Origin of the sequence: Virgibacillus sp. M23, from assembly GCF_034190895.1 — a bacterium.
In the GTDB taxonomy this organism is placed as follows: domain Bacteria; phylum Bacillota; class Bacilli; order Bacillales; family Amphibacillaceae; genus Virgibacillus; species Virgibacillus salarius.
In genome coordinates this window covers 1-57,192 of the sequence record NZ_JAWDHA010000024.1, presented here as the reverse complement: position 1 = coordinate 57,192, position 57,192 = coordinate 1, and the positions used below count along the sequence as shown (strand labels likewise).

The following is a 57,192-nucleotide window of genomic DNA, read 5'->3' as shown; positions in this document are numbered from 1 at the left end:
ATGAGTCCTCCTTGGTTATTTCATTTAAGGGTCCATTTTTGCTTCGAAGCTTTGGACACCTCGTATGATACCAAGGGGCTCTTTTTTGTTCAATCCTCAAATTTCTTCATTACAGGAATGCTCCTTTATCAATAGAATAACAGGAACAAGAGACCGTCATCCGATTATTCGTGCACAAATAAATCGGGAAATTCTTTATTATTCTTCATAAACCGAACTGCAACGCTTCCTTCGTCGTAGCTAAATTTAGAGAGCCATATTAAGGTCTAAAAGACATATCTTAGGAAGGAACAAAATAGTTAACTCAAAAGCCTCGTATGAAAATAAATGTTCATACGAGGCGTAGTCAAAATACGGAGAACCCTTGAAAAAGAAGAACACTTTTTCTGCGTGCAATGTCCACTGCCAAAGCCTTCCTTATCCTGCAGGAAAAGCACAAGCTTACGACCCTGTCCCGCAAGAAAGCGGTCTTTATATGGAAGAAGCTAAACCCATGACCGCGTTTGCTGAAATAATGAAAAAGCTTCGTTCACGTTGTCCTTGATATAATAAATCCCCCCTTCATAGTAGTACGAGAATTTTTATTATTTCTCAGTCTACTATAAAGGGAGAATATCAAAATCCATTCGGATTATGATGTCAATTTTCCCAGTCTCTCACTTCAAGGGATTATTTTAAATTTTTAATATTACTGGATATATTTATCTAGAAAGCTAGTTAGCTTATCTATATATCTTTCTTTATGCGTTACAAATGCTTCCCCATGTCCTGCATGATCAAAGATAATCATATCTGCTTCGCTTTTCGTATTTTCATATAATTCCTTACTCATTTGGGTTGGAACAAATGTATCTCCATTTCCGTGAATATAGAGAATAGGAGTTTCCGACTTTTTTACTTGTTCTAAAGCAGAAGCTTCTTGCAAGCTATACCCTGCCTTTATTTTAGTAACGACACTAGTACTTGGGAGCATTGGAAAAGCTGGTAAGTGAAACATTCTTCCCATTTGATAATTAAACATATCATATACGCTTGTGTACGGACTATCTGCTACGATTGCCTTTACGTTATCCGGTAAATCTTCCCCACTTGCCATTAATACAGCAGCAGCTCCCATAGAAACACCGTGTAAAACAATTTCCGTATCCTCCCCTTGTTCTTCGATCACTTTATTTATCCAATCTAAATAATCTAATCGATCATGCCAGCCAAAACCAATGTAGTCACCATCACTATCGCCATGGCCTCTTAGATCAGCAGTGAACATATTATAGCCCAATTCCTCATAATAGTATTGACCAAACATTCCCATATCTGTAGCACGACCTAAATAACCATGAGCAAAGATAACTGTTTTAGTTGTCTCCTCTTCTGCTTTTAGGTAATAACCTTGTAATTGAAGACCATCATATGAAGTCATTTCCCAGTTTTCAAAATCCTGGTCACGAACCCAATCCCTCCAATCCCCCTGGAGCATTTCATCTAATGCCTCTGCCGAAACCTCCAAATCAGAATTGTCTTGAAGAAAGTCCTTCTCATTTCTAGCAATCGCTAAATTATAAAAATAAAAACTAGCTACCACATCTATTATTAGCAGGATCGCAAGCAGACCTAACCCGATACGTATCCATCGTTTTTTCTTCAAACTCACTCTCCCCCTTTTTTAGCCTCACCTTTTAATTATACAGGAGAACAAGCTAGTAGATAACCCTTTTTCACTGGTACTTGTTAACAGTAAGAGCTAAAGACAAAATTACCCTTTAAATCAACCCTGGTATGCGAAATCGTCAACGGGCCGTTTTTATCAAAAGCGTTTCCTTAAAAGCTATAAAAGGAACTGAGTTAACGTGATGAATAATTAAAAGGAAAGAACAAAAGCGCAAGCGTCTGATTAGAAACTAACGACTGGCGCGAGTCAACGGAGATAAATGAATCACGATGTGCTTGCGATCCGATAATGACTTAGATTAAGGCGATTCATGATGTCACCTCGTTTCTGGGCGCTGGAGCTGGACACAACTCAACACGCTCCTATTAATCCATATGGGCAAATTTTATATTTTTTTAGAATATAAAAAAGCTGTCGAGACTTTTCCCGACAGCTCCTTATAACACGACTGAACCCTACGCTCTTATTATAAAGGTTGCATATTACCATGGCTTTTAGATTAGATATAAAAGGAAGGAACCAAAGGAACCTAATAAAGTAGCTTATCAATTATTGAACGCTGCTTTCACTTCTTTAATTTGTTCAATATGTCGCTTTTCATGATACCCAACAAACGGAATATATTGTTCAAGGCTCAAATCTCCAAATGCTGGATGTGGATATGATTTCTCCCTAAGTGTTTTCTTATCCGCTGTCTCATTTAACTGCCTTAATCCTTGATGACTTGCAGCTAACTTCTGCTTCATTTCCTCTAATGTTACAAAATCTTCACTAGGTACTGCGAAATCAGGCGAATCAACTTTTACGGAACGATTGACTGTAAAATGAATTGGCTTTTCTGAAACATGTACCGTATCACCAGTAATGAGTTGTTGTTGTATTATTTTTGTAATTGCAACCTCCATAAGATATAGATGCTCCATGATCTGTTTTACTGACCATCTATCTGCTGAGGCTTTTTTATTTATTTCTTCATCTGTTAATCCGTTAACCTCTGATAAAAGACTTTCTCGTGCTTGTTCATTAATTTGCAACTGAATCAACCTCCCTTTATCGCTATCTTAAAGCAATACCCTTGAATTATTTTAATGAAACAATCCAGACTCCTTCGATTTTTCTTTCAGTTTATTTGTTTGACGATTTATAATTGGTTTTAAGAATGCACCCATGAATACAGCTGCTAGACCAAATATACATAGGAATAATATATCTCTCGTTGCTCGTTCCCAAACAATTCCGCCTACTGCTTCTCGCATCAGATCGATACCATACGTAAACGGCAAGAATGGATTAATTGCTTGGAAGAACTCTGGCAATAATACAACTGGATATGTTCCACCAGCACCAGCAATTTGTAGTACAAGTAGTACGATAACCATTGCTTTCCCAACATCACCAAAGACCGATACAAGTGTATAGATAATTAGCATAAAGATGGCACTAATGAGCAGTCCAAAAAGTATAAACCATATTGGATGTGCTACATCAACATGTAATAACAGCATATCTCCTGACGTAACAATTAGCGTCTGTAACAAACCAATTGTAATAAAGGTGAATAGCCGTCCAAAATACATTTCCCTTCCGGTGAGATTTTCTTGATGGTGAACATCTGCAGCTAATAGGGAAATTAATAATAGCCCCCCAACCCAAATGGCTAAAACTGTGTAAAAAGGCGTCATACCTGTACCGTAATTCGCAATTGGGAACAACTTATTCTCATTAAGCTGAACAGGCTCAGCAAAGAAGCCTCTCTCTGCCTCTGGATTATTCTGTAGTAGTTGGATAATCTCATTAATATCCGTTTCGCCTTGAATATCACGAATCCGATCTGCCAGTTCGTTCACTTTGCTATTTACATAAGGGTACTCATTTAATACCTCTTCTAATACTTTTTTTCCGTCACTTAAATTTCCTTCCGTACTAGACAAGATACGTTTAACCTCAGGTATGGTGTCCTTAATTTCTACCAAGATATTTCGTGCATCGGCTAAGGTGTTTTTAGCACGGTCAATCTCTGCCATAACAGTTGGCTCAATATTTTCTTTATAATCCTTTACAAAAGCATCAATATTCGTAGCGGTATTTGCCGATAGTTGCTGTAAGTCATTAATCGTCTGATCTACTTCTGTTTTCTTCTCGTTAATAAACGATTCTATTTCTTTATTCTTATCCTGTACAGCTACTAATCGGTCCCTGATAGCTGCTAATTGTTCTTGAGCCCTCTCAATCTGCTCGTTACTCGTTCCCTCTTCATTATTTTGTTTTTGTAATTCTTCCAGCGCTTGTTGTACGGTATCAATTGTTTTGATACTTTGATTAACCTGCTCATTTATTTGTTCCGTAAGCTGCGAACCATTACTAAAATCAATCCCTGTGTTTTGGATGTCTTGGATAAATTTATTTGTTTTATCTGCTATTTCTTGTACTCGATTTAAATCTTCTTCTATTTTCGGTGCCATTTCTTCTAATCGAGTTTCTGCCTTTTTAAGAAATGCTGTTGTATTATCGATGGTTTTCAATCCATCGTTTGTTACGCCTTCAGCCTTCGGCAACAGACCTTGAGCTTTATTTATGATAGCTTGAGCACTATTCGCATCTGTCATTGAATCATTTAATAAATCATGAATCTCTGGTAATTTTTCTTCCATATTAAAAATATACTGCTCAAATCGTTTAATGTCTGGTAAATCTTTTTCCAATTCAACGCCCAAATCATTAAATAAATCGAAGATTACACCATTAACTGTCGAAATAAATGTACTGCTAATTTGATCAACGATTACCGAGGCACCTTTTGATGTAATCTTAGGTGCAATAGCATTAATTTTTTCATTCACATAATATTCAATATCTGCCTTCTCTGGTTCATCCTCAACTACTGTTCCAAGCTTTTGAGAAAAATTCTTCGGTATAACGATAACAGCAAAGTAATTTCCATATTCCAGTTCATCCATGGCTGTTTCTCGATCGGTGAACTTCCAATCCATTGATTTATTTTCTTTAAGGTTTTCCACCAAATCATTACCTGCATGGATATCCTGATCTCGAACTGTTGCTCCTTCATCTTCATTTACAATACCTATTGGAATCTGGTCTGTTTGGCCATAGGGATCCCATGAAGCTTTAATATTCAACCATGCATATAGCGATGGTAATAAAATTAAGCCACCTATTAAGATGGCAGCGACCCAATTTGTACTAATATTTTTCATATCCTTCGAAAAAATCTTCCAGGTGTTTTTCATTTTCATCAACCTTCTATCTGTAAAATTAGTGAATGGACATTCACTTTACACGAAACGCGTGCCCAAAAGAATAGATAGCACAATCATAGTAACATCTATAGTTTTCATGAGGCGGGGACAAAGGTGTTTTAAATTAATAACGAACAACTAGCATGATGATTCGTGCAACGAAGCTGTTCTCTCTAGAAATCCACTTCGCTTTTTAGCGACTGATGAGCCTTTTCATGCTGATATAGTATGTGGTTTCACTAATACCCATTCCTCTCGTAGAAGTCCATTCCAATCCTCATTATGAAATAGCCTTTAGATACTTCTAAAAACGATCATGTATAATGCATGATTATAACAACCTAGAACCTGTAAATCCAGCTATTTAAATATATCATAATAATCATAATAATCTGAACTAATTTTTAAAACAGTTAGTTATATCGTATGAAATTTTCTCCATATCATACTCTTCTTTATTACAGTAAAAAGAAGATCGACTTTAAATGCCGACCCTCTTCCTTAAATATGTCTTCGCTCCATTAAATGGATACCTATACCTATCATAACAACGCCCATTAAAATTAAAATACTGATCGGATAGAGTAAATGCTGTATGGAGTAATTATAGACAACTGCCCCATTTAATATTTCCATTCCATATGTTAATGGATTAATCTTTGATAGTGCTATTAATGCATTTGACTCAACAATTTCGATTGGCCAATAAGCACCACCAATCATTGCCATACTAACAGCTATAATTGGTAGAATTGCATTAAACTGTTGAACATTTTTTACTAGTGCGGTAATCAATAGTGCTAATGCTATGACTGCAAAAACATATGGAATTATTAATAATAGTGTATCGTAGAATCTTCCATTAAAATTAACTCCAAATCCATATCGGAACAGTAAGAATATCACAAGCACCTGTAAATAACCCTCAAAGAAACTATATAGCATATTGGCAACATACATTTCCCACTTCTTAACCGGAGACAATATGATCCGATCCCATAATCCTTCGTTTTTCTCTGTTAATATTGGTAATACATTATAAGCAATTGTATAAATGACAAAGAATAAACTAAATCCAAACAATACTTGAAATGTCGGATTATACACAACAGCATCAGAACTCGTAAACCCCTTAGAATCAACAGTAAATACGGGATCATTCATAGACTCTTCCATGTCATAAAGCAATAAATCCTTTTGCTTATTACTAACCATATTGGCAGCATCCACTATATTTTGTTGCTGATAATAATGAATATATGCCTGACGAACCATATTTTCTACCATACGAACACGAACAGAGTCAACACCAACTATAACTTGATAATTTTCCTCTTTTAGAATTACACCTACTTCAGCTTTTCCGTTTTTAAGATGCTTCAACATTTCTTCCTTCTTCATTTCTTGAAGGTCAAAGGACGTAGATGCTTTTAATTCAGACATGATTGTAGTATCTCGCAAGTGTTCATCCACTATCGTTACTGGAACCCTAATTGCATTACTTCCTCCAGTTATCCCCATAATTAAGGCAAAACCAATAGACATGCCAGTGAAGATAAGGAAAGTCCATGGATTTCGAATAAATTGTCTAGCTTTCGCAAATAAAATACCAATCATACCGCTTCCCCCCTTTTAGGGAAAGTACTCGCTGCAATTAGAACCATTGCCATTCCAAATAAGCAAAGAAAAAGAATATTTGAACTTATCGCTGAAATATTGTCTCCTCTTAAAATGCTTAGATATGCTGACATTCCAGCACCATTTGGTGTTAAATTGCCAAGTGTCTGAATGAAAGTTGAATTATCTCCAATTGGATAAAAGCTTCCTCCCATCAAAGCCATAAGAGAAACAACAATACCAGAAAAGAAATTAGTTACGGTCTCAGAATGCAAACGATAGCTTATTGCGGTTAACAGAACTGCAATCCCTCCTACAGCAATAGAAAATGCAAACGTGACTAGCAGTAATGCCATGATATTGGGCCAACTAACTCCAAAGGTAATCCAAGCAAAACTGAATATAATTCCAAGATGTAAACATCCAAAAATCATACCTGACAGCAATATGCCAGTAAAATATACCCAACGAGACATATTTCCAATAATTATTCGGTTAAATACAAATATTCTTTTCTCCATAAAGGCAAGCGAACCAATTGTAGCAGCAATATATAACACAGTCATAACAGCCATTCCTATTGTATAATACCCCTTAGAGGTCACCGGATTTTTTTGATTAATCGATTGTTGATTATTATTCAATAGAGCTGTTTCTACAGCAAGCACTTGTTGGTCGATTTCCTTTTCTTGTAAAAATGAGGCTAGTGTATATTGTCGCTGTAGATCTTCCAGTAAACTACGAATAACACCTGCTCCAATTTGTTGCTGTTCATTTTCGTATAGTTGTAATTTAGGTTTATTTCCTTCCCCAAAAATTGTATACGACAAAAAATCGTGTGTGAATTTCCGAGGAATTTCAATAACAGCAGTATAGGTATTATCATCTAAAACCGCTTGTTTCTCGCTAAAAGGTACTTCTCTAACATCAATCACTCCCTTTAATTCATCATTCGTTAGAATTGATTTTAATGTTTGAATCGGCGCGATATTAGTTACATCGCTTTGTTCTACCTTTGTTCCTTTCGGATTGTCGATACTTGCTAAAAAGTTTTCCACTTGCTCGTTCTCAGGCTGATGCTCAATTAATGCTAATTTTACCTTTAAACCAGAACTATCACCATTCATCATACTGCCTAGCGCATTCCCTAATATCAGAATCAATATAATCGGTAAGCCAATAAGGAGTAATAACTGAACAGGATTTCTTATTAATAACAATGCTTGTTTTTTTATAATTTGACCTATCATATCCATATCCTCCTAATCTCGTAATGCTCTTCCGGTGAGATGGAGGAATACGTCCTCTAGTGTAGGTGTTTTAATAGCTACCGAACTTAATTCCAAGGATGCGTCCTCTGCCATTTTAATTAGAGTTGAGAAAATATTAACCTCTTTAGCCACCATTATCGTTATTTCTTTCTCTTCTACTTGAATGTTATTTACCAAAGGGTGCTCTTTTATTTCCTTTATAAACGCTTCATTCAGTCGGTCAGCTTTAATAGATATTGTCTTCTCCGCGGATAAAATTCGCTTGATATCATCCTTTGTACCAGAAGCAATTAAGTTTCCTTTATCCATAATATAAATGCGATCACATAAAAACTCTACTTCCTCCATATAGTGACTTGTATAAAGTACGGTAATATTTCGTTCTGCATTCAACCGTTTAACTGTCTCCAAAATGTAATTACGAGATTGGGGATCGATTCCAACGGTTGGTTCATCCATAATAATTAATTCTGGGTCATGTAATAGTGCTACACCAATATTTAATCTGCGTTTCATTCCTCCAGAATATTTCTTTACAATATCTTTCCTTCTATCTTTTAGACCAATAAGGTCTAATACTTCATCCATTCTTCTTTTTAATTCCGCTCCTTTTAATCGATAAATTCTTCCAAAGAATTGTAGGTTTTCTTCAGCAGTTAAATCGTTATATAGTGCAATTTCCTGTGGTACAATACCTGTTACCTTTCGAAGTTGAGCTGGCTTCTTTAGTATACTGTTATTATTAAATCGGACATCTCCTGCTGTTGGCTCAACCAATGATGACATCATGGATATAGCTGTCGATTTTCCTGCACCGTTTGGTCCAAGCAGTCCTATAATTTCCCCTTTTTCAATAAACATATTTAAATTTTTGACTGCATATTGCTGTTTAAATCTTTTGGTTAGATCTACTAATTCAAGCACCTGCATCTCCTCCCTTATCCTTAGTTTACGTGAATTGCCACAAATACCATACTATCTGAAGTCATGGATTATCTGGTAATTCATATGACGGAGGTCACCATGAAGTATTAGAAACATACTATCTAACACATTAAAAAACGTGCTATAGGATAAAGAATAGATATCCCTAAGCACGTTTTGATCTCCCTAAAACTTATTCTGTAATATCTTGTTTAACTGCAAATATGGCCAGTTGGGTACGATCCCTCAACCCCGTTTTTTGTAAAATTTGCGTTAGGTAATTTTTAATTGTTCCAATAGATAGATGTAGCTCCAAAGCAATTTCTTTATTTGTTTTTCCTTCACCAATTAATCTGGTAATGCATAGTTCCCTTTCAGTTAAAGAAACATCTAATGATGCTTGCTCTTCACGGGAACGTTGGAGTAATTGTGGTACTACTTTTGCTGCTACCTCATCATGAAGTGTCATACCTCCATGCATACAGCTATATACAGAATCAATGAGCTTTGTTGATTCAGACGTTTTCAATAAAAATCCATTTGCGCCTTCCTTAAGAGCCTCCAATGCATAAGTCTCATCATTAAATGTTGTTAATATAAGAATTTTTACATTTGGCCAATTTTGTTTGATGACTCTAGTAGCATCGATCCCATTCATGACAGGCATACGTACATCCATCATAATACAATCGATGAAATGCTTATGTAATATCTCTATTGCCTCTTTTCCATTACTTGCTTCATGTGTCACGCGAATCTGTTCATCCTGCTCAAGGATGACTTTCAGCCCTTGTCGCACCATAACCTGATCTTCAACTAATAGAACACGCCACATTTAATTTTCCCCTTTACTAAACAGGTATCATTCCAGAAACAATGAATTTCTTTTCTGTGCGATATATTTCCATACTCCCCTTAACTTCATCCACCCGTTTTTTCATATTTGTTAATCCAAACCCTTCAGTGAACGGTTCAGAGTCAAATACAGCATTACTAATTTCAAATGAAACAGCTCCAGTAGCTGCTTTTCCTAAGGTAACGTCGACTTCCCGTGACTGGGCATGTCGCATTGCATTTGTTAATGCTTCTTGAATAACACGGTATAGAACAACACTTTTTTGATTGGTTAACGGTATGGATAAGACACCCTGTTTCACTGTGAATTGAACAAGCATATGACTTTCTGCTTCTAATTTGCGAATTAAATGGACAACTGTAGAAATACCCTCATGCTCTTCTGTTTGTAATGCCGATACTGCCTGTCTAGTTTCCTCCAGACTTTTCATTGCCATCTCTTTTAAATCCTGATAATCTGCATCCTGATGTGTTATGGATAACATTTCTAATTTCATAATCAAAGCTGTTAATCGATGACCAACAGAATCATGCATATCTCTTGCAATTTTTGTTCTTTCCTCCAAGCGTGCATTTCGTTGTGCAGAAAGGTTTAAACGTTTCGATTTACGATATTCTCCCAATAATTGATCATACAACTCTCTTTGCTCGTGTCGCATCACCACGTGATGATTTAAAGATAAAATAAGAATGATACATAAAACAGTACTAATGATGATTTCAATGAAAAAATCTCCTAACGAGTACGCATAAAGAATGGACATGCTTCCATTAAATAATAGATAATAATATAAATTTTTTGTAGAGAGACGATAGCTCGCATCAATTGCCAACATTTGTAAATAAAGAATCGGTAGCAAAGATTCCATCATCACCCATCCATGGGATAACCCAATTACTGATAATATAAGATAATGAGTAAGCAGGGCTCGATTTAATGAAAGTAAACAGAATAAAGCAAAACTTATAGCAAACGCAAGAAGACTTACAGCAATGTTGGTACTATCCTGAACTATAAAAAGTACCCAAAAACCGCTGATGAAAGAACCTCTTATCCAAAAGTGCATCATTTTTCTACTCCAACCTTTTCCAAAGCTAAGCTCATATTTCAATAATTTTTTCCACCAACTTGCTTCTCTAGGGATTGTCTTTCTTTTCATGTCATACATTTTTTTACTTTTTAAGAATGCTTCTGCGATAAGAAGGATGACATTGTGTAAATGAATGAGTGAAACTTCAATCGATGTGGGTTTTGTTTACCCCTCACGGATTAATAGTATCTAAAGGGTACCTAAAGGCCTTTAAACCAATCGGACATTTACTGGCAGTCGATCATCCACCTTATCCATATTGGTTTTACTTTAATGCTTGAAGTGAGGGTCTTACTGCCAGTTATATGTGGGATAAATTAAAGATAACAAATATCTTTGCTTATTAGAACATATTTTTAATTTTCATTCTATTTTAAATGACGTTAGACACCTCTATCATAGTTATTTACTTTATAGAATTATGGCATGACATATGTTCTTTTATTTATGTATCTACAACTTATTGTTATGTTTTTAAAATAAGCCTACGTAATGCCCCTTGAAGCAACAACTAGACTATCTAGTGAATTCACATAAATAAGTGGTTGACTAATAGACTTGACGTGAGTTGTTCATAATTGTTACAGATAAAAAATCTCCATGTCCACATCTAATTGCTGCCTGTTCCTTGTATCCTCATTAATTTCAATTCACGCACTCATGTAGAGTGCGACTCGGACAACTCTTTCATAATATTAGATAAGTCGTTAATTTCAATCCACGCACTCATGTAGAGTGCGACTGAAACGTTGCTTATTAATTCTTGATAGATTTCCTATTTCAATCCACGCACTCATGTAGAGTGCGACTCACGTCATTTCCTCCTTTCCCTCCCATTAAGGATTTCAATCCACGCACTCATGTAGAGTGCGACATATGCGGTTTATTTCATCCCACGTAGATATCTATTTCAATCCACACACTCATGTAGAGTGCGACCAAAGCCTGTTCGTAGCGTTGGTTTTCACTTCTCATTTCAATCCACGCACTCATGTAGAGTGCGACGCAGTAGATAATCGTTATTATCAAACGTGATTATTTCAATCCACGCACTCATGTAGAGTGCGACCAACCCTTTATTATATTTCTTATAATGAGTATTGATTTCAATCCACGCACTCATGTAGAGTGCGACTTTCGCAAGTTTGGTGTGGCTGTAATGTATCAATGATTTCAATCCACGCACTCATGTAGAGTGCGACGTACTTAATTTTAACCTATCGTTAGAAAAATGATATTTCAATCCACGCACTCATGTAGAGTGCGACAATAGACGACCTGTAGCTACGTTAGGTTCAATCTATTTCAATCCACGCACTCATGTAGAGTGCGACAAAAATGCGGTAATACTATGGTAGGAACTAAAACATTTCAATCCACGCACTCATGTAGAGTGCGACGATCTCTAAAACGTTTATCTGTTGAATCAGGTCTATTTCAATCCACGCACTCATGTAGAGTGCGACGTCTGTAGGCGTGTATCCCGGCTGAATCATTAGCATTTCAATCCACGCACTCATGTAGAGTGCGACCCGCTAAAGATAGCGATTATGTATTCCGCAGTAGATTTCAATCCACGCACTCATGTAGAGTGCGACAGTAACGCTTTAGAAATACTAACTGTGCTTAAGAATTTCAATCCACGCACTCATGTAGAGTGCGACCTAGGGCTGCGAATAGTTGATTTCGACTTTTCGGATTTCAATCCACGCACTCATGTAGAGTGCGACGGTTGGTATCTGTCTAACCGGCGACTTTCGAACGATTTCAATCCACGCACTCATGTAGAGTGCGACACTGACGGTGTTCGTTATGCATTAGCTGTTTACAAATTTCAATCCACGCACTCATGTAGAGTGCGACACTTGCAGTAAATAGACCCTTTACGGATCAACAAGATTTCAATCCACGCACTCATGTAGAGTGCGACAACAGGCTTTTTTATTATGCGTACTTATAGGCTAATTTCAATCCACGCACTCATGTAGAGTGCGACAATATCCCCACCGATGCAACAAATAGTCAATCAGATTTCAATCCACGCACTCATGTAGAGTGCGACTGGGGTGGATTTAATCAAATTAGGTTCGATTTTGATTTCAATCCACGCACTCATGTAGAGTGCGACGGTCCATTAGCAGAAAAGACTGCCCAAGGCTTCTTATTTCAATCCACGCACTCATGTAGAGTGCGACCACAGAACAAATTGAACAAGGATATCTTGATAAATTTCAATCCACGCACTCATGTAGAGTGCGACCCAATTATTACAGGTTTGACAGAAGTAGTGAAAAATTTCAATCCACGCACTCATGTAGAGTGCGACAGACTTTGACGACATATTAACAAATGGTGGGAGTATTTCAATCCACGCACTCATGTAGAGTGCGACAGAAACAAAACATTAAATTTAACAAGTGATTATATTTCAATCCACGCACTCATGTAGAGTGCGACGATAAATTCCGCACCACATGCGTATGACCCTTGATTTCAATCCACGCACTCATGTAGAGTGCGACTGCGAATTATGGTTATTATTTACAATAATTGTTAAAAAACAAACCAAAATAACGCTATTTTTCTATAAGTTATAAAACACCTGTTCATTTATAGAAATAAATGTAAAAAAAATCACTTTTTAATGGTGCGAATCATCTAGGGGTTTCATGTTTGCTTCACATTCGCACTAAAAAATCAAAGGTTGCTCTATATCAATAGAATCCTTAACACCAATATGCTCCACCTTCATTTTGTAATTATTCCCTAGTTGATAAAAACGGAGACTATCCTTCTCCCGATCGATTATATCAGATAATTCAATCTTTAAGGTGGTATACTGTGTTGCATCAACAACACATTCAAATACGGAATGCTGAACCCGTTGTCCATAATTTTGACAAATTTTGGAAATTTTACGGAGTCTTCTCGCTCCTCCATTACTAGTTGTATTAACATCATAGGTAACTAAAACTAACAAATAAACTCACCTACTTCCACATAAAAGGAGGGTATTCATCTAAATCATTCCTCAAATATCTCGCTAATAACAGTGATTGTGCATAGGGAACTAGTCCCCAAGAAATTTTTTCACCTAAATAAGGGTGTGTTATTTTTTCTTGTTTTTTATGTTGCCAGGCGGATAAAAATTTCCGCCTAGCATCCTCTGTCATAATAACCGCACCATTTTCTTTCTTTTGAAAATCAGTTTTATTGATAGACTTCTTATTAATCAAAGTTAAAACAAATTTATCTGCCAAGACGCCTCTTAGTTCTTCCATAACATCCAAAGCCAATGAAACTCTACCAGGACGATCACGGTGTAGGAAACCAACATAAGCATCAAGTCCAACCGCTTCCAATGCTGCGGCTACATCATTTGCCAACAACGTATATGCGAATGATAGCATCGCATTCACATTGTCTAATGGTGGACGCCGTGAACGTTTACTAAAATAAAAATCTTCCTTTTGCTGTAGAATCATATCATCTAAGCACTTATTATAGCTAATTGCAGCTTGCCCCTCCCAGCCGCGTAAGTTCTCCAAATCAGCGCAACTTCTGGTTTCTTTCATCATGATAGTTAAATGCTGAGATACTTCCTTAAATTTATCAACATTTATTCGTAAAGGATAATCTCTTGTCATTCTTTCAAGAAGCCACTTATTATTATATATCTTACCTATAATGAAATTTCGAGCAACCTCAGTCGAATGCTTTTCATTATCTGAAATACGATACTGTTTTTTTCTAAGTGTTACATTCCCTCTACTCTCTCCTACAACTCTTGCCAGAAAACGTCCATTCATTGTTAAAAATATTAAAGAAATATTTCTCTCTGCGCAATATCCCATTAGTGCCGGACTAGCACCTGTATAGCCAAAAGCAACAATAGATTCTAAATTGTGCAACGGCAATCTTGCTAACTTTTCTTTTTCTTTTATCAAAACAATGTTATCACCGTCTAAAGACAAATAGACATCTGACTGCGTAACAAATAGTGTATTGAGAAGATTCTTCACTCATTTACCTTCCCTTCTATATAGCGCTTAACAGATTGCTTTGTCATCAATCTAGGTAAACAAATATGTTGAAGAGAACAGCTCTTGCAGAATCTACCAGTTTTCACCTTTGGTGTATGACGGCGCATATAATAGTCATACATCTCCGATACAATAGCTCTTACCTTATTCTTTATTTCACAAGTAATTGGTATTTCTAGTCGGTGCTTTATTTCGTTGTAAAATATGTATCCCATATTAACCTCGCAAAGAAGCATTTCCTCCAAACAAATCGCCTGTGCTACTAATTGCAGAATATCCGCATCATTTTTCTTCGGCTTTCCCCGTTTGTATTCAACTGGTATAGGAAGATATTTTCCTTCCTCACCATTGATAGGAACCCCATCAACACTTTTCAAAAATTCAACAACATCACAAATGCCAGTTATCTTTAATTCCTCTGATTTTATTGGCATTGCTCGAACAACAAGTTTATTACCTCTTTTTTCTCTTTCAAAAGGTTGATCTGCTTTCCGATGCAAAAATTGTCCTTCCACTGTACGAACATTTTCTTCCCATTGTTGCTCAATATGGATTAATGCCCATTGTCGTTTACAAAATTGAAAATGCTGAATGCCTGATAGCATCAGATAGTCATCATATTCATTACAATCCATCAATAATTTCAACCTTCAGGCCATCCAATTCATGCAATTTAAATTCATAATCTGCAAATGATTTTGGTTCTTCATTTTTAGATTTCACTTCTAATGAACGATGCACCTTTGCCGAAGAATATTGTCCTAACTTTGAATTATGCTCCCACCAATATACATTATTTACTTCCATACTACCATCAGGTCTGGCTGATGAAGCATCGTTTTCAAACAATGTCACAAGCGCTTGCTTCATTTTATCTGCGTCTTTATTAGTAAACCCTGTCTTCTCCGCCAATTGTGTATTTATACTCCCGTAAAATACATACACACCAAAATCTACGCGGTGTTTCATTCCCATTGTGTCTGAACCTTTTTTGTCACCAGTCTCGGAGTTAACACTTTTCGTGATTTGCATACTAGTAATATCGATTGGGTCAATGCTAGTTGCAGTACGAACAGAAACTGGGCCCCTAATTCCAACAGAAACACCAGCCCCTTTACTTTTTTCTTTAAATGCGAAAACTTGTCCAAAGCTGCGAACATCAAGCCATTGTTGACAAGCAATTCGTGCAAATTCTTCATTCGAACCTTTCTTTGACTTCATAATCTTGTCTAATTCAGTATTTGCTTCAGCTCTTTCTTTTAAACTATTAAAGTTATCTGATCGATTGTCGTTAGACTGAACAAAAATAGATTCGTCCATATCCATCAGCCGATTGCGAATTTTTCTTTTGATAGCGACATCCGAAATTTCACCGTGACCATCATAATTTTGGCGAGGTCGATTTCCATTTAATGGATCTCCATTTGGATTTGCTTTTGAAACAGATAAAACTACTGCAAAGTCAATTTTGTGGTCTAAAGTAGTCATTTTATATATCCCCTTTTTCATTTGAACTTTCTTTATTTGTACCCTTTTTTTGATATAAATCATTCCGTTGACTATAAAGTCCCAATAAATATTTTCCTGACAATGGTCGATTATTAAAATCTTCCAGTTTGAATTTTGAAGCAACTTCATCTATTAATTTAGTTAAATCTATTGCGCTTGTTCCTAACCTTGCTTGATAAGGCTGTAGGCTATCTTGAATCGTTTTCCAGGTTCTTTGCGGGTGTTTTGAAAATGAGTTCATATATCTAATTGCATTGGTAGCACGTGTAGTTTCCTTCCCTAAGGCTCTTCTTTCCAACACATCGGCTATTGCAAGTAATCTTCCAAATAAGTAGTCACGATCTGTATTTTCTTTATCCAAAGGCACGTTATATCCCTCCCCTTTTTCATTTAATGTTTTATTGATTAAAGCACATGTAATACTAAAAGTTTTTTCCCATTCCCACGGTTCCATTGAAACTGGATTGGATGCCCGATAAAAAGCACTCGTAACAATATCTCGCGGTATTTTTCTCCCATCAACAATACAAGGGAGAATACGTTCCATTAATCCTTTAACTACTTTTTCATTTACCTTTGATCCATAGGCAGCAAAAGCGATATCCTTAGTCGATGGTGCACCATGAAACAATATATTTTTCTTATCTTCATCTTTTCTATAACAATGCTGCCAAACGCAGGTAGCATGCCAGTTTGCAAGTCTATCTAAATATAGTTTTTTATTCATATTACGATAATATAGAACAGCAAGCCGCCCCGTCGTTGCGGAATCCAAAATAAGTATATTCACATCCGATTCTGTAGTTAAATCGTTCTTATAGCCATCGATAGCCTTGGCCACCTCTTTTGCAAACACTTGGCTCGTATAACTCTTCTTCTCATCAACCATTGCTACCTTCTTTAACAGCCTTAAATCTACTGTACCAGCAGTTGGTTCTGCTAGTTCTGTACCATCATTTGCCCAGACCAAGAATACTCGTTGATCGACCATTTTCCCTTGCCGATTAATCAACCATTTTAAGGCATTATGCGCTTTTTGTGATACATCATAGCTTATTGCAGCGACATCCTCCCCTTTTTGAAAGCGACCTCTAAACGTAAAACCACTTGAATCATTTGCTGAAATCAATTTTGCTTTATCTGCTGCATGACGAATTTTATTCGCATGTCTATCTGTACTCGGCATTACTTTTCCAGTGACAAAACATAAATCACTTTTATGTAAAGAACCATTATAATAATTAATAAAGGATTGAAACATCTCTTTATCCTTCCAAACTTTTTCTAAAAGTTTATCCGATGAATAGACATTAAATCTAATAAATGCACTTTCCTGCCCGCCATTAACTACCGAAAATATCTGTGGTTTCCCACCATGTAAAGATTCATATTTCTTATCCCATTTCTCAATTAATTTACTATCTTCATTTAAATACAGCACTTTATGTGCAACCAGATCCTTGATAAAGTGCTTTTTTCTTAAATAGTTGTAAATACTTTTCACTTTTTTATGACTGTACGGTGATTCAGCCCAGTTTTTAAGTTTCGAAATATACTTTTGAAACGGTTCTTCTTGCTTTATTTTCCCACCATATGCCACAAAGTCGCCAGCGACATAGCTTAACTTATCATGTAATGGATATGGCGCAACTTTTGACCCAGCACGACTTGCAGATTCATCTGTACAAGGAATCAATGTACTTGCATCTTCTTTATCGATCACATCTGCCGAATGAAAATTACCATCCTCTGTGATGTTTACCTCTATATGTGCATTTTGCGTTGTATGGGAAATAGGGAGTAATGTATATTCACGGTCATAAGCATTTTTTGCGATTTCCCCAACATAGCCTGTGTTAGCATTATACGTTTCATATAGGTTTAATAACCAGCTCATTTACTCACCTCCATCTATATGGGTCCATAATTCTTCTGCTGACAGCACATTTGACTGATCAAAATGTTTTGGAGACATTTCTGAAACCGTCCTAATATGTTCACATTGATCTGGACGAATAAATTGAATGACACCATTTTTCATAATGGGGTTCCATAAACGAACTTCCATCTGATTTCTTCCCGTTTCATCTGGATAATTAATACCATGAACCATTGTGCCAAAATGTATCTCACCCTCATAATTATCATAGAATCCTTTTCCTTCGCCAAAGTTACAAGGCTCGACATATGCCTGACACTCACGAGCACCAAGAAAAATATCTCTTCTTCCACCAGCTTTTAATGAACGTTTAAGTATGTTATGATGCTTGTTTTCGTTACGATCAAAAGCTAAATCAGGACGATGTGAATTAAAAACAAAGTGGGCCTTTACTTGATAATGCACCTCCCTTAAATATGTATAGTTTGCTAGTGTGTTTCCTCCACCATACTCAATAGGTCTAATTCCCTTTGATTCCATACGAATGGGATTCATCACTCGCACCTCATCTACAATCATCAGCAAAGTCGGTTTCCAATAAATTGATTCTACAATCCCCTTCAGTGCCTGATATGTTGGCACTTGATAGGACATTTTTTCTCCACCCATTTTGGTCAAAGGATCTGTAAATAGGGCATAATCGCCAAAAACATCAAATTCGATTGCGTTTCTCATCTATTCATCCCCTTTCAAGGAATCTAGATAAAAGCAAACCTAGATTCCTTCTCTAACAATGAAGCTCTGTATTTTAGAAATTCAAGTCAAATTTTTAAAAAAGATTCATACCATGCATTAACTTTTAAAACAGAGTTATCATATTGAAGTAAATTTTTTAATAAAGGTTTATTCAACTCAACAAATTCCATTACAAATTCTTTTTCCCCACAATTAATATAAATCAAATAATTATGTTAAAATAAATTGTCCCTTATATAAGCGCGGATTGAAAAACATAGTGTATTATTCGAGAAGCCTATCTACATGCAAGATAGGTTTTTCTAATAACTTAAAAAACTCAAATCACTATTATTTTGCAGTTCAAGACCGTATTCGTTGTTATAAGCACCTTCTGTAACTGTTAAAATTTCTCCATCAAATATAGATACGAGTCCACCATTTTCACTCAACTGCCTTAACTCATGCTCGTACATATTAATAGTATATTGCTGTGCTGTTCTTAATAAATGGGTTAAGTCATCAATTGTTTCAGCACCAGTGAGATCTGTGATAATATTTTTACCACCTTCATATGGAACAATGACAGAAGTTGTAACATTATCGATTACTTCAAAATTTTCTGCTGCAGTTTTTATACTGGTCAGCATATACGTGTCTGGAAGCTTTCCATTTTTGGCAAAATACGCATTAACTAGTTCTTCTGTTTGTACCATTAAAAGTTCTGTCATTTCCTTTTGCAATTTCGGAATAAAATAGTTCAGATCTCCCGCTAGATTAGTAAATAATTCCTGAAAATAGCGTACCATTGCTTCACGAGATAAGATATTGCCACCATGATTTGTTTTTTCCTGTTTTATATCAAGCAGTATTTTTTTTGAAATCCTCTTTCCTATCTTAATTTCTTTTAAATGGTTAAGATTCTCTTCTTCATGATCAATGATGTAAACAGGTTGAATATGCTTTGTACCATGCCGATTACATCTTCCTGCTGCTTGGGCAATCGAATCCAGCCCTGCTAATGAACGAATGACACAATCAAAACTGACATCAACACCAGCCTCGATTAACTGTGTGCTAATACAAATAATTCTTTCTCCATTATCTAACTTTTCCCTAACATCTGCTAATATTGCTTTCCGATGTGCTGCACACATAGACGTGCTTAAATGATAAACAGGAATATCTGACAATTCTTGTTGTAGCTGATTATATAGGTTGTGAACGACTGTCTTGGTGTTTAAAATCACTAAAATACTTTTTACATCATTTATCTTTAATTGGACAAATAGAGAAAGCTTGTCATTATCAAACGTTTCATCACTTGCTTGATCAATAATTTCAACACGTTTAAATCCATCGATAACTGTTTGAAGGTCTTTAATGATTTCCCCATCGGTATTGATATCTAGTTTGTGTTCTACAAAATCTAAAGCAGGTTGTGTTGCTGTACAAAGCAGAACACTTGTCATGCAATTTGAATTTAAATAGTTTAAAGCGTTATTAAATAAAGAAACGCATTTTGTTGGTACCTTTTGCACTTCATCAAAAATAATGATCGCATCACTCAAATTATGTAACCTTCTAATATTTCTGCTTCCATTAGCATAGAAAACGTTTAAAAATTGCACCATTGTTGTAAAAATAATTGGCGAATCCCAGTTATCCTTTGCCAATTTTAACTTTTGCTGATCCGTCATTACCCCTTCCTCAGCTTCATCCTCATCTGTTATATCAGCAATCACATCGGAATGATACTCTAATATATTGACATTATCCTGCAATACTTTCCTTACTTCTTCTGCATTTTGCTCAATGATTGTCGTAAATGGTACGACATAAATAATCCTTTTTTTGTTATGTGTTACTGCATGCTTTAAAGCATAACGAAGGCTCGCCAACGTTTTTCCGCCACCTGTTGGGATTGATAATGTATATATTCCGGAAGACTTTGTTGCAAACTGTTCACATTGATCAGACATATTGGCTCTTAAAACATTAATTGGCTTGTGCGCATCTGGATGATTCCGAAAAGAATCTATTTTTTTCAGGAGTTTTTCGTAATATGTAGTAAATAACTGCTTATAATTAATGGGTTTCTCATAAGCAGTATTTTCTTCAAATCTTCTTGTATTTGTACGATCGGCGTCAATTAATGTACTAAAAACGAATTTTGTTAAAAACATGAGATGTTTTTCTAAATCTTCATTATTTCCTTTGGTTATATATGCTTTTAGTTCTTCAACTGCATAATTCATGTAATCTTGAAAGTTCGGTTTACTAATTACTTTGGCAAAAAAGGATTGTTTTACTTGCTCGAAGTTTTCTGTAAACGTTTTCTGACAAACCCTTCTTAAGTAGTCTGAACTCAGGTCAGGATTTAAAAAGTCATGTAAATAGCCATGATGTGAAATAATAGCATTTCCTACTATTTCCGCCACAAGCGCTTGATGGATGTCAATATTCTTGCCAGCATGGTAAAGCTCATACAGTAGTTTTCCCCCTGCGGAAGAGTGATCAACACTCCCTCTCTTTGGAGAAGAGTCTGGATTCTCCACAGCTTCTGTAATATACCTTAAAAACTCTTCACTGTACTTACCCATGTCATGAAGCATTCCTGCTAAACCAGCTAAATGTTTTACTCCAATTTTTTCTCCGTAAGACTCGGCTAGGTTTCTTACTTCGATTAGATGTTCTTCCACTGTTTGGACCTTTTTATCATTCGATCTTATATGTGCGACAGATTTCATATATCTCTACACCTCTTTTGCTAAAATGGATAATTTGACCCGTATCTAATCTATTATTCGATGTTTTTTAACAAATTCCTGCAAAATTTTTATTTTTTTACAAACCAGTCAAATACTGATCTTAGCAAAAAAAGTAAGAAATACCATCTGCATCACACTTAATTAATTGAATTGTTGTAAAATTTGTCAACAAATAAAAAGTTAATAATTCTAACACGCAACGACAAAAAAACATTCCTTCACTTCATTGAAGTAAATGTGGATATTTTTCCACTTTATCATGGTAATTGAATGTGGGAATTATTGATTTCCTTTAGAACCCGAGTCTATTAAAACTTTTTAGCAAAATGAATTTATTTTAAGAGAGCGTCCCATTTTAATTTTCTTTTACACGAAAATTTTTAATCATTACACCACCAAACACGACAGCATGACCACTAATTAGTATACTTCCACCGATTTTTTGTTCGTTAAGTGGATTAAATGGTAGGAGTTCTGCGAAAAATTCCTTTGGCAATGTATCCCAATCCGGTATACAGTACTCTAAGGCAGCCGTAAGCATACCAATATCTGTATATACCGTATATAAACTTTCTTTGGACATGAGATAAATCAAAAACAACGGAATAATTAGAATGATATTTGCTAAACAATACCTTTGTTTTGCTTTTGCCATGAGGGCATTTTTTGATAGAAGTGGCAACCATAATAAGATCGCTGCAAAAAATAATGCAAACAAATAAAAATAATTTAAATAATAGTCAACTTTTACATAATCAAAAATAGGGGGATGATGGTATAGATAAAACATCCCATAGAATAAGAACAAACTAATAAAAGGATTAGTCAACCAATACAATCCTTTTTGAACAGGTGCTATGGAAGGAATCTTTTCCAATATTCCTTTCTTAAACCCAACTATTAAGAGTGGAGGAACAACGAGTAAGAGCATAACTAATTGAATCATATGAAAGCTAAACGTAACTCTACCTAAAATATTTACAGGTGTCCCGAGAGCAATGAATAACCCGACTAACCCACTTATAAATAGGATTGTTTTTTTAATCGAATCTTCTTTTCCCTTAGGTAGCAAAAAAAGATAGATATTAATTAAAAACAATACGAGCAGTAAAATACCACCGTTCCATTTTGTCGTAAAATCAAATTGATTTAATATCACTTCCAAGCCATTCACCTTCTTTTTTATAGTCACTTACTAAAAGTATAAAACACTTACAGCATAAGGAACTATGACATATGTCACAAATTAATGAACAGTTCTACCAATCCTTATTTTGACGTAACAAGCTCCTGCACAGTATGCTATTTCAAAAATAAAAACATACTAAGATTAGTGGGTAAGGTCATCGACGAGTGATCTTACCCACTATTTCTTTTTTAAGTTATAGTGAGGAGTGAAAGAAAGCCCGATCAAAGCTCAGGGATTACGAATTCGAATAAAAAACAGGGCTTCTTCTTTCTACAATGATGATAGATATCAAAAACAACTAAACGGCCTTAGCTCTATCGAATTTAGAGCTAAAACCGCTTAAGTCAGTTTTTATTATTTCCACTGTCTACTTGATAGGGGGCACCACTTCAAAAATTAATTATTGTTCGTTTTTTGATTAGAATCATTCATTTAGCACCTGAAATATGCGAAACTCCGACGGGAACAGCACGAGTCCGAAGATCCACTTGGTAAGCTCGTTTTCGATACCTACATCTTAATCATACGTATTGCTAACTGCATAGCTCACTATTCTCATGTTATTTGAATAGGCTGTTTTATTTCACTCCAATCTGCTTCATTCAGTCATAATTTTACGTAGATGATACTTTCGTAATCCAAATTTCCCAATTCTCTCCTGTCCCTATCTGATAGGTTTTAGCAAATGAACCTTGGTTTAGTGCGATGCCTAATTTATCTAAGGAATTCACATACACCAATGGCTCTCCTAACCGACTTTTTGCAAATGACTGGCTAAATGTCATGCTATTTTTATAGACCTGTTGTGAATGATTCGTAATGGTAACATCGAGTACATCATCATATCTAATCCCCGCCTCAGCAAACAGTGTACGATTAATATTCGTCCACAGATTACCAAAACGGATGTCCAAGATGTCAATATGTCCTTTAACAATCTCCTCTTCTATTTTAGCTTCTGGCTTAGGCATACGAATAATCACATCAACATCTACTTTTGGGCCAACCTCCTCAAAATCTATAATTGCAGAAGCAAGCCTTGCTCCTGTGTAAACATAAACATCACGTCCGTGAAATGTATAAGAATGACCAGAACGTGGTAAACGATTTATTTTTTCATCAATAACACGTACCTCAGCAATACCTAGATGTTCTTTAATATGGGTTAATGTACCATTATTTGGTGTCACAATGTATTTATTATCCATCGTCTTAACAACGACACTTAATCTATCTGTTCCAACACCAGGGTCTACAACAGATATAAATATGGTTGCTTCTGGCCAATATGTAATGGTTTGGTATAAGCGATAAGAAGCCTCCCAAATATTGTATGGTGGAATATCATGGGTTAGATCGAATATTCGTAACTCAGGGTCAACGGAAATAGCAACCCCATACATTGCACTTACAGCTCCGTCACCAATACCAAAATCTGTTTGTAATACTAAATGCTTACACATCTGAATCCCTCCATATTTAATTAAAGCAGAAACGCAGCGACTGGAGCAATCAACGAAGATAAAAGAATCACGGTGAGCTTGCGAGTCGATACTGATTTAGCTTAGGGCGATTCATGAAATCACCTCGCTTTTGGGCGCTCGAGCTGCACACACACATCCACATGGGCTAATTTTATAAATTCCTAGACTATAAAAAAACACGCCTCTATCAATTACTTGATAAGGACGTTTCATTACGTGGTATCACCTTATTTTAGCTGTACGCTCACACATACAGCTTCATAAAGTATAATATAAACTCATACTCTAGCGTTGTAACGAGTACCATACCTCGTTGATACCTACTAATTTACAATATAAAATACTTCAGCACACACACAGCTTCTTGGCCATTGTTCAAAATGGAATTTACTATTGATTTAAAGATTTAACATTTAGTATACGAAGCTGTAAAAAATATTTCAAGAAAATTATTAGAATTATCACAGAAAATAAGGCAAATTACTCATTTTCTCCATTTAAATATACAAGCTTTCGTTTGATATGAAACCCTTTACTCCTACTTGTTACACAGGGCTTCACCCCTATTCATGCCCCAAAAATCAATAGGAAGTTTATACGTAATAGACAGAACTCTGTGAATTTTATACCATTTCCTAATAATTTCCACAATTTTTACACGGATTGTAGTATAATGGTGGGGACAGGACTTGCAGGGTGTAGAATGGAAGCTAAGCAAACTGCTTCTCTTTACTTGGCGACTGGTAATCCCCTAAGGGAAAGGGGCTGAAATTTGTGATTCCAATTGACAAGACGCTTGAGTTGATGTTTTCGTTCGCAACGCTTGTATTGTTGATTGTTAATAGCCGAGAAAACAAGTAATCACCCTGCCGACGGAGTTAACAAGGATTTGCTGTCCTTTGTAACGAAGTCGCCGCCCCTTGCGGATAACTGTCTGAGTCGCAAGTTGCCGCTTGCGACTCATTTGCGGTACCGTTCCCAGTTAAACAACCAATTTAATCCTATTACAAAACGATGAAAAATATTCATGATTCACACAAAGTACTTTTAAATATCTATTTACTTTTATTATACCCTATTTTTACATAGATAATCGACAAAAAACATGGATATTTGACTATCTACATCATAAATACGTTAATCATTAATATATGAAAGAATCACTCGCCATGCTTCTACTTTTCCTTCAAACGTTTTCGTATAGCGTCCTGGTATAGGGCTAGTGGATGGAAGTTTCAAAACAGTGACATGGGGTATGGTTTCTATTGAGAAATGCTTATGAAGTATGTCATAAGCCTTCCCACCGTTACAGGCTATTAGTTTAATGGAAGGGTGTTTAGCTATAAATCCAATAATGTCATTAGGAACCTCCTCCTTAATTGCTGCATCTAAGCTTCCTTTACGATAACATGTCGCAATTGTATCCCAAAGCGCAATACCATGCTGTTTACAAAAGATAATTTTATCCTCATATCTCTCCAAAAACGGTTCATTGAATAGTGTGAAAAGGATCTTCCAGAAGTGGTTACGAGGATTACCATAATATTGCTGCTTCTCTAACGATATACCTCCGGGCATCGATCCTAATATAAGTACATTCGGCCGCTTCGGTACGATTGGTTGAAATGATGTTAGCTGATTCTTTAGGTCCAATGACTACACTCCTTATTGTTTACTTTCTAGTATGCACATACAATACTTATCTAGATAAACGAAAAAACTAGTAGAAGACCTCATTATCATCCACTAGCTTTCTGATATATCATATATAGATATGGATGTACCATTACGAAAAAGTTTATGAAAACGGTTGATCGTTATCCAGCTACGCTTACATGAGAGCATTCTTCCTTACTACTTATCGACCTTGTCGCACATTAATTTATCAATTTTTTCTTCAATACGCGCTAATCGCTTTTGTTTTGTAACGTACATTTTAATACCTTTCACTAGAAGAAAAGCAATACTCAAAATTAGAACGAACATGAACAACTGTAGTAGCGCATCCCCCACATAAAATCCTCCGAGCATTAACATAGTCAATGAATTTCTCCTTCCTCATTTATTAAATGGAACTTCAAGTCCATTCACTGCTTGAACGATATAATTCAATTACTTCCTTTACTTTTTTCTTTTTCCGATCGTCCCACCATTCTAGTACTACATAAATATTGTTGATTTCTTCTAATGATATAGGTTTACCTTCATGATTAACAAGAGAATCACCTTTGGTTGAGCCAGTTCGCTCTTCTGAAATGTCAACCTTGCCATTTTTAACAGAGGCCTGAATAATATTATCTTTTTCATTAATAACCGCATGGACCTCTATATAAAATGTATCTGTTACATACTTCTCTTGCCCTTTCATATCTAAAGTTCCATTTCCTGCTCGAAATGTCTGATCTGTTAATTCAATCTCGTAGTTTTTTAATCTCCAATTCTCGCTTTCTCCCATTAAGGATAAATAAAAATTTGAATTTGATTTGCTTACATCACAGCCTATTAGAAATAATAATAATAGTATGACTGCTAAAGATAAAATTCGCATAGATGCACCTCTAATCTTATTTCAACTTCTTAACTTGACTTTTCTCTATTAAGAAAACCCTTATCCTGTATTTTTTTGACAATTTTTCGGTAGTATTTTACTAACTGTTTACCGAAGCTATCCTTCATATATAGAATGAACCAGAATAGTAAATATAAATGACCCATAATTAGTAGGATTGCTGTTATTTTTCCATTTGCCATTTGCGAGAAAATATAGGCTATTGGATTCACTTCCACAGGTCTTTCAACCGAATAAATAAAACTAATGAAAGGAATAGCGATAGTTAAAATAATGGTCGTATATGCAAAGGGTATCCATCTATCTCGAATATTACTAATAATTGCAGTTACTAAATTGAAAATAATAAAACTAAAATAAATAACCAAAAACCATGTCGGTAATGCTTCCAAATTACCTTCACTCCTTTATATAATAAATAACTTGTCTATTGACTACTACTAGATTCTTCCTTTATTCGATCTGATTGAACCTGTAACAAAAACAATTTTAAAGCATTCTTATTTAACCAATTTGTCCCCCACACATCACCATTAGCAAGCATTGTGCCTAACAGCCATATTCTGCGTATAGTGTAAATAGCGGAACACTCTGAAGATCATCTTTAGTCAATTCTCTTTGTGAGAGGTATCCTTGTAGGAAGCTATCCCAGCATTCTTGTTCTTGACGCTTATCGTTATGTAATAAATTCCACCAAGAAACTGCGACATCATAAGATCTGTAGCCAATTGCAGTAAAATCAAAGTCAAATACTTCTAATTCTCCATTATTCAAATGATGATTATGAAAAGCTCCATGACAAAGACCTATTTCCAAATTTTTCTCAGCCAATTCCTCTTTTATTTCATTTACAACTTTACATAATAATGCCGCCGATTCACCACCAAGAAAATGCCTTATTACGGGGAGAATTCGAGTTATCGGTTTATTTAGTAAATCCTCTTAATAATGTATCGTCTTTATTTAACATCGGTTTGGATAATTTAAATCGGCTACTATATAATGTTGCAAGACATCTAGTTCAAACTGAATGGCGGGCTTATCCCTCCACTGATGACGATAAACGCGATATACATATGTCCCTTCATCTCCCTTAACGATGTAGGAGGTCATTCAAACCGCTCGTTAACAAAACACAGTAATGTAAATCTTTAATCGGATAGTTTCTCAAGATTACTTCCTCTATTGATGCTTCATCGATTAGCGTATGTTTGATGTGAAGTTTTGCCATGTATGTACCCCCTATCTGTTGTAAAAGGGCGCTCATTCATAATTCCATTAGTTATCTATTTCTCCTTTTTCAACCTATACCCGAGCGTAACGTAATTGAAGCGATCTGTATACATCTAAGATTAACATTTTTTACTGCTTATTTTCATAATTGTACCAAAATTATTGTTGTTTTGTTATGATGATAGAAATCTGAATGCCAGGAAAAATGATGAATCTATCGCTTTTAATATCCTAGCCTCTTTACCGTTATTCTTAATCGATCTATGGAACTTCAAGTCGCCAGTTTGGTATAGAGTTATTCGCCTCTGTTTTTATTCCTTTGCTACTTATTATAGTTGGCTTTAAGCTTAATGTCATGCCCGTTATCCATTAACTTAAAGAGCAATTATAGTCTGGATGCTATGAAGTAGCGTCATTTCTGATCGTCAAAAACGCCATTATAGGACTAAGTTTTCTGATCAAAGAGACTGGTACAAAACACAACTTCTTTACTCAAAATACGAATAATCATATTATTAATAGGAGTATCATCGCCGCATCGTGAAACTATACGCGCTTTCCGCGGGCACAGCCAAGGGTTTTCAAAAACATTTAGAAAAACTGAGCAAAATTCGCTCAGTCCTTATCACTAAATGTTCAGATTTACGCTTCCTCTAGTAGCTATTATGGAATAATAGCTACTGCTTGACCTCCACTCCGGCTGCCCACTTCCCTTTCCGTGGGGTTTGTCCTTCAGCTAACTTTTTTAGCAAAACCCGCTCAAAAAAGTGGATCTTCAGGTCAAACATTTCCCACAGGAGTTGAAGTAGCCGGCCTTCGCTATTATCAGGCTCTACAACGCTAACATGAAGTAACACAGCTGCTTTTATACTCACGGATAACGATTTTCACTTTACCCATTGTAAAAAAGTCAACCTATTACTTATGACAAGAATTGTTGCACCTTCTCATAGCGGAGACTAATTACGTAGACTCCTGCGGGATTAGCGCGAGCCGAAAATCCACTTTGCAACGTGTTCTTCTTTGCAAAGTTAGTTGAGGCCGTGCCCACGGAAAGCGAAGCAATTAGTCGGAGCATTGCCAATATACATCAAACATTTCAAAATAACTACTTGGCTTAACGCAGTCAATGCACTGATTTTATACTTTCTTAACTTTTAAAAAAAATGAAGCTGCGCCAAAAGGGCAGCTTCATATCTAAAAAATCATACTTCTCATGAACAATGACTATCAAAGCCTTTCTTCTATCTAACCCCTCAAAAAGTCAATAAAGTGAAACGTGGGGTTATTACTGCCAGTTATTCATCACTAATATGAGACAGATTCACCTTTCGGATTCCCTTTCTGTGGTTAATTTCGCTCTATCCTCTGCAGGTGTTGTCCCTTTAATAAAGAATGCTAGAACCAGGCCAAACAAGGATAAACCGGTAGCTACATAAAAGGAAATGTTTACCCCATGAATTTGTTCTAATGCGGAAGCACTTTCTCCACTATTCAATGCGGTAGCTGTCATTATTGTAATTAACAATGCGGTGCCGATGGAAGCAGCTACTTGACGCATTGTATTTGTCATTGCAGAACCATGTGGGATTAAACGATGTGATAGTTGATTTAATCCCGCTGTAGTAGAAGGCATCATGATCATCGATATTCCAAACATTCGAATGGCAAAAACAATTGTTAAATAAGGTAACGAAGTATCTGGTGTCAGTCTCGTATATAAAAAGGATGTTATGGTTAGAAGTAATAATCCGATAATAACCAAATATCTTGCACCGAACCGATCAAAGATCCTCCCATTAATTGGTGACATAATTCCCATAAGAAGGGCACCAGGTAAGATCATCAGCCCTGATTCAAAAGCTGAGTACCCAGCCATGTTTTGCATATAGATAGGGAGAATCGTTTCAGCTGCAATTAAACCAATAAAACCAATCATGCCAATAATCATCGTGATTGTAAATAGCTTATTTTTAAACACGCGAAACTCTAATATTGGCTGTGCCAAGGTAAACTGCCGAGTAATAAAAATAACTAATGAAATTGTTCCTACCAGCAATGACAAAATAACTACACTATCTGACCAGCCAGTGTTTCCTGCACTACTGAATCCATAAAGAATACCTCCGAATCCTAACGTTGAAACTATAATAGATAGGATATCAACCTTAGGAAAGGTCCGTTTCGTTATATTTTTCATTACAAAATAAGCGACAATTACATCAATGACAGCTAATGGCAATACAATATAAAATAGAGATCGCCACGGAAATTGCTCCACTAGCCAGCCTGAGACAACCGGCCCTAATGCAGGAGCGAAACCAATAACTAATCCTACAGTACCCATTGCAGTTCCTCTCTTCTCGATAGGGAAGATAAGTAGAAAAATTGTCATCATTAATGGCATCATAATACCTGCTCCTGCTGCCTGAACAACTCTTCCTGTCATAAGTATGAAAAAATTTGGTGAGATTGCACATATGAATGTGCCGATTGCAAAGGTGCTCATTGCTGTAATAAATAAACGCCTCGTTGTAAATGTTTCGATTAGAAAAGCGGTAATGGGTATCATAATTCCATTAACTAACATAAAAATCGTTGTAACCCATTGTGCCGTATTTTCTGTTAATTCTAAGTCCTCCATTATATGAGGGATTGCCGTCGCTAACAGTGTTTGGTTTAAAATTGCTAAAAAAGCACCTGTGATAAGCACAATAACGATCGGCAATTTATTTATTTCTTCCATATTTTCTATGTTTTTCTGCTTCAATCCGTATTCCCCCTTTTCCTATTAAAATTGCAGGATTAGTTGAGCATCATCCTTGTTGACGGCCGAATTCCACATGAAAAAGTACCTTCCATTCTAACAGATTTCTCGTTTTTTACAATAAAGGAGAACTGGTGAGCTACCATTACTACGGTAAAACAAGTATCTTACACCAATTTTCACGCGAGATATGGACTACACTCTATAATAAAAAATGACCAATGAAACCCCTTGCCGGACTTTCATCGGTCATTTTCGTACACCTTTTTTAGTATGGCGTAGTTTTGAAGATGTTACGCTTCTTGTTCTTTTAAAATAACTGCTTTGCTTTCTTTTCGATGAGGGATCATGTTAAATAGAATATTTAACAAAATAGCTGTTACACTTCCAGCTACAATACCATTACTTGTTAGGATTTGAATACTATCTGGTAGTTTAGCAAATAATTCAGGAACAACTGTTACCCCTAATCCCATACCCACGGAGCAAGCAATAATCATTGCATTTTCCGATGACTCGGTAATTACTGAACCTAGCATTTTAATCCCTTGAGATATTACCATACCAAACATAGCAATCATTGCTCCACCTAATACTGCCGATGGAATGATTGTCGTTAATGCAGCAATTTTTGGGATGAAACCAAGAATAATTAACATGGTTCCAGTAATCATAATGACGTTTTTCTTCTTAACACCTGTTATTTGCATTAGCCCTACATTTTGTGAAAAAGCAGTATATGGGAAAGCATTAAATATACCCCCTAATAGAATAGCTAATCCTTCCGCTCGATATCCTTTTGCAAGGTCTTTCCCTTTTAATTTACGTTCAGTCATATCCCCTAACGCAAAATAAACTCCTGTTGATTCTACCAATGAGACAATAGCGACAAGTATCATCGTAAGAATGGCTGACCATTCAAAAGTCGGAATACCAAAATAAAATGGATGAGGCATATGAAAATAGGATGCTTCTGCAACAGATTGTAAATCAACCTTCCCTAAAAAAGAAGCAACGATGGTTCCCGCGATTAATCCTAATAAAATAGCGATAGATTGAATGAATCCTTTTGTGAATCGATATAGAAGAATAATAAACAATAATGTACCAAAAGATAAGGAAATATTCACTAAGGAGCCAAAATCACTTGCTCCTTCTCCACCTCCCATATTATTTATAGCTACAGGAATAAGTGTTATCCCTATAATCGTCACAACAGAACCGGTAACCACTGGCGGGAAGAAACGTACTAAGCCACCAAAAACTCCGCTAATTAAAATCACGACTAATCCAGACACTAAGATAGCACCATAAATAGCAGAAACACCAAACTGCCCACCGATTGCAATCATAGGTCCTACGGCAGTAAACGTACAGCCTAGCACGACAGGAAGACCAATTCCAAAAAAGCGATTATTGAGTACCTGTAGTATTGTTGCAATACCACACATTAAAATATCAATTGCAACAAGATAGGTTAACTGCTCAGAAGTTAGTCCAAGTGCGTCGCCAACAATAAGCGGAACTAAAATAGCCCCTGCATACATAGCTAACAGGTGTTGAAAGCCTAGAGCTGCATTCTTCATATGCACGTTTCCTCCTTCTTAAATGTCACGTTGCCATCAGATAATTTAGCGATATTTGCGAGAGTCTCAACGTGATATCCTTGTTGGCGAATTTTTTTGCCGCCTTCTTGGAAACCTTTTTCTATAACTATTCCTATTCCAGCAATTCGAGCCTTTGCCTGCTTTAAAATATCAATCATACCAAATACCGCTTGTCCATTTGCCAAGAAATCATCCATGATTAAAACCGTATCTTCACTTGAAATAAAATCCTGAGAGATCGAAATCTCATTTGATTCTTTTTTCGTAAAGGAATATACTTCTGCCGAATACAAATGATCCGTTAACGTTAATGATTTTCTTTTTCGAGCAAATACAACTGGCACACCTAGTGTTAATCCAGTCATTACAGCTGGTGCGATCCCAGAAGATTCCAATGTTAAAATTTTGGTGATATCGAAACCTTTGAAGCGCTGAGCAAATTCTTTGCCAATTTCCTGCATAAGCACGGGGTCTATTTGATGATTTAAGAAAGAATCAACCTTTAATACAGTGTCTGATAAGACTTTCCCTTCTGATAAGATTTTTTGCTTTAAAACGTCCATGTATATCTTCCTTTCTAGCAAATGGTGTAAGATTCAAATAAAAGGTACTTTTTGTACAAATTATTGTTGGTTAGTCCGTAGCCAGAATACGCAAACGCTGCCCATCATAAACTTCACACTGAACAAGATTACATGACACATAGGAAATATGTGTGTATTCAAGGAATCTACGTGTATCATAGCTTAGCGCATATGTCTTATTCTTACTTCGTTAAACACAACAAACCTATAGAAACCAGCCAAAGAACAAAAGCGCAAACGCCCGAATAGAAACGTAGCAACTGGAGCGATTTAACAGAGATAAAGGAATCACGGTGTGCTTGCGAGCCGATGATGACTTAGATTAAGGCAATTCGTGAAGTCACCTAGTTACTGGGCACTGGAGCTGGTCGGGACGCAGCTCCACACGCACCTATTTATCCATAGGCTCAAATTTTATAATTTCCTAGACTACAAAAAAGTCCGAGACCCATTTCCGTGTTGACCATGAACGGAACTGGTTCTCGAACTATAAAATGTCGAAAAAACGATAAGACCAATGTTTAAAGAACAAAGTCTAATCATTCCAGTAGTTTTTCATAGTCGGTTTATTTACGGTAAACCGGTAGAAACTTGCAGGCCTTATTCCTGCTATTATATGAAAATAGGAATATTTGAATGTATTTAGTATAGCATGTGACTATGAATAAACAACCCCTAATCTAATATAACTAAGATTCCAATAATTTTGATAGGGTAATCATTTCCATTCTAGAAATTCAATTCTGTTACCAAATGGATCAGACAAATAAAAACGATTTGCCCCAGGTAATCGACTATCATGAATCACAGGTATGCCATTTGTTGAAAGGTGGTTGCTCAACGCCTCTAAATTCGTTAAAGAAATGGCGGGATGTGCTTTACGAGCTGGTGAAAATGCTTCGTCTATTCCAATATGCAGCTGCACATCACCTGCTTGGAACCAAACTCCTCCGTTTCCCTGAAGTGTATCTGGTTTTTCTAGAATACGAAACCCTAGAATGCCGTGATAAAATGCAATTGCTTCTTGTTCACAATTACGAGGTGCGGCCAATTGCACATGATCTATTTTTACGTATTGAAAAGTCATAGTATCCCTCCCAATTTCTAGCATACATCATGGGTGAATTAAAAGATAATACGGATGACAAATCGACTTGTATCGTATTTTTTTATCTAGGTAAGTCACTATCATTTCATAATTGCTGTATAACATATATGATGGATGAGTAACCACTGAGCGAAGGAGTTTTAGCATGAATCATTTTATTAACGGATTTTTTAAACGGATTAAGTACAATGGTAGTACTCATATAAGCTTCAACGACATACCCACTCTTATGTTTCAATTTGCTAAACATATTCCATTTGAGAATTTAGATGTCATAAATAATGAGAGAAGCCAAGTCAGTAAACATACGTTGCAGCAGAAATTATTAGATAATCCCCGAGGCGGGCTATGCTATGAGTTAAATCCATTATTTTACTATGTTCTCCGAGAAGTGGGGTATAACGTAAAAATGATAGCTGCATCCATTATCGTTCCAAAAAACGGACTACAAGGTACACATATCTCTACTATTTTAACGTATGATGAGAGAACCTACATTGTTGATGTAGGGTTTGGATCACATTTAGCGTTACAACCTATTCCGTTAACAGGGGAAACGATCTCCTCGAGAACTGGTAACTATCGGATCGTCGAACAGCATGATGATAAAGCCATCTACGCATTAGAAAAAATAACCAATGGAAAAATCGAAGCCAGCTATACCTTCACGCTTGATGCAGTTGATGAAGAATATCTTACGAAAGTGAAAGAAATCATAACGAAGGATGAACGATCACCGTTTAACCGTTCCATATTAGTAACGAAATTAACAGAAGAAGGACATATTACATTAACGAAAGATACAATTACAGAAATCAGACAGGGAATAAAGAACAAGCAAGAAATAAACCCAACTGTTTTTCAACAGCTTCTAGCGAATCGATTCGGCATACATGGAATGTGATGACATACCAAAAGACCAGTTTCATTCTACTGAAACTGGTCTAGTTTAATTATAAAATATAACAGGCCACATTTGCCGTATTTGTCATAAAAAGTTTTAAACCACCACTTCGCTAAGTGGGTGTTTGCAGAAACTGTCCTGCCTTCCGTTCTTTGACGGCACGGCATTTAAATTTCGATATAAAACTCCCTATTCCTACATTAGAGGTTAAAACTTAATTTAATACGTACAATGTAGCTTGTAATAACATTTTATATGTTATCTCGCTATTTTTCAATGGGAAATTATCCCTATTTTATATCAGATTTTTCAAAATAATTGCTCATACACTTCTATCAATTCTTTTACTCTTCTGTCGTATTGAACCGATTTAGCATAAGCAATTTCATTTTCCAATACATCATTTAAATAAGTCATTTCCTCTTCACTTATTCTCTTAACAAAATCCAACTCATTTGCATAGTTGCCTCGTTCGAGCTTTCGAACGATTTGCCGACAAGTATCATTATTTATATAGTTAGATAACGATTCTCTTAAATAATCTAACGTATGATCAATCTTTCTCACCTCTTAGATTTTTGTATTCTTCTTTTTTGCTCGCTGTTCCAATTGAGATTTTGGACGTTGTTCTTGAGCATCCTCTGATAGACCTTGTGGATTTACACTACTTTGTACCTGCCGTTTACTATACTGATCTTTATCTTTAGCCAATTACAACACCTCCATTCATAGTGTTACATTTTTTTTCAAATTGTATGCTTCTATTCGTTACTATTTTCGCTCCATCCTTGATATTGTTCTCGTAAAGATCGCTTCAACACCTTTCCACTAGGATTCTTGGGTAGGTTCTCTGTAAATGCAATATATTTTGGAATTTTAAATGTAGATAGACGATCTTTACAATATGCTTCCACTATTTCCCTTGTTAAAACGCTATCTTTTTTTGGTACAATTATGGCGGACACAGCTTCAATCCAATACGGATCTGGTAAGCTTATAACAGCGACCTCTGATACACCATCCAATTGATATATCAATTCCTCTACTTCACGACTTGATACGTTTACGCCCCCAGTATTAATCATATCCTTCTTCCGGTCAATAATCGTTACATATCCTTCCTCATCCATGACACCTAGGTCACCGCTATGGAACCAGCCATTACGAAATGCTTCTTTTGTTTTATTAGGATCGTGCAAATATCCGACCATTGCATGCGGCGTCCGATGAACAATTTCGCCAATTTCTCCTCGAGCCACTTCTTGATCGTTCTCATCAACTATTTTCGTTTGTACATTTAATGACGGTAATCCTGCTGAACCAAGCTTACGTAGTTGGTCTTCTGGTTGCAAGACTGTTGCTAAGGGAGCTACCTCTGTCTGACCGTATAAATTCCAAAGTCTCGCATGAGGTAAGCGTTCGGATAATTCTCTTAGAATCTCTTTTGGCATAATAGCAGCTCCATAATAGCATTTCTGTAATGTGGATAAATCACGCTTATTAAAATCAGGATGTCTTAGTAGTGCTATCCAAACAGTTGGTGGGCAAAAAAGCTGCGTTGCCCCTGATTCCTCAACTGTTTTTAAAATTTTTTCAGGGCTAGCTTTATCAAGTATCACGCCGCTACAGCCTGCATAAATACTTGGACCTAAAAACACATGAAGCTGTGCACTATGATAGAGTGGCAGTGCATGAATAAAAACGTCATCTGCTTCCACTTTCCCATCAACGATACAGCTTACATATTCACTGACAATGCTTTTATGTGTAAGCATAACACCCTTTGGTCGTGATTCTGTTCCACTTGTATAAAGCACATGGCAGAGATCCTCATCATAAACTTCATTTTCAACTCTAGATATAGGCTGTCCTATCCTTATTTCATTAAATGCTTTCCATCCTTCTCTCATCACATGAACAGCACCCAATTGGTACTTAAATTGAATATGCAATTGCTCTGAAGCCTGATCGAGTAAATCTACATATTCATCTGAAGCAATCAAACCTATAGATCCTGCATGTTCTAGAATATACGAAACATCTTCTTTACCTAGCATATAATTAATTGGAATGAAAACAGCACCGACTCGCGCAAGAGCAAAGTTTACTACAATAAAGTCTAAGCTGTTTTTTGACATTAATGTAATCATGTCGCCTTTCTTCATACCATCAGCGATAAAAGCATGAGCTGTTTGATTAACTATATTATCTAATTCCTGATAAGTTACTTCCTTACCTTTGTAAGTGATCGCTATTTTAGCTGGGAATCGATCTGTGGTTCGCGCAAGTATATCCCCCAGCGTATTTCTTCTCGCCTGCTGTATAATTTTCCCTAGTCCATCATGCACATTTGTTTGTGTTCTCATTATCCCACTCCTCAAATGGTAAAATGATGAATGTTCCACTAGCTGAATATTCTTTTTTTTATTTTAATTCAGATAATTACTAAAAGCAAGCTAACATATATGCGAACTACCAGTCCAATTTACCCTTTTATACGGACTAGTAGTTCGTTATGAAAAACACTACTTCCAGTTATACGTGGGATAACAAAAGCGCCAGCGGCCGATTAGAAACGTAGCGATTGGAGTGAGTCAACGGAGATTAAGGAATCACGGTGAGCTTAAGAGCCGATGATGAGATTAGGGCGATTCATGAAGTAGCCTCGTTTCTGGGAGCTGGGGCTGGACACGGCTCATCACGTCCTTATTTATCCACATAGGCTAATTTTATAATTTCCTTTAATTTCCGAGACAATAAAAAAGAGGCTGGACAAAATACAACTTCTTTACTCAAAATACGAATAGTCATGTTATCAATAGGAGTAGCATAGTCGTACCGTGAAACTATAAGCGCTTTCCGCGGGCAAGGCCTCAGTTAACTTGGTAAAGAAAGTCACGTTACCAAGTGGATTTCCGGACGCGTGCTGTTCCCGCCGGAGTCTCGCTTATTTCAGGTGCTAAATGAATGATTCTAATCAAAAAACGAGCGATAATTAATTTCAACTAATCATCGTTCGTTTGTTTCTTCATTCTTTTGTCTCAGCCTCATAAGAACAAAGTCTTTATTTTATGAAGATCTGCTTACGTTGTCGAGATCTTTTCATTTTAGGTGCATGATAGCCACGTTCATAGATTTTTCCTGTTTGTAGGTGACATCGTTCTAAAAACTGCTCCATTGAGTTTGTCTTACTTACCTTTATCGCCTCTAAAAACACGCGTGCTGCAACCCTCGCATCTTCTAATGCATTATGGTGGTTAAACATTATTTTATGATATTCTGCTAATGTATTTAGTTTATAATTGTATAAACCGGGCCACATACTTTTAGAAATAGCTACCGTACAAAGATAATTTATTTCAGGGTAAGTAAGTTGAAAATGGTCTAGCGTATGCCTGATCACGCTCATATCAAAACTAGCATTATGTGCAATCACGACACTTTTTGATAAATATTGATGAATCGTTGACCATATTTCAGGAAATGTCGGAGCATCGATTACATCATCTTCCCTAATCCCATGTACTTGTATATTCATAGAACGAAAATTCATCATGGGATTAATAAGGCTATAATATTCGTCCGTAATATTTTCTCCATCCGAAACGACAATCCCAACCGCACAAGGACTAGATCGCTTTTCGTTCGCTGTCTCGAAATCAATAGATACGAAGTCCATTTCTGCATCACGCTTTCTAATTAAATTCTTACATTAGGAAATTTCTAATATATCCCATGTTGTAATAATACCTAGTAGGTGGCTCGATGGCTTGCCATTTTTCGTAATTAGCAATGCCTCCAGTCGCTCTCCTTTACTTGTATGCTCTTTAAAGATTTCAATTGCTTCGTAAATTGTCGTTCCCTGATGAATAAATCGAGTGTTATCTTGATTTTCAAATGGAAGGACTTCTTCCAGCGCACAACTTCCATTAAGCTTGTCCTGATTTTTCCTTCCGGCTAGCCAGTTAGTAATGCCCTTTTGAGTGAGCAGACCTTTAAATTCCTCTCCCTGATATACCGGGAATTTTGACAATTGTTTCTCATGAATAATGGTTAACAGCTTATTTAATGGGTCCGTTAATTGATAACAATAAACACTTCTAGAAAATAGAGGAATTACACGTTTTGGTTCACTTAGTTCTTTCTCTATTTCTTCAATTCGTTCAACAATTGTATCGTGTGGCTCGGCTATTGCATGCGTCATGTCGATTTTATTATGAACAATTGCATTTCTTAATTCAGCAAACTCTAATAAATCATCACTGTACGTCCGTACTAAAGCATTCGAATTTCTTAATATTTTTACAGCTTTTGAAAAGCCGACGTCTTTTTTATGTATTAATAAAGCTCGTAGCAACTTCTCAATTCGGTTAAATGCTGTCAAAAATCGTTCTGAGTTTTTATACATGACTATTACTCCTACCTCACTTTATCTCTCCTGTACAAATATGCTTAGCTAAATCATCTTGCATCGTCATTATTTTCCTCTTTTCATTATTCTAAACCATATTTGCTTATAGAGAAAGTTTAAGGATAGCCAAGCATCTCATTCAAAATAACGATCATAGTAAGTAAGATACTTCGGATCATGGAAAGGGATATGATTATAATATTCACACAGCATACTTGCTATAAAAACCCCATAGGAGCTACGGGTTCCAAAAAGACAATTCTTAAAAATGGCTGTATAAAAAATAGAAAAGGTGAGCGTAGCTTTCGTAAATTTTGACAACTACCGAAGTATGATACTTACCATTCCATGGCTATAGGCTCACTAGTACCCACCGGCATAGCCATGGGTTTTTAAACCATTATAATAGGAACTGCCCCTTTAACAAGCTGGGGTACAGTTCCCTGTAATGAAATTCTTGTAGATAGGATAAATTACATTTTTATTTGGTTATTAATTGTAGCTCGACAGGGATAAAAGCCTCCACTTCTTCTCCATTTATTATTTTTTCCACGGCCTCAATTGCATGCTCACCAATTAGTTCTGGCTGTTGGGCGATCGTTGCAGCCATTGTTCCTTCTTCTACAGCTGCTACCGCATCATTCGTCGCATCAAAGCCAACAACAATAACATCTTTTAATAAGTTCTGTGCTGCTAATGCCTCTACTGCCCCTAATGCCATTTCATCATTATGGGCAAATACAGCTTCAAAATCGCCTACACTTTGAATGATATTCTCCATAACAGCTAACCCTTTTGTCCGATCAAAATCAGCAGACTGACTAGCAGCTATTTCAACTTTATCTAATTGATCAATCCTATTATGAAAACCTTCTCCACGTTCACGAGTTGCTGAAGCACCTGCGATTCCTTCCAATTCAACAACATTTCCCGCTTCTCCTAATTGCTCTGCAATAAACTCTCCTGCCATTTCTCCCCCTTTCACATTATCAGAAGCAATATGTGTTTTAACCTCTCCACCTTCAGCGCTTCGATCAACCGTAATAACTGGAACTTCTTTATCGTTTGCTAATTCAATAGCTGAAACTATAGCACTCGAATCAACTGGATTCACTAACAATACATCAATATCCTGCTGTAATAAATCCTCAATATCACTCAGTTGAGTGGATGGATCATTTTGAGCATCAACCGTGACCAATTTATAACCTGCTTCCTTTGCCCCTGCTTTCGCACCGTCACGTAAAGTTACAAAAAATGGATTGTTTAATGTAGAGACAGAGAACCCAACTTTTACACCTTCCTCACCCTGTTTATCCGTATTCTCCTCTGTTTCATTCGCTGAACCAGGTGCTTCTGTTGAACAAGCTGCTAATAAAAGTAGTATTAGTGTAATAACTCCTATTCTTTTAAAATAAGTAATCATAGTTTTTTCCCCTACCTTTTCTTAGAATTTTTTATAAATGGTTGTATTTAATACTATTTTCCAATTTAGGGTGACTTCCTATCTAGTAAGACTGCTAATAAAATAACAACGCCTTTTACAATCTGCTGATAAAATGAAGAAACATGTAATAGGTTTAAACCATTATCGATGACTCCAATTATTAAAGCACCTATTAACGTTCCAGTGATTCTCCCCCTCCCTCCAGCTAAGCTGGTACCTCCAATGACAACTGCTGCAATCGCATCTAACTCATACATGCTTCCAGCAGTTGGCTGTGCGGAATTTAAACGACTTGTAATTATAATTCCAGCTAAGACAGATAGCATACCCGTCAACGAATAAACCCAGATTTTCACTCGATCTGCTTTTATTCCAGATAAGGTAGAAGCTTCTTCATTTCCCCCAACTGCATAAACTTGTCTACCAAACACGGTCTGTTGAAGGATAAAATAAAGAAGAAAGAACATAATGACCATAACGATCGCTGGAAAGGGAATTCCAAACACATAACCTTTTCCAATCATTTCAAATAGAAAGCTATCTGATAATCCAGTAATCGGCTTACCATCTGTAAATACAAGCGTAGCTCCTCTGTATATTGTCATTGTTGCAAGTGTGGCAATAAATGGCGCAACCTTTCCTTTTGTAATAATAATGCCATTTACCGCACCTAAAATGAGCCCAATAACTAAGCCCATGCATACTGCCAATAACGGATCCATACCACTTGTCAGTAGCCCTGCCGTTAAAGCACTTCCCAAAGCTAAAATAGAACCTACAGACAAATCAATACCTGCTGTTAGGATGACAAAGGTCATGCCAAATGCAATAAGTGCATTTACGGATACTTGTCTAAGAAGGTTTAAAATATTATCTAGCGTAAAAAAATTATCACTCAGTATACCTAAGATAAATGTGATTACAACCAATCCTAATAGAGGGCCGATTTTTGCTAAGCTAAATCTAGTAAGTTGAGTCATGCCTTACACCTCCAGTCGCAGCTGCCATAATTCTCTCTTGATTCGCTTCCTGCCTATCTAAAAACGTCGCTATTTTCCCTTCATGCATTACCATAATTCGATCACTCATACCTAATATTTCGGGAAGCTCAGATGAAATCATTATGATAGCAACACCACTTTTAGTAAGCTCATTGATAATTTTATAAATCTCCTTCTTTGCCCCAATATCCACCCCCCTAGTAGGTTCATCTAATATTAAAATCTTTGGGTTAATTCCTAACCATTTTGCTAGAACAACTTTTTGCTGATTTCCACCACTTAACGACTTCGCCTCCTGCTCACTACTTATAGCTCGAATTTGTAATCTATTTATTAATGCTTCAATTAATAATGTTTCCTTTGAATTTACGATAACACCATATGTTGATATCGCTTTCAAATTTGCTGATGCAATATTTTCTCTAATCGGTGCATGCATGATTAGTCCTTTAGATTTTCTGTCTTCGGTTATAAAACCAATTCCTGCTTCGATTGCATCTCTTGGATGTTTAATTGTTACTAATTTTCCATTTATTCTAATTGCACCATGGTCCTTGTTACTAAAACCAAAAATAGCTTCCATTACTTCTGAACGGCCTGCCCCCATCAAACCTGCTATTCCAAGAATTTCCCCCTTTCTTACAGAAAAAGAAATATTTTCAAACAGGTCTTCTTTTGATATATTTTCTACTTCAAAGATCACTTTACCAGGAACGTTTACTCTTTCAGGAAAACGATCTCCCAATTCCCTTCCCACCATCATTCTTACTATGTCAGTAAAAGATGTATCCGCGATTAATTTTGTTCCAATGGTTTGACCATCTCTTAGTACCGTAATGCGATCACATATATCGAAAATTTCTTCCATTCGATGAGAAATATAAATTATACTAACACCTTGATTTTTGAGTTTCTGGATTACATGAAATAACCGTTCTATCTCACGTTCCGTTAAGGCTGCGGTTGGTTCATCCATAATGATCATCTCTGCATTCGCCGCCAAAGCCCGAGCAATCTCCACCAGTTGCTGCTTGCCTATCGATAAATTGCCCGCTATATCATTTGGGTGAATGTTCGTTACCCCTAACTCATATAAACGTCGCTTCGTACGTTGGTGCATTTCTTTTTTATTAAGTATACCTGTCTTACCATATGTAATATCTTTTCCTAAAAACAAATTTTGTGAAACAGTTAAATGCGGAATAATATTTAATTCCTGATGAATTACAATAATTCCGTTCTGTTCAGCTTGTTTCGGATTCTTAAAAACAACTTCTTTATTCTTCCATTTTATTACACCTTGATCTCGTCTATAAATACCAGTTAATATTTTTACTAGCGTAGACTTGCCTGCCCCATTCTCTCCCATAAGTGCATGAATTTCACCAGGTAACACTTGAAAATCAACTGCTTTTAAAACAGGATTGCCTGCGAAATACTTATCAATATTAGCCATTTCTATGATTGGTGATGCCTTCATTCTCATCCCCCCATGGTATAAAAAGATACCTACTTATGTGGTGCTACAATCGTATGCGTACTTGTAGAAAATACAACTACCAGCCTATGTCTAGTAATCTACTGTTAGAAACGAAGACTATCTCATTTGAGGGTAAGCCTCTATGTACAGCTGTACCAGCAATTGATATTAAATAACTCTGCTCCTAGTTAAATGGTTAATCCTTACAATTTTCATCTCACATCTATGTGTAAGATGACACCGACTTCAAGACTTTAACAGGAGTCATCAAGGATTAGTGGAGGATTAATTATCCGAAAATTCCCGATAAGATACACTAAAATCGCCTCTGTGTACTTTCAAAGATACAATTGTACGAATGAAATTCGTACCGTCGATAGACCATAAAACCTCCACTAAAGATTCGTTAAATTTATTGAACGCTACCTCTTTCTTGCAAAAACTGTTCAACCATTTGCTTCGTCGGCATCCCACCTTGTGCACCAATTTCACTAACAGATAATGCTGCAGCTGCAGTTGAAAATCTAATTGCTTCAGGAAGAGAATGTCCTTGGCCGAGTTGGGTAGCAAGTGCACCATTAAATGTGTCACCTGCACCTGTTGTGTCTTTGACACCAACTTGATAACTTGGAATATGGTACTCCTTCCCATTTAGAAAATAATGGACACCTTTCTCTCCTTGTGTCATGATTATTTTTTCTTGAATCTTCATAAATAATGGATTACTATTCAATGCTTCTGCTTCTATTTCATTTGGGGTCAAATAGGTTGCTAATTCTAGCAGCTCATCAGGTAAATCTTGATACGGAGCAGGATTTAAAATAACTGGAACCTGAAATTCTTTCGCTACTTGCACGGTATAGTTAACTGTTTCCATTGGAATTTCCAATTGTACAAGAACAACATCACTCTCCTTTATCAAATGACGATGTTGATCTATAATATTCGGTGATAGCCTATAATTCGCACCAGGTACAACAATAATTCGATTATCATTTTCCGATAAAATAATATTAGCGATCCCAGTTGACGCTTCGTTATCAATTGATATGCCCGAATCATTGATACCCTCTTTCCGTAAATGCTTAGAAAGTTTATCTCCAAAGGCATCCGCACCTACCATTCCAATCATGTTAACATTAGCACCAAGTCTTGCTGCCGCAACGGCTTGATTCGCACCTTTACCACCTGGAAATGTTGAAAAATGCTTTCCAAGCACCGTTTCTCCCTGCATAGGCATCGTCTGTGTAGTTATCGTTAAATCCATATTAATACTACCTATAATGGTTACAATTGGTTTATTAGTCATTTGCAGTTTACCTCCGTTTTCTAGTTGAATCACGCTCTATTAACTTTGTCTTTAGGTTGACTTGCTCAATGCTACGATTTGAGTCATGAATATGCTCCAATAAAAGCTTTGCAGCCTGTGCCCCAATATCATAAATCGGCTGCTCCATCGTTGTTAACGAAGGGGTAGTTGTCTCCCCCATAGCTATTCCATCGAATCCAACTACCGCCAATTCCTCTGGTATTTTCACACCTAATGCTTCTGCTGCTTTTATTACTCCTACTCCCATCTTATCATTTGCTGCAAATATACCATCAATTTCTGGATGATTAGTAAGTAATTCTTTCGTTACTGCAATTGTTTTTTCATAGTTATATTCACCAGAAACAACATAGCTTGATAGAAACCATTTCTCTTTTTTAACTATATCTAAATAGCCACCAAGTCGTTCCAATGTATTCATCGCATAGTCCGGTCCGCATATATGCGCAATTCGTTTACAGCCAATTGCTTTCAGATAATTCGTTGCCTCCCTAGCACTTTCGCGATTATTAACCGTAACAGAAGATAACTGCTTACTAACAATCCGATCAAGTGCAACAACAGGGGCATTCATATTATGAAGATAATCTTCCTTTAAATTACTTGAAACAATAATAAAACCATCAACTGACTTCTGTTGTAATGCATTTAGATACGTTATCTCTTTTTCAAGATCATCATCAGTATTACATAGTACAAATGTATAATTATGTTTATTTGTTATATCTTCTACTGCACGAGCTAGCTCTGGAAAAAACGGATTCATAATGTCTGGTACAAATAACGCAATCATTTTGGACTTCCCTTTGAACAAACTTCTAGCAATATCATTAGGTCGATAGTCCAATTGCCTAATTGCTCTTGTCACACGTTCTTTTGTATCCTTATTTACATACCCATTATTATTTAGCACCCTTGAAACTGTTGCCGTGGAGACGTTTGCAAGCTTTGCTACATCTTTTATCGTTGCCATTATTTAAACCCTTTCATGTAAGTAATTTCTTTGTTTATTCTTAATATGTAACCCGTTACAGAGATCATCATAGTTCGTTTTACAAATGCTGTCAATGTTTTTTTCAAAATATTTCCTAAAGCGAGAAATTAATTGGCAATTTTCATTAAAGCAAAAAGCCGAACTAAGAAATTTGAATCCATTCGGCTTTTTATTCGTTCTATTCTATTTGTTGTTTTGATAATTCTTTATCGTTGGTAAATACATAGATTCTCGTTTCAGTTTCATCCCATCTAACCAACGTAAGTATTAGTAAGCCTTTTTTCTTTATTTGCCGTTTTACTTTTAACTAGCTGGTAAATAAACCAAATGAATACAACAGCCCAAATCACTGTTCCAATAACCATTGAAAGTCTGTATTCTAAATGAAATCCCTCAGGTGCATAAAATATATACGTACTTACTACTCCAGTCATAAATAATGCTGGTATGCTACATATCCAGTGAAACTTCTGATGCTTAAGTAAATACATGGCACCAGTCCAAAGCATAAATGTAGCTACAACTTGATTTGACCAACCCACATATCGCCATAAAAAACTGTAATCTATTAAGGATAATAAAAATGCAGGTATAGCTACAGGAATAACCAATAATATAAGCGATCTCTTTCCTAACACTTGCTTATTCGATAACTGCCTTAGTAAATCAGCTAACATCATTCTTGATGACCGTAATGCTGTATCTCCTGTAGTAATTGGCAGTATCATTACACCCAACACTGCTAATATACCACCAAATGTTCCCAATGTAGCAATACTAATCTCATTGACAACACCTGCCGGGCCACCTGACCCAAGAGCAGTTTGCAGTCCATTTGTTCCGTTATAAAACGCCATCCCTGCTGCCGCCCAAACAAGAGCAATGATCCCCTCTCCTATCATAGCTCCATAAAAAACTTTTCTTCCTTCGCTTTCTTTTTTAAGGGTTCTAGCTAAAATCGGACTTTGTGTACTATGAAATCCTGATATTGCACCACAAGAAATTGTCACCATTAATAACGGCCAGATAGGTAGCTCATTAGGATGAAGATTAGTCAACGTTAAATTAGGAACGGTATAGTCAAAAAAGAATATCCCAACACCTATAGAAATAGCCATAAAAATAAGGATGGCACCAAATAACGGATATATCTTACCAATAATTTTATTGATTGGTAGAACGGTAGCTAATAGAAAATACGCAAACACAATTAATATAGATGTCAAGAAATTAAGTGGACTTATTTGTGACAATAATTGTGCGGGCGCAGCAGTAAATGCTGCTGCCACTAATATCATTAATAATATAGATAAAAGCGTAATAAATGCTCTAGCATATTTTCCTAAATATTTCCCAACAAGTGATGGAAATTGCGCTCCTCCTTGACGTAGCGATAGCATACCTGACATATAGTCATGAACAGCACCAGCAAATATACAACCTATTACAATCCAAATAAATGCAACTGGACCATATAACGCTCCCATTACTGCACCAAAAATCGGTCCGGTTCCAGCGATATTCAACAACTGTATTAAAATTGCTTTCCACCAGCTCATTGGCATGTAATCAAAACCATCCTGATTCGCATATGCAGGAGTAGGCCGCTGATCGTTAATGCCAAAAATTTGTTCAACCACCCTTCCGTATACGAAATAACCAATAAGTAATAACAAGATGGATGCTACAAAAGTAACCACCGCTGTCCCCTCCTTGTCCAAAAATCTATTCGATAGATTTCCTTTATCCTTTTTTAGAATTTTAAAGAATATTCTATATTGGAAAATTAAATAAAGCAACCTTTTTTATCTTTCATCTTTAGAAGCTATTGGTTTGAACATGCCAAAAGAATCATTTTACAAATTTAATATTTTAAATACAGGAAATTGATTGACAATATATAAAGTTCTGCTATGCTGAAAAATATTATTTCAGAACAAATGAAATAGACGGAATTTGTCTAGAAAGGAGTAAATTATGCAAATGGAACAGCAAATACTTAGAATACCTGGGCCCACCCCTATTCCCCCAAGTGTTCAACGAGCTATGTCTCAGCCAATGATTGGACATAGAGGGCAAGAAATGCAGGCGTTGCTTGAAGCTTTAAAGGGTAAGTTGAAGCCAATCTTTGGTACAAAAGAAGAGGTATTGCTATTCACATCAAGTGGCACAGCCGCTCTAGAAACTGCTGTCGTAAACGCTGTGGAACCAGGTGAAGAAGTAATTGTAATTGTATCTGGTGCATTTGGTGATAGGTTTACGAAAATATGTGAGGAATATCACATTTTAGTTCATCGTTATGACGTCACATGGGGAGAAGCTGCTAGCCCAGATCAATTACAACATTTATTACAAAAACATCAAGATGTAAAAGCTGTATTCGCTACATTTTGTGAAACATCTACTGGTGTGCTAAACCCCATAAAGGACTTAGCAAGCGTAGTCCATCAGTACTCAAACGCGCTATTTATTGTGGATGGTGTTTCTTGTATCGGTGCTACCGAAACGCAAATGGATGAATGGGGATTGGACATTGTTGTGACTGGGTCACAGAAGGCAATGATGCTTCCGGCTGGTCTAGCTTTTGTTGCTGCCAGTAAACGTGCTTGGGAGGCAATTGAACATAACCAGCAACCTCGTTTTTATCTAGACATGCGAAAATACCGTAATAAGTTAGAAGAAAATTCAAGTCCTTTTACACCTGCTGTTTCATTATTATTAGGGCTTAAACAGGCTATTGCATTAATGGAAGATGAAGGACTATCCACTATTTATAAACGCCATCAGCTCATGGGAGAAATGACTCGAAATGCTTTTCATGCATTGAATATTCCTTTACTGACAAAGGATACTGATGGGTCACCTACAGTTACTGCTGTTCGACCTGCCGATTTTTCAGCTGAAGCACTAAGAAAGGTACTTCGTTCAGAATTTGGATTAACCATCGCTGGGGGACAACAGCATTTAAAAGGAGCCATTTTCCGTATCGGTCATATGGGGTATTGCAATCCCGCTGATGTCCTACAAATTATTAGTTTAATGGAGATTGGTTTGCGAAAGATTAACAAAAATATTGAGCTAGGAAAAGGTGTTCGTGCTGCGCAAAATGTATATTTAAACAACAAATAGAATAAAGTTATTTCTTTCAGTAAAGTTTCGGTTTGTTCACCATTCGTCATTGCAAAGTCATTCCCCGTTGACATACTATATTCAATTAATTCACGAGTGAGATCTCTGTAAAATCCACTGAAGTCAGTTAATTTTAGTTACTAGTGAATTAATTAGGATAAAAATCTAACTTTGTCCGATACCCTTAGGAGGTAATAAAATGTTTAAAGTTTTAATTTCAGATCCATTAAGTAAAGAAGGTATATATCCTTTAAATCAAGCAAATCATATCAGCATTGAGATGGCAATTGACTGGTCACAAGAGCAATTAGAAGATCGGATAGCGGAATACGATGCCCTATTAGTCAGAAGCCAGACACAGGTTACGCGAAACTTAATCATGAAAGCGCACAAACTCAAGATTATCGGACGTGCTGGAGTGGGTGTAGATAACATCGATCTGGATGCGGCTACTGAATATGGAATTATTGTTGTCAATGCACCAAATGGTAATACGAATTCAGCAGCCGAACATACGATGGCCATGATAATGGCCCTTTCAAGAAAGATTCCCCAAGCATATTTATCACTTAAAAACAAACATTGGGATCGAAAAAAGTATGTTGGTACGGAATTAAAGAATAAAACACTGGGAATCATAGGACTTGGTCGTATAGGTGCTGAGGTAGCTTACAGAGCGAAAGGTCAACGCATGACTATTATTGCATATGATCCATTTTTAACAGAGGACAAGGCAGAAAAAATGGATATACGATATGGCACAGTTGAAGATGTATTAAAAGATGCTGATTTTATAACAATACACACACCGCTTTTAAAAGAAACGCGTCACTTATTGAACGCAGAAGCTTTTAAGCTTGTCAAACCTGGTGTACAAATTATTAATTGTGCTAGAGGTGGAATAATTGATGAGGATGCTCTCTATCAGGCCATTCAATCCAATCAAGTGGCTGGAGCAGCATTAGATGTATTTGAAGAGGAGCCATTTTACAATAATAAATTATTGGAATTACCAGAAGTCATAGCAACCCCCCATCTTGGAGCAAGTACATTTGAGGCACAAGAAAGTGTAGCCATCGATGTCAGTGAAGACGTTATTCGTTTTCTGGCTGGTGATGTCGTACGTCATCCAGTAAATCTTCCTTCTTTATCAAAAGAAATATTAAGTGAGATTGAACCTTATTTCCATCTTGCTGAGAAAATCGGAACATTTCTTATTCACCTAACAAATGAAGCTGTTGAAGAAATTAACCTTTACTACTCCGGTGACCTATCAAAAACCAAAATAGCTCCCATTACGCGTAACGCAGTAAAAGGATTATTAACAAGACACCTTGGCGAGCATGTGAATGATGTTAATGCACTATATCTTGCCGAAAAACGAGGTATAACTATTCATGAAAATAAGACCTCATCAACCAAAGGTTTTACAAACCTGTTAAATGTTGAAATCAAAACAAAATCAGAAAAACGTAGTGTTTCCGGCACATTATTAAATGGTTTAGGTCCCCGAATTGTTAAAGTTGACCATTACAGTGTAGATGTGACACCAAAAGGTCATTTATTAGTTATCCACCATAAAGATCAACCTGGGGTAATCGGAAAAATGGGAAGCTTACTTGCTACACATCAAATCAATATTGCAACAATGCAAGTAGACCGTGCAGATATTGGTGGAGATGCCATTATGGTGATGACTGTAGATCGACACATTGAAAAACATGAGTTATCAGCCATCGAAGAAGTAGATGAAATTCACGATGCTACAGCGATAGATTTATAGAATCATTTGGAGGCTTGTTACATCTCAAGCTTAGGCTGTCGTTCGCGACAGCCTAGCTTACCCTTCTTATACACCTTTACGAATTAGAGCTAATACGGACGATAAATCCTTTACTTCGAAAGTTGGTAATCCATTATTCTCTATATCTTCTCGATTAATCCAGATCGAATCAATGCCAATTCGAGAAGCTCCCAATATATCTGTATTTAAATTATCACCAACCATGATTACCTTATCTTTTTCCACTTCAAGTATATCTAATGCATGTTGAAATATAGAAGCATCCGGCTTTCCCTTACCAAATGCTCCAGATATTATAATCGCATCAAAATATGACCTTAGCCTAGGGGTTAAGTCTAGCTTTGTTTCCTGTAAATCTGGAGAACCGTTTGTTAATAATAGTAATGTAAATTCACTAGCTAACTGATCAAGCACATCAAAGGTATCCTTATAGACGTACGCCTTCTCCTTTCTAATCCTTGGAAAAGCTTCAGCTAGCTCAGCACCAAGGTATGGATCATCGACACTAACTTCTCTTAATGCTTCTGTCCAAGTCGATTTACGATAATCTGGAGCCAGCTTGTGAAGCTGCTCAAAGACTTCTCCCTTATCAAAAAAATCCCCCCATAATCCCTCGAATGGATTAATACCAATCATTCTAGTAAAAGAATAGGTAGGATAGGAAGCATATAACCTACGAGCTTTTTCCTTTACTCTTTCTTCCAGGATGATAGGATCAATTTTGGTATTAGCCTTACTCGCTAGTTTACAAGTATCTTTAAACGATTCTTCTATACTTTTTTTATCCCATAATAACGTATCGTCTAAATCAAAAATAATTGCTTTGCGCATCTATACATCTCCCTTTCATCTTGCATACCTTATAAAAAGTATACAACATTTTAATTAAATAAAAAAAACTGAAAATTAAGGGTTGCTTTTATTAGAATTATAGACTAATATAGTTATTAAAATTTTTACAGCAAGGGGATAGTGACATGGAAGAATGGACAGTTAAGGTAAACCATAGTGCAGTGAAAAAAGAAAAACCGAAAACCGATCAACTAGAATTTGGAAGAGTATTTACAGACCATATGTTTATTATGGATTATTCTGTACCATTAGGCTGGCACGATCCACGGATTGTACCTTACGAGCCTTTGACGATTGATCCTTCCGCAATGACATTTCATTATGGTCAATCCGTTTTCGAAGGATTAAAAGCCTACTATACGCCAGAAGGCGATATTCATCTGTTTCGACCTGAAAAAAACCTGCAGCGTCTAAATCGGTCAAATGATCGGCTATGTATTCCTCCGATTGACGAAGCATTTATTCTGCAGGCGATTAAGCAGCTAGTATATTTAGATAAAGAGTGGATTCCAACCGCTGAGGGAACATCTCTTTATATCCGTCCATTCATTATATCTACGGAACCATTTATCGGCGTGGCTCCATCACATCAATACAAATTAATCGTTATCCTATCACCGGTAGGGGCCTATTACAAAGAAGGGATAAATCCCGTTAAAATCGCTGTAGAAAATCAATACGTTCGGACAGTAAAAGGTGGTACGGGTGAAGCAAAAACCGGTGGAAATTATGCTGCCAGTTTAAAAGCACAAGAATTATGTGCACAAAAAGGATTTACTCAGGTACTATGGTTAGATGGATTAGAAAAGAAATATATTGAAGAAGTTGGTAGCATGAATGTATTCTTTAAGATTAATGGAAAAGTTTACACACCAGCACTTAATGGTAGTATTTTAGAAGGAGTAACGCGAAATTCTGTTATCCAAATGCTTCAATATTGGAATATACCGGTGATTGAAGAAAAACTCGCAATCGATGATTTATATCAAGCTTATTTAGATGAAACGTTGGAGGAAGCTTTTGGTACAGGAACAGCAGCAGTTATTTCACCAATTGGCCAACTTAGTTGGGAGAATAAAGATCTTTATATCAATGAAGGTAAGACAGGAAAAATTTCAAAAGCTCTTTATGATACACTAACTGGAATTCAGTACGGTAGAGAAAAAGATCCTTTTGATTGGATTGAAAAAGTAACGAAAAAAAATACAGTTAAACAATAAGCGAACTTATTTTTTATTATAGCTATACAAGGGAGCACTAGATGAATACTAGTTCTCTCTTTTTTATGCCAAATTATTTTTGAATTAAAGATTATCTTTCCCACCATTTTCCGATGAGAAATAGAATTAATCATCTTTTTTGATTTCCTTCTATCCTCTCCCTAAGCTTACATACCATCAAGTAACTACGGAGAGTTTCACCATATATTCTGTGAACGAATATTCATTTTTTGAAAGAACTTGTTGATAGATCTCACCATAATCCATAGCCTCTATTTCCCACTGTTGTGATAGAATTCTCATCATTACATTTGGTATCAACCATTGAATGGTTTACTGTGACGATTCATTTAAGAGAAATCTTGTAGAAACCTATAGTCATAGTTCAAAATAAGACCATGTGAATAAATAATGGCGTGTTGAGCCGCGTCCAGCTCCTGCGCCAGATACGAGGAGACTTCTAGAATCTCCCTACGATAATATTTCCTAGATAATAAAGCTGACTACAAGGCATAACTTGTAGCCAGCTTCTAATCATCTAGGAATACTTAATTAAGGAAAGTTTCCCTTAGTTACCCTCTTTTCAACCGCTTAAACTCAATTCATTCTGACGAACTGCAATATATTCTGGACGTTCTTTTCCTCCAGAAAATGGTTCTACTAATCGATTCTCAATACTATTATATACCATAAATAAGTTATTACGTGGATATGGCGTCATATTACTAGATGATCCATGCATTGTATTGCTTTCAAATAATGTTACAGCACCTGCTTTTCCAGTTGGGGCAGTAATACCTCCACCTTTATCACATAACCAGCGTAGACTGTTTTCATCAGGAACACCCAGTTTTTGTTTTTTAAGTGACTTTTTATAATTATCTTCTGGAGTATCCCCTACACAGCTAACATAGAAATTGTGGGATCCAGGTATCAGCATTAAAGGACCATTAAAGCTATAATTATCTGATAACGCAATCGACACACTTATTGCTCGCATCCGTGGCATACCATCCTCAACATGCCATGTTTCAAAATCAGAATGCCAATCAAATTCTTTTCCTTTAAAACCTGGTTTATAATTAATTCGAGATTGATGTATATATACGCCACTTCCCAATAAATATTCAACTATGTCAAGAAGTCGCTTGTCATTTGCTATATTCTTAAAGTAGTTATCATCATGATGCACGTGAAAAATAGAACGAATCTCATCACTCTCTGGCTCACGAATAATTTTGTCAGAAGAAACATTGTGATGAGACTTTTGCAATTCAAAAATGGCTTTCTGCATATCCACTACTTCCTTATCTGAGAAGAAGTTTTTAATCTGCAAAAACCCATTTTTTTCATAAGAATCAAGCTGTTCTTTTGTAATAGGAGCCTGATTATCTTTGGATCGATCTGTATAAATAACAGGATCCTTCCGCTTCAAAATTTCCGGTCGGTTATTTTGCCTTGAAGGATAAAGATCTTCCATGAGTAACACTCCTCCTACTATTAAATTACTATTATAAGATTGTATATAATTAAGTATCCCTAGATTTCCAAGGGAAACCTTCCTACATTAACGATGTCTACCCCAATCATTCAACTATTAAACTCCTAATATAATAATTGTTTTGAATAATTATATAATTTAACCTCTAAAAAATCAAACCAACCATCGTTAACTAAAATGAAAGGAAACTAAAAAACAATTGACGTATTTACTCGTGGTTGCGTATAATGATAGCAATCCAAACAAATCATACTTTTCTTATAGGAATTTAATGAATAGGAGGTTGCAACTTGCTACTCAAACTACAAAACGTTGGGAAAACATTTATCGATAAGCAAAAACATACTTCATTTGAAGTTTTTTCTGACATTGATTTAACGATTGCTGAAAATCAGTTTGTATCCATTCTTGGGCCATCTGGTTGTGGAAAATCAACCTTATTATCCATGGTTGCGGGGCTTGAAAATACGACAGAAGGTAGCATTACACTAGAAAAACGAGAAATAAAAAAGCCAGGACCCGACCGAGGTATGGTCTTTCAGCAACCCTCTCTCTTCCCATGGCTTGATGTTAAAGGTAATGTAACCTTTCCGTTAAAAAAAAGCATGAATAAGCAGCAGGCAGAACTCGAAGCCGACCATTTTTTAAAATTGGTACAGTTAAGCAAATTTAAGCATCATTATATTTATGAATTGTCCGGTGGAATGCAGCAACGTGTGGCTATTGCCCGTGCTTTAGCAATGAATCCCAAAGTGTTACTAATGGATGAACCATTTGGGGCACTAGATGAACAAACACGTCATATCCTTCAAGACAAATTATTAGAAATTTGGCAACAAACAAAGAAAACCATTTTATTTGTTACGCACAGTATTCATGAGGCTATCAAACTATCTGATCGTATCATTGTAATGGGAACTCGTCCCGGGAGAATTATCTCAGATATTACCATAGACTTTCCAAGGCCTCGTGATCGTGAAAATCAGCAAGTAATTACGTTAGAAAAAGAAATTATGAATCTGTTGAAAACGGAAATAAATAAAGTGTTAAAGGAAGAATTAGCAGATGAAATTCAGCATAGCAGCTAAACGTATTATGTTTCTTATTGTTGTTATAGGTATATGGCAATTTATTTATTCTCTAAATATTTTTGAAGCAATTGTGTTCCCTTCCCCAATTACCGTTGCTACCGCCTTATACGAAGGCTTTACAAGTGGTGATTTAGTAAAGGCTCTAGGAGCTAGCTTTAAACATTTACTTTTTGGAATGTCATTAGCTATTCTCTTTGGAACAATTATTGGGGTTATTCTCGGAAAATCAAAGCAAGCAGATGAAACAGCTGGTATGTATTTGATAGCTCTTCAAAGTATTCCAAGTATTGTATGGGTACCGCTTGCCATTATGTTATTTGGATTTACGGAATTTTCGGTTATATTTGTAGTTGTTTTAGGTGGTACTTTCGTTATGGCTATTAATGTAAGGTCTGCTATTCAAAATGTTTCACCTCAGCTTATTCGAGCAGCTAAAACAATGGGAACGCAAGGACTAAGGTTATTTTACCGAGTAGAGGTACCTGCTGGAATCCCTTACTTTATGACAGGTATACGACTTGCCTGGGCTTTTAGCTGGCGTGCATTAATGGCTGGAGAATTATTAAGTAATGGACCAGGTCTAGGATACTCCTTAAGCTACGCTCAAGATTATGCCAGAATGGATCAAGTAATAGGTATCATCATTATCATTGGAGTTATTGGCGCTATTGTCGATCATTTCGTATTCTCAAAGCTGGAGCATACTGTAATGAAACGATGGGGATTATTAAGATGAAAGGATGATTAAAAAATGAAAAGAATCACAGGATTTATTTTCTTATTTTCATTGCTTGCAAGCTTATTAACAGCATGTGCAAATAATCAATCAGACAGTAATCAAGAGGAAATAACGATTGGTTATTTCCCAAACATTAATCATGTTGCAGGAATGGTAGCTGAAGAAAAAGATTTATACGCAGATACTTTACCTAGTGGAACAAAAGTGAACTATCAATATTTTCCTGATGGTTCAGCATTTATGACAGCATTGGAAACAGGTGAAATTGAAGGTGGATTGGTTGGCCCTGGTCCAGCTATGAATCATTTTGTTAGTGGAGCGAACATTAATATTGTCGCAGCTGGATCTACTGGAGGAACCGTAATAATGGCTAGAAATAACGCAGAGATAGAAAGTCCAGAAGATCTAGCTGGTAAGACATTTATTTCCCCGCGAGTTGGCTGTACGCATGATGTGCAATTCGAGGCACAAATGAAAGAAGAATATCATTTAACATCCGATCGGGTAAGTGGTCAGATGAAACATGTAACAGGTAAACCGGCGACCTATCATAGTATGTTTACTTCAGGGAAAATTGATGTAGCTACTGTACCTGAACCCTGGGCTTCAGTCATTGAAGTCGAAGGTAGCGGAAAGGTATTAATTGACACGCCAGAAGTAGCTTGGGGAGATACGTTACCTGCGGCTGTTTTTGTAACCTCTCAGGATTTAATTAAGAATAACCCAGAACTTGTTCAACGTATTGTGGATGGACATAAAAAGGCAACAGCATTTATTCAAGAAAACCCAGAAGAAGCAAAAACAATAGCGATTAATAAAATAAAAGAAATTACGGATCAGGATCTATCCAAAACGGTGATTGATAATGCGTGGGAACGAATTGATTTCACATTCAATATTGAACCAGAAGTTCTTGAAGAATTTTCCAACTCATCCTATGAATTAGCATTTTTAAAAGATAAGCCTAATTTAGAAGGATTGGTTGACAAAAGCTTCCTAGAATAAGAAAAACGGAGCAAAATTCGCTCAGTCCTTATCACTACATGCTCAGATTTACGCTTCCTCTAGTAGCTATTATGGAATAATAGCTACTGCTTGACCACCACTCCGGCTGCCCACTTCCCTTT

Annotated in this window: 48 protein-coding genes, 1 other RNA gene, 1 CRISPR repeat array and 1 riboswitch; of the genes, 7 read left to right on the top strand and 42 right to left on the bottom strand. The window is 36.3% G+C overall.

Going from position 1 to position 57,192, the window contains the following annotated elements:
• Positions 1-688: 688 nt before the first annotated feature.
• The 28 genes from RVS70_RS11320 to RVS70_RS11185 all read right to left on the bottom strand — a co-directional run bounded on the left by RVS70_RS11320 (position 689) and on the right by RVS70_RS11185 (position 34,141).
• On the bottom strand, positions 689-1,645 hold the full coding sequence (locus RVS70_RS11320) for an alpha/beta hydrolase (protein WP_281949306.1): 957 nt from the start codon (positions 1,643-1,645) through the stop codon (positions 689-691).
• A gap of 569 nt (positions 1,646-2,214) precedes the next feature.
• Positions 2,215-2,703 (bottom strand): DinB family protein, encoded by a 489-nt coding sequence (locus RVS70_RS11315; protein WP_051388248.1) that lies wholly within the window; start codon positions 2,701-2,703, stop codon positions 2,215-2,217.
• 51 nt (positions 2,704-2,754) lie between these two features.
• Positions 2,755-4,917: a YhgE/Pip domain-containing protein gene (locus tag RVS70_RS11310; protein ID WP_281949307.1), complete on the bottom strand. Its 2,163-nt coding sequence runs from the start codon at positions 4,915-4,917 to the stop codon at positions 2,755-2,757.
• Positions 4,918-5,427: 510 nt separating this feature from the next.
• On the bottom strand, positions 5,428-6,543 hold the full coding sequence (locus RVS70_RS11305) for an ABC transporter permease (RefSeq protein WP_026679955.1): 1,116 nt from the start codon (positions 6,541-6,543) through the stop codon (positions 5,428-5,430).
• A complete protein-coding gene (locus RVS70_RS11300; RefSeq protein WP_281949308.1) occupies positions 6,540-7,793 on the bottom strand; it encodes an ABC transporter permease in 1,254 nt (417 codons plus the stop codon). The genes RVS70_RS11305 and RVS70_RS11300 overlap by 4 nt, the downstream gene beginning before the upstream one ends.
• Before the next feature lie 12 nt (positions 7,794-7,805).
• Positions 7,806-8,738, bottom strand: coding sequence for an ABC transporter ATP-binding protein (locus RVS70_RS11295; RefSeq protein WP_026679957.1), 933 nt, complete (start codon positions 8,736-8,738; stop codon positions 7,806-7,808).
• A gap of 193 nt (positions 8,739-8,931) precedes the next feature.
• Entirely contained in the window at positions 8,932-9,573 is a 642-nt protein-coding gene (locus RVS70_RS11290) for a response regulator transcription factor (RefSeq protein WP_321133328.1), read from the bottom strand.
• A gap of 16 nt (positions 9,574-9,589) precedes the next feature.
• Positions 9,590-10,705: a sensor histidine kinase gene (locus tag RVS70_RS11285; RefSeq protein WP_321133325.1), complete on the bottom strand. Its 1,116-nt coding sequence runs from the start codon at positions 10,703-10,705 to the stop codon at positions 9,590-9,592.
• 621 nt (positions 10,706-11,326) lie between these two features.
• A CRISPR array of direct repeats spans positions 11,327-13,206; the repeat unit is 32 nt; unit sequence ATTTCAATCCACGCACTCATGTAGAGTGCGAC.
• Positions 13,207-13,373: 167 nt separating this feature from the next.
• On the bottom strand, positions 13,374-13,664 hold the full coding sequence (cas2, locus tag RVS70_RS11280) for a CRISPR-associated endonuclease Cas2 (protein WP_166529812.1): 291 nt from the start codon (positions 13,662-13,664) through the stop codon (positions 13,374-13,376).
• A 10-nt stretch (positions 13,665-13,674) separates the two neighbouring features.
• Positions 13,675-14,706, bottom strand: coding sequence for a type I-C CRISPR-associated endonuclease Cas1c (gene cas1c / locus RVS70_RS11275; protein ID WP_166529811.1), 1,032 nt, complete (start codon positions 14,704-14,706; stop codon positions 13,675-13,677).
• The gene (gene cas4, locus RVS70_RS11270; protein ID WP_321133322.1) at positions 14,703-15,362 is read right to left on the bottom strand and encodes a CRISPR-associated protein Cas4; all 660 of its coding nucleotides are present in this window, start codon (positions 15,360-15,362) and stop codon (positions 14,703-14,705) included. The genes cas1c and cas4 overlap by 4 nt, the downstream gene beginning before the upstream one ends.
• Complete coding sequence (cas7c, locus tag RVS70_RS11265; protein WP_166529809.1) at positions 15,352-16,215, bottom strand: type I-C CRISPR-associated protein Cas7/Csd2; 864 nt, start codon at positions 16,213-16,215, stop codon at positions 15,352-15,354. The genes cas4 and cas7c overlap by 11 nt, the downstream gene beginning before the upstream one ends.
• 1 nt (position 16,216) lies before the next feature.
• Positions 16,217-18,133 (bottom strand): type I-C CRISPR-associated protein Cas8c/Csd1, encoded by a 1,917-nt coding sequence (cas8c, locus tag RVS70_RS11260; RefSeq protein ID WP_321133320.1) that lies wholly within the window; start codon positions 18,131-18,133, stop codon positions 16,217-16,219.
• A complete protein-coding gene (gene cas5c, locus RVS70_RS11255) occupies positions 18,134-18,850 on the bottom strand; it encodes a type I-C CRISPR-associated protein Cas5c (protein WP_166529807.1) in 717 nt (238 codons plus the stop codon).
• A gap of 323 nt (positions 18,851-19,173) precedes the next feature.
• Positions 19,174-21,600 carry a CRISPR-associated helicase Cas3' gene (gene cas3, locus RVS70_RS11250; protein ID WP_321133318.1) on the bottom strand — a complete coding sequence of 809 codons (2,427 nt, stop codon included), beginning with the start codon at positions 21,598-21,600 and terminating at the stop codon, positions 19,174-19,176.
• Positions 21,601-21,976: 376 nt separating this feature from the next.
• Entirely contained in the window at positions 21,977-22,780 is an 804-nt protein-coding gene (locus RVS70_RS11245) for a cytochrome c oxidase assembly protein (protein ID WP_228088996.1), read from the bottom strand.
• Between the two features lie 644 nt (positions 22,781-23,424).
• Entirely contained in the window at positions 23,425-24,273 is an 849-nt protein-coding gene (locus tag RVS70_RS11240; RefSeq protein ID WP_026679960.1) for an S-adenosyl-l-methionine hydroxide adenosyltransferase family protein, read from the bottom strand.
• Between the two features lie 1,158 nt (positions 24,274-25,431).
• Positions 25,432-25,947: a DNA-deoxyinosine glycosylase gene (locus RVS70_RS11235; RefSeq protein ID WP_121604814.1), complete on the bottom strand. Its 516-nt coding sequence runs from the start codon at positions 25,945-25,947 to the stop codon at positions 25,432-25,434.
• Between the two features lie 201 nt (positions 25,948-26,148).
• Complete coding sequence (locus RVS70_RS11230) at positions 26,149-26,337, bottom strand: DUF4083 domain-containing protein (RefSeq protein WP_121604813.1); 189 nt, start codon at positions 26,335-26,337, stop codon at positions 26,149-26,151.
• A gap of 34 nt (positions 26,338-26,371) precedes the next feature.
• The gene (locus tag RVS70_RS11225) at positions 26,372-26,842 is read right to left on the bottom strand and encodes a hypothetical protein (RefSeq protein WP_121604812.1); all 471 of its coding nucleotides are present in this window, start codon (positions 26,840-26,842) and stop codon (positions 26,372-26,374) included.
• 29 nt (positions 26,843-26,871) lie between these two features.
• Positions 26,872-27,255, bottom strand: coding sequence for a hypothetical protein (locus RVS70_RS11220; RefSeq protein ID WP_205388379.1), 384 nt, complete (start codon positions 27,253-27,255; stop codon positions 26,872-26,874).
• 157 nt (positions 27,256-27,412) lie between these two features.
• Positions 27,413-27,706: a phosphotransferase gene (locus tag RVS70_RS11215; RefSeq protein WP_343231056.1), complete on the bottom strand. Its 294-nt coding sequence runs from the start codon at positions 27,704-27,706 to the stop codon at positions 27,413-27,415.
• 250 nt (positions 27,707-27,956) lie between these two features.
• Entirely contained in the window at positions 27,957-28,094 is a 138-nt protein-coding gene (locus RVS70_RS11210; protein ID WP_161629260.1) for a hypothetical protein, read from the bottom strand.
• Between the two features lie 679 nt (positions 28,095-28,773).
• Positions 28,774-28,971: a hypothetical protein gene (locus RVS70_RS11205; RefSeq protein WP_321133313.1), complete on the bottom strand. Its 198-nt coding sequence runs from the start codon at positions 28,969-28,971 to the stop codon at positions 28,774-28,776.
• A 449-nt stretch (positions 28,972-29,420) separates the two neighbouring features.
• Positions 29,421-30,842 (bottom strand): MDR family MFS transporter, encoded by a 1,422-nt coding sequence (locus RVS70_RS11200; protein ID WP_121605871.1) that lies wholly within the window; start codon positions 30,840-30,842, stop codon positions 29,421-29,423.
• A gap of 314 nt (positions 30,843-31,156) precedes the next feature.
• Entirely contained in the window at positions 31,157-32,449 is a 1,293-nt protein-coding gene (locus RVS70_RS11195; RefSeq protein WP_026682700.1) for a nucleobase:cation symporter-2 family protein, read from the bottom strand.
• Positions 32,446-33,033 carry a xanthine phosphoribosyltransferase gene (locus RVS70_RS11190; RefSeq protein ID WP_026682699.1) on the bottom strand — a complete coding sequence of 196 codons (588 nt, stop codon included), beginning with the start codon at positions 33,031-33,033 and terminating at the stop codon, positions 32,446-32,448. Before RVS70_RS11190 ends, RVS70_RS11195 begins: the two co-directional genes overlap by 4 nt.
• Before the next feature lie 559 nt (positions 33,034-33,592).
• Positions 33,593-33,694, bottom strand: a riboswitch (purine riboswitch).
• A 78-nt stretch (positions 33,695-33,772) separates the two neighbouring features.
• Entirely contained in the window at positions 33,773-34,141 is a 369-nt protein-coding gene (locus RVS70_RS11185; RefSeq protein WP_026682698.1) for a VOC family protein, read from the bottom strand.
• Between the two features lie 166 nt (positions 34,142-34,307).
• Here RVS70_RS11185 and RVS70_RS11180 point away from each other — a divergent pair, with 166 nt between their 5' ends.
• Positions 34,308-35,066: an arylamine N-acetyltransferase family protein gene (locus tag RVS70_RS11180; RefSeq protein ID WP_051388440.1), complete on the top strand. Its 759-nt coding sequence runs from the start codon at positions 34,308-34,310 to the stop codon at positions 35,064-35,066.
• A 59-nt stretch (positions 35,067-35,125) separates the two neighbouring features.
• Here the strand turns inward: RVS70_RS11180 and ssrS are convergent.
• From ssrS to RVS70_RS11120, 12 genes are all read right to left on the bottom strand, one after another.
• Positions 35,126-35,309, bottom strand: a non-coding RNA gene (ssrS, locus tag RVS70_RS11175) — 6S RNA.
• 66 nt (positions 35,310-35,375) lie between these two features.
• Positions 35,376-35,633, bottom strand: a complete 258-nt coding sequence (locus RVS70_RS11170; protein ID WP_414617174.1) for a sporulation protein — start codon at positions 35,631-35,633, stop codon at positions 35,376-35,378.
• A 3-nt stretch (positions 35,634-35,636) separates the two neighbouring features.
• Entirely contained in the window at positions 35,637-35,777 is a 141-nt protein-coding gene (sspL, locus tag RVS70_RS11165) for a small, acid-soluble spore protein L (protein ID WP_080668749.1), read from the bottom strand.
• A gap of 50 nt (positions 35,778-35,827) precedes the next feature.
• The gene (locus RVS70_RS11160) at positions 35,828-37,432 is read right to left on the bottom strand and encodes a fatty acyl-CoA synthetase (RefSeq protein WP_321133308.1); all 1,605 of its coding nucleotides are present in this window, start codon (positions 37,430-37,432) and stop codon (positions 35,828-35,830) included.
• 698 nt (positions 37,433-38,130) lie between these two features.
• Entirely contained in the window at positions 38,131-38,745 is a 615-nt protein-coding gene (locus RVS70_RS11155; RefSeq protein ID WP_121604808.1) for a 3'-5' exonuclease, read from the bottom strand.
• A gap of 33 nt (positions 38,746-38,778) precedes the next feature.
• On the bottom strand, positions 38,779-39,474 hold the full coding sequence (locus RVS70_RS11150) for a CBS domain-containing protein (RefSeq protein WP_026682693.1): 696 nt from the start codon (positions 39,472-39,474) through the stop codon (positions 38,779-38,781).
• Positions 39,475-39,958: 484 nt separating this feature from the next.
• Positions 39,959-40,903: a ribose ABC transporter substrate-binding protein RbsB gene (gene rbsB / locus RVS70_RS11145; protein ID WP_321133306.1), complete on the bottom strand. Its 945-nt coding sequence runs from the start codon at positions 40,901-40,903 to the stop codon at positions 39,959-39,961.
• A 65-nt stretch (positions 40,904-40,968) separates the two neighbouring features.
• The gene (locus RVS70_RS11140) at positions 40,969-41,904 is read right to left on the bottom strand and encodes an ABC transporter permease subunit (protein WP_121604805.1); all 936 of its coding nucleotides are present in this window, start codon (positions 41,902-41,904) and stop codon (positions 40,969-40,971) included.
• Positions 41,888-43,405 carry a sugar ABC transporter ATP-binding protein gene (locus tag RVS70_RS11135; RefSeq protein ID WP_205388373.1) on the bottom strand — a complete coding sequence of 506 codons (1,518 nt, stop codon included), beginning with the start codon at positions 43,403-43,405 and terminating at the stop codon, positions 41,888-41,890. Before RVS70_RS11135 ends, RVS70_RS11140 begins: the two co-directional genes overlap by 17 nt.
• Before the next feature lie 412 nt (positions 43,406-43,817).
• On the bottom strand, positions 43,818-44,714 hold the full coding sequence (rbsK, locus tag RVS70_RS11130) for a ribokinase (RefSeq protein ID WP_321133302.1): 897 nt from the start codon (positions 44,712-44,714) through the stop codon (positions 43,818-43,820).
• A gap of 7 nt (positions 44,715-44,721) precedes the next feature.
• Positions 44,722-45,708, bottom strand: a complete 987-nt coding sequence (locus tag RVS70_RS11125; RefSeq protein WP_026682688.1) for a LacI family DNA-binding transcriptional regulator — start codon at positions 45,706-45,708, stop codon at positions 44,722-44,724.
• 272 nt (positions 45,709-45,980) lie between these two features.
• Positions 45,981-47,429 (bottom strand): carbon starvation protein A, encoded by a 1,449-nt coding sequence (locus RVS70_RS11120; protein WP_034679590.1) that lies wholly within the window; start codon positions 47,427-47,429, stop codon positions 45,981-45,983.
• A 277-nt stretch (positions 47,430-47,706) separates the two neighbouring features.
• Between RVS70_RS11120 and RVS70_RS11115 the strand changes: the two genes are divergently transcribed.
• Positions 47,707-48,858, top strand: a complete 1,152-nt coding sequence (locus RVS70_RS11115; protein WP_026682686.1) for a pyridoxal-phosphate-dependent aminotransferase family protein — start codon at positions 47,707-47,709, stop codon at positions 48,856-48,858.
• 199 nt (positions 48,859-49,057) lie between these two features.
• On the top strand, positions 49,058-50,641 hold the full coding sequence (gene serA / locus RVS70_RS11110) for a phosphoglycerate dehydrogenase (protein WP_121604801.1): 1,584 nt from the start codon (positions 49,058-49,060) through the stop codon (positions 50,639-50,641).
• A 66-nt stretch (positions 50,642-50,707) separates the two neighbouring features.
• On the opposite strand, the gene RVS70_RS11105 is transcribed toward serA, so the two are convergent.
• Entirely contained in the window at positions 50,708-51,493 is a 786-nt protein-coding gene (locus RVS70_RS11105; protein ID WP_026682684.1) for an HAD family hydrolase, read from the bottom strand.
• A 146-nt stretch (positions 51,494-51,639) separates the two neighbouring features.
• Between RVS70_RS11105 and RVS70_RS11100 the strand changes: the two genes are divergently transcribed.
• Positions 51,640-52,734, top strand: coding sequence for a branched-chain amino acid aminotransferase (locus RVS70_RS11100; protein WP_026682683.1), 1,095 nt, complete (start codon positions 51,640-51,642; stop codon positions 52,732-52,734).
• A 583-nt stretch (positions 52,735-53,317) separates the two neighbouring features.
• Here the strand turns inward: RVS70_RS11100 and thpD are convergent.
• Entirely contained in the window at positions 53,318-54,214 is an 897-nt protein-coding gene (thpD, locus tag RVS70_RS11095; RefSeq protein ID WP_026682682.1) for an ectoine hydroxylase, read from the bottom strand.
• Positions 54,215-54,525: 311 nt separating this feature from the next.
• On the opposite strand from thpD, the gene RVS70_RS11090 reads away from it, so the two are divergent.
• From RVS70_RS11090 to RVS70_RS11080, 3 genes are read left to right on the top strand one after another with little or no spacing between them, the layout of a single operon-like run.
• Entirely contained in the window at positions 54,526-55,323 is a 798-nt protein-coding gene (locus RVS70_RS11090) for an ABC transporter ATP-binding protein (protein WP_026682681.1), read from the top strand.
• Positions 55,301-56,062, top strand: coding sequence for an ABC transporter permease (locus RVS70_RS11085; RefSeq protein WP_026682680.1), 762 nt, complete (start codon positions 55,301-55,303; stop codon positions 56,060-56,062). The genes RVS70_RS11090 and RVS70_RS11085 overlap by 23 nt, the downstream gene beginning before the upstream one ends.
• Positions 56,063-56,077: 15 nt before the next feature.
• Positions 56,078-57,070, top strand: coding sequence for an aliphatic sulfonate ABC transporter substrate-binding protein (locus tag RVS70_RS11080; protein ID WP_321133296.1), 993 nt, complete (start codon positions 56,078-56,080; stop codon positions 57,068-57,070).
• Positions 57,071-57,192 lie beyond the last annotated feature (122 nt).

What these genes read in the sequence shown, in the direction of transcription:
- RVS70_RS11310 (WP_281949307.1), bottom strand. Translation starts at nt 4,917, where the DNA reads ATGAAAAACACCTGGAAGATTTTTTCGAAGGATATGAAAAATATTAGT.
- RVS70_RS11305 (WP_026679955.1), bottom strand. Translation starts at nt 6,543, where the DNA reads ATGATTGGTATTTTATTTGCGAAAGCTAGACAATTTATTCGAAATCCA.
- RVS70_RS11300 (WP_281949308.1), bottom strand. Translation starts at nt 7,793, where the DNA reads ATGATAGGTCAAATTATAAAAAAACAAGCATTGTTATTAATAAGAAAT.
- RVS70_RS11290 (WP_321133328.1), bottom strand. Translation starts at nt 9,573, where the DNA reads ATGTGGCGTGTTCTATTAGTTGAAGATCAGGTTATGGTGCGACAAGGG.
- cas4 (WP_321133322.1), bottom strand. Translation starts at nt 15,362, where the DNA reads ATGGATTGTAATGAATATGATGACTATCTGATGCTATCAGGCATTCAG.
- cas7c (WP_166529809.1), bottom strand. Translation starts at nt 16,215, where the DNA reads ATGACTACTTTAGACCACAAAATTGACTTTGCAGTAGTTTTATCTGTT.
- cas8c (WP_321133320.1), bottom strand. Translation starts at nt 18,133, where the DNA reads ATGAGCTGGTTATTAAACCTATATGAAACGTATAATGCTAACACAGGC.
- cas5c (WP_166529807.1), bottom strand. Translation starts at nt 18,850, where the DNA reads ATGAGAAACGCAATCGAATTTGATGTTTTTGGCGATTATGCCCTATTT.
- cas3 (WP_321133318.1), bottom strand. Translation starts at nt 21,600, where the DNA reads ATGAAATCTGTCGCACATATAAGATCGAATGATAAAAAGGTCCAAACA.
- RVS70_RS11240 (WP_026679960.1), bottom strand. Translation starts at nt 24,273, where the DNA reads ATGTGTAAGCATTTAGTATTACAAACAGATTTTGGTATTGGTGACGGA.
- RVS70_RS11225 (WP_121604812.1), bottom strand. Translation starts at nt 26,842, where the DNA reads ATGCGAATTTTATCTTTAGCAGTCATACTATTATTATTATTTCTAATA.
- RVS70_RS11210 (WP_161629260.1), bottom strand. Translation starts at nt 28,094, where the DNA reads ATGGCAAAACTTCACATCAAACATACGCTAATCGATGAAGCATCAATA.
- RVS70_RS11200 (WP_121605871.1), bottom strand. Translation starts at nt 30,842, where the DNA reads ATGGAAGAAATAAATAAATTGCCGATCGTTATTGTGCTTATCACAGGT.
- RVS70_RS11195 (WP_026682700.1), bottom strand. Translation starts at nt 32,449, where the DNA reads ATGAAGAATGCAGCTCTAGGCTTTCAACACCTGTTAGCTATGTATGCA.
- RVS70_RS11190 (WP_026682699.1), bottom strand. Translation starts at nt 33,033, where the DNA reads ATGGACGTTTTAAAGCAAAAAATCTTATCAGAAGGGAAAGTCTTATCA.
- RVS70_RS11185 (WP_026682698.1), bottom strand. Translation starts at nt 34,141, where the DNA reads ATGACTTTTCAATACGTAAAAATAGATCATGTGCAATTGGCCGCACCT.
- RVS70_RS11180 (WP_051388440.1), top strand. Translation starts at nt 34,308, where the DNA reads ATGAATCATTTTATTAACGGATTTTTTAAACGGATTAAGTACAATGGT.
- RVS70_RS11160 (WP_321133308.1), bottom strand. Translation starts at nt 37,432, where the DNA reads ATGAGAACACAAACAAATGTGCATGATGGACTAGGGAAAATTATACAG.
- RVS70_RS11155 (WP_121604808.1), bottom strand. Translation starts at nt 38,745, where the DNA reads ATGGACTTCGTATCTATTGATTTCGAGACAGCGAACGAAAAGCGATCT.
- RVS70_RS11150 (WP_026682693.1), bottom strand. Translation starts at nt 39,474, where the DNA reads ATGTATAAAAACTCAGAACGATTTTTGACAGCATTTAACCGAATTGAG.
- rbsB (WP_321133306.1), bottom strand. Translation starts at nt 40,903, where the DNA reads ATGATTACTTATTTTAAAAGAATAGGAGTTATTACACTAATACTACTT.
- RVS70_RS11140 (WP_121604805.1), bottom strand. Translation starts at nt 41,904, where the DNA reads ATGACTCAACTTACTAGATTTAGCTTAGCAAAAATCGGCCCTCTATTA.
- RVS70_RS11135 (WP_205388373.1), bottom strand. Translation starts at nt 43,405, where the DNA reads ATGAAGGCATCACCAATCATAGAAATGGCTAATATTGATAAGTATTTC.
- rbsK (WP_321133302.1), bottom strand. Translation starts at nt 44,714, where the DNA reads ATGACTAATAAACCAATTGTAACCATTATAGGTAGTATTAATATGGAT.
- RVS70_RS11125 (WP_026682688.1), bottom strand. Translation starts at nt 45,708, where the DNA reads ATGGCAACGATAAAAGATGTAGCAAAGCTTGCAAACGTCTCCACGGCA.
- RVS70_RS11115 (WP_026682686.1), top strand. Translation starts at nt 47,707, where the DNA reads ATGCAAATGGAACAGCAAATACTTAGAATACCTGGGCCCACCCCTATT.
- serA (WP_121604801.1), top strand. Translation starts at nt 49,058, where the DNA reads ATGTTTAAAGTTTTAATTTCAGATCCATTAAGTAAAGAAGGTATATAT.
- RVS70_RS11105 (WP_026682684.1), bottom strand. Translation starts at nt 51,493, where the DNA reads ATGCGCAAAGCAATTATTTTTGATTTAGACGATACGTTATTATGGGAT.
- RVS70_RS11100 (WP_026682683.1), top strand. Translation starts at nt 51,640, where the DNA reads ATGGAAGAATGGACAGTTAAGGTAAACCATAGTGCAGTGAAAAAAGAA.
- thpD (WP_026682682.1), bottom strand. Translation starts at nt 54,214, where the DNA reads ATGGAAGATCTTTATCCTTCAAGGCAAAATAACCGACCGGAAATTTTG.
- RVS70_RS11085 (WP_026682680.1), top strand. Translation starts at nt 55,301, where the DNA reads ATGAAATTCAGCATAGCAGCTAAACGTATTATGTTTCTTATTGTTGTT.
- RVS70_RS11080 (WP_321133296.1), top strand. Translation starts at nt 56,078, where the DNA reads ATGAAAAGAATCACAGGATTTATTTTCTTATTTTCATTGCTTGCAAGC.